Genomic DNA, 57,671 nt, shown 5'->3' with positions numbered 1-57,671 from the left:
TGACGGAGAATAAATAACGTGTCTTGCCCGGTAATCGAACTGGCCCAACAGCTTATCCAACGACCATCCCTCAGCCCGGACGATGCCGGTTGTCAGGAGCTGATGATCGAACGCCTGCATAATATCGGTTTTACTATTGAAAGAATGGATTTTGGCGATACACGTAATTTTTGGGCATGGCGTGGCAACGGAAAAACGCTGGCCTTTGCCGGACATACCGATGTCGTTCCAACTGGCGACGCTGGGCTATGGAAATTTCCCCCCTTTGAGCCAACATGCCATGAAGGCATGCTATACGGCCGTGGCGCAGCTGATATGAAAGGCTCACTGGCCGCCATGGTTGTTGCTGCAGAACGTTTTGTCGCCACTCATCCCCATCACCAGGGGAGGTTAGCGTTCCTGATTACCTCGGATGAAGAAGCCAAAGCGACGTATGGTACGGTCAAAGTGGTTGAAGCCCTCATGGCCCGCCAGGAACGGCTGGATTATTGTCTGGTTGGCGAACCCTCCAGTACCGAGCGCCTCGGAGACGTCGTCAAAAACGGTCGACGCGGCTCTATCACCGCTAACCTGCGCATTCATGGCATTCAAGGGCATGTTGCCTATCCTCATCTGGCGGATAACCCGGTACACCGGGCGATGCCGGCGCTGAACGAGTTGGTTTCAACCATCTGGGATGAAGGCAATGAGTTTTTTCCCCCCACCAGCATGCAGATAGCCAACATACAAGCTGGCACGGGAAGTAATAACGTCATCCCCGGCGAACTCTATGTGCAGTTCAACTTTCGATTCAGCACCGAGCTAACGGATGAAACCATAAAACAACGAGTACAGGCGCTACTCGATCGCCATCAGCTTGATTACACACTGGAGTGGTGGTTGTCAGGGCATCCGTTTTTGACGGCACGAGGAGCACTGGTGGATGCCGTCGTCAGCGCGGTGGAACATCACAGCCAGATGACCCCACAACTGCTGACTAACGGCGGCACATCGGATGGCAGGTTTATCGCTCGCATGGGGGCGCAAGTGGTGGAGCTCGGGCCGGTAAACGCCACCATCCATAAAGTGAATGAGTGCGTCAGCGCAGATGATTTATCGCTACTAAGCAACATGTATCAGCACATCATGGAGCAACTCATCGCATGATAGCCATAGCCTGCCTGACGGGAAAAAGCGACCGCCATCTGGCAACGTTGGCCGGGTCTCACCGCCTCCAGCCAGAAGCCGTTCATGCCTTCCTGGCTCTACAGCAGGCTGCTCGACAGGCGGGCTTTAATCTGCAACCTGCCAGCACTTTTCGGGATTTTGAACGTCAGCGCCTGATCTGGAACGGCAAATTCAACGGCCAGCGCCCTCTGCTTGATCAGAGCAGCAAACCGATTGATGCCCTGACGCTTAATGAAGGCGAACGTTGCGAAGCGATATTACGTTGGTCGGCATTGCCAGGAGCCAGTCGTCATCATTGGGGTAGCGATCTGGACATCTACGATCCTGACTGCCTGCCGGAAGGACAACCGCTCCAATTAGAGCCCTGGGAATACGAACCCGGTGGATATTTTGCAGCGTTGAACATCTGGCTGACGGACAATATGGCCGCGTTCGGCTTTTATCGCCCATTTGCGCAGGATCATGGTGGAGTAGCCGTCGAGCCCTGGCATATCAGTTATGCCCCTCTGGCGTCCGCAGCCGCTCAGTTACTGACTCCGGATGTACTCCTGCAGGCTTGGCATGGTGAAGAGATCGCCGGGCAAAATTGGTTAAAAGCGCACCTTTCCGCATGGTTCGAACGATTTATTGCTTCTGTTGATAAGGAGCCACAATGAACTGGCTGGCTGACTATTGGTGGATCGTATTGCTGATCCTGTTGGGGATGTTGATTAACGGCATCAAGGCCTTGTACCGTCTCGACCATAAACGTTTTCTGCAGAATAAACCGCCGCTGCCCCCGCATCGGGATAACAATGCCGAGTGGGATAAAGAAGACGACTGGCCGCAAAAGAAGCCCTAATCGACACAACAATATCAGCTCCACGCATACACAACCACCACCTCCCAAGGAAGTGGTTCACCGCTGACAATAAAAAACGTGGAGCGGGGTTATTGCTTCCCCGCTCCACGTTCCTTCTGCGATGTTTCTCGTTACTGCTCGGCTTTCTCTGGTGTTGGCATAAAACCTTAGCGAAAGGCGACCAGCTCGCCTCGGATACCCAGTACAGCCTCATCCCAAAAGCGCTTGGGAATATAATGATGCAAACGATCCAGTGCGTAATCCATCATACGGTCGTCAATCGCGTGCCCTAAATCTGGTACCAGATCCAGAGTGAAGTCAGAACCTTGCGCTCGTAAACTCATGGCTGCCTGTTGGGCATGTTCCGCCGCAATGACCGGATCATTTTCGCCATGCACCAGATGCACCACAACATCGTACATAGGCTGCTCCGGCAACGCAGCGAACCGACCGCTAAACGCCACCACCCGTCCCGCCAGACTTTTCTCCGTCTTTAAGGCCTCCAGAATCATGATGGAGCCCTGGGAGAATCCAATCAGTGCGGTATGCGTATAATCGATGCCGGATTTATCCTGCCAGTAACGCACCGTTTCAATAAAACGTGGCATGATGGCCTTGATCCGATGAACGCGGTTTTCTTCCGTCACCCCCTGAACCGAAAACCATTGGCGCCCTTCCCCCATGGCGAAACGCTCTGGACCGCCAACGCTGACAACCAGCGCCATGGGAAATGCATGCGCGAAATAACGCCCTATCTGCCCCATCGATACCGGGTTATCTCCTACACCGTGATACAGCAAAAAAAGTTGTTTGGGCGAGGGTGGATTCTGCACCACGAAGTAATCATGTTTCATGTCACGTCTCCCGCTGGCTTTCGCCAGAAAACCGTCATAAAAGTGTGAATTTCGCCACTATACGCCTCTCATTGACCGGTAAATATTGAGGTTTATTGAACAAGTCATTCCATTATCCTGTATCAGGATCAGTGTAGATAAAGGTTAAAAATTAACCGTCAGAAAACCGCGTGAAGTTAAAAAAATGTGATCAACACCACTTGAGGGAAAAACAAAAGCAGAAGTGACATTTGGAACATCACGTTACCCGCGTATCAGACACACCATTCGTATGGGTATTCACACCACATATTTGCTAGCGCAGTCGCTCAATCAGCTAAAACCACCCAATCACGCCAACGCTGATACAAGCATGCGTCAAGTCGCTGCAAGGCATCCGCACATTCGCCTCGCCACAGGCGCACCAACGCTTTACGGCCGGATATTTGAAGATACGCCGCAATCTCCCCTACCGACCACTGTCGTTCAAGCCATAAACGCAGCGCTTCAAGGGGTAACGGAGAATGTCGGAGCAAACGAACCAACGCATCCCGACAAGCCTCCGGCGTGCGATAAGCCAGCGCAAAACCGGCCAGATTCATCCAATCCTGCGAAGTTAAGGAATCAACATCCATCGACGGCAGCGTAAGCGGCAACAGTTGCGCGTTATACCGCTCGACTCCATCTCGACACAACTGCCGGTACGCATCCTGCGCCAGTCGATGCCCTTCCTCGCTAAGCGGCAAAATCGCCATGACGCTGTAGCACCCACTACTGGCCTCGACATGAGTGCCGATGCGCGCCAATTGAAAACCGCAACGCTGCCAGAATTGCCAGAGATCGGGCTGAAAACCAAAGCTGACCGAAAGAAAATCGATCCCCAGCTGTCGGGCCTGCCGTACCTGGGCCGCGACCAACGCCTGCCCAATGCCCTGACACCGGTGCGCAGCCAACACCGCAATTCGGGTGATTCTGCGCGAACGCAGCACCGGCGCCCGCCACTGATTACCGTGCGCCGCCAATGACTGAGCCACCAGATTGCCGCGCGGACGCCGCCGTCCGGCCCAAACTTCCCGCGCCAGAGCCTCGGATAACCCGCCTTCATCCACCAGCCAAACCACCCCGACAATCCCCTGACGCCCGCGCACGCTGGTGATATGCATCCCAGGCGCATCCAGCAACCGGCGCAAATCCAGCGGCGATGTGCGGTAATGGGCGCTGCAAAGCAAACCATAACATTCGGCCAAACGTGTGGGTTCAGATTGCCAACGGTCACGAGACTCATCGCTATCGACGAAAGGGGCATCGACCCGTGCGGCGACCGACTGCTCTGCATCAAACATCATGATGCGATCCAGCACCCGCTCGACAGGATCATCAACCGCCCAGCGCAAAGGCTCCGTCAGCGACATCTCCCGCCATGCCGGCAAGGAGGCGCAAAATTTCAGCAAGAAACCGCGCCCGGTTCCTTCATATCCCAGCACGGTCGTCGTCATAACCACATGGCGGAAAAATGGCAGCAGCGCCGCCAGCTGCGGAGTCGGAATCGCGGCAGCCTCATCAATCAGTAGCCATTCTGCCGTTACCGAACCAGGTTGCCGACAATAGTCCAGTAACGCATCCGGCGCCCAGAAACGAACCTGTTCTCCGGCTTGTTGCAGCAAGATATCTGATGCGGATCGCGAGGGTGCCGTTACCCAGCATTCAGACTGACATCGGCGCGCCAACATACCAGCCAGCGTTGATTTTCCCCGCCCACGAGGAGCTGTAATAACGGAAATGGCCGGTTTTTCAGCCAGCAAGCGTTGCAAAAGCGCGCGCTGTTCTGCCGAAGGCGTGCCATTGGCTGGCGTCCAGTCCGGTCGGCTGACGGGTAGGGAAATCACTGGATTCGTATGCTGACGCCACAGAACCACCTCCGGGTCAGCCAGCAGACATTGTTGCATATGTTGGATAAAACGGGGGGTGGCGATAGGGGCGGGTTGTTCACTCCAGCGCAGGCTATCGGCGTCGGGGACAAACGCCCAGTCATCCCAGGCAGGAGCCAGCAGAATCAACCAACTTCCTGCGCGTAACGTACCGGCCAGCATAACCAACGATTCTACATCGAGGCCATCCCGGGCATCGAAGACCGCGTGCAGATACTCATGTCCCAACAAGCCGCGAACCTGACGCGCCGCCAACGAGGGATAATTTACCGCCGGCGCTGTCGGCCCAACCCACAACCAATCGCCCGCCAGCAAACCACGCAGAAATATCGCCTCCTGCAAGCACCAGTTTCGTTCGCCGCTCAGCACTAACAGCCGTCGGATACCACTGCGCTGTTGCTGCTGTTGGCTGACAACAAAAGCTTCCACCCTATTTACGCCCCGCAGGTCTACCCTTTGCCAATCAATAGGGACAGCAGCCCGGCGGCGATCAGCGGCCCCACCGGTACGCCACGCAGCAACGCGACACCTATCACGGTTCCGACCAATAACCCGGCAACCACCGACGGCTGATTACTCATCAGGGACACGCCCCGCCCACCCAGCCAAGACACCGCGATACCGATGATGACGGCCAGCAACGATTTCCAGTTCAGAAACGCCTGAACCACTTCCGAAGCGGCAATCTTTCCGCTGGCAATCGGCGCCAGAACGCCGATAGTCAACACCAATATCCCAAACGACAGGCCGTACTTTTCCACCCAGGGGAAAAAATGATTAAGGGGAGTAAAACGAACCACCAGCAGGAACAAAACCGCCAGCGTAATCGTCATGTTATGGCTGACGATACCCAATACTGCGAGCACCAGCAAAATAAGCAGGGGCGAATCAAGAGAGGCCATGAAAAATCCTTGCCGGGATAACAGGTCACAAACAGGCGGGCAATCATAGCACTGATTATTGGCTGCTGCGGCGCGGCTCGATCAAGATTTTTCACAGTGATATGGCGGGCGATATGGTGTCGCCCGCGAAAACGTAAACGATTGCGCTGTTAGTCCAGTTTTACCCCTAAACGGCGTGCCACTTCCTCATAGGCTTCAATCAGACCACCCAGACTCTGACGGAAACGGTCTTTATCCATTTTATCCAACGTTTCCTTATCCCACAGACGACTGCCATCGGGGGAGAATTCGTCACCCAGCACCACTTCGCCCTTAAACAGACCGAACTCCAGTTTGAAGTCCACCAGGATCAGACCAGCGTCATCGAACAGCTTGCTGAGTACATCGTTCGCCTTGTAAGTCAGTTCCTTCATACGAGCCAGGTTTTCTTCACTCACCCAACCGAACGTTTTGCAGTACGACTCATTAACCATCGGGTCATGCATGGCGTCGTTTTTCAGGAATAAATCAAACAACGGCGGATTGAGGATTTCACCTTCCTTGATGCCCAGGCGTTTCACCAACGACCCTGCAGCGCGGTTACGCACCACACATTCAACCGGCACCATATCCAGCTTTTTTACCAGCACTTCGTTGTCAGACAACAGTTGCACCATCTGGGTCGGGATACCCGCATCCGCCAGTTTGGTCATGATGAAATGGTTGAACTTGTTGTTCACCATCCCTTTGCGATCGAACTGTTCAATGCGAGCGCCGTCCCCTGCTGACGTATCATTGCGGAACTCCAACACCAGCAGATCAGGATCGTCCGTGGTGTAGACCGTTTTCGCTTTTCCGCGATACAACTCAGCTAGCTTTTGCATCTTTAATACTCCACACAAGTAAGGGCCACGGCACACGGCCCGGTGATTTAACTCGTCGATAACTTAATGAAGAAGGGTCGGCTAACCGACCCTTGCATTACTTGCCGCTTACGATTTGGTTAGCGCGGCCTGGAACACCGAAACCAGCGCATCATTCTGCGACTGGGTCAGCGTATGACCCTTGGCGTCGATAAACTGTAGCGTACTGCGGTTGCCTAAATCGCCGACCTGCAATTTGTAGTCGCCCTTCGGCAATTGCGGATCTTTGGCGCCCAGCGCATCCCAGGTCGAACTGCCCGGCGCTTTATAGGTGATGGTTATGGAACCCTGCGGACGGCTACGATCGCCCACTTGCATGCCGATGCTTTCCAGCGCTTTCGGCAGACGATCCCAGACCTGATTATACGGGCCGCGCACCACCAACAACGGCAAACCGGAATCATCCGCTCCGCTCTGAACGTTCAACTGTTGGCTATTACGGCCGGCCAGCGCGTTATCGCTCTCGTTCAGGCGCTTATCCAGCGCATCAGACAGTGTGTTGAGCATCTGGGCGGTATAACGTTGAATCTCGGTTCCGTCTGTCACCGGACGGGTATTTTGCTGCAGTTCCAGCTGTTTTACCGTTAACGCCAACTGATACCCTTGCGCTTGCAGGCTTATCTGATAACGCGCCTGATAAGCCACATCTTCGTCTTCACGCTTCCAGGAGATCCAGTCGGTGGTCAAGGTCTGGTTGGCATCCTGACGGCTGGCGATAGCATAATTTCTGGATTGCAGCACCTGCACAATCTGCGGCCAGAGATGGCTGTTACGCGCGCTGTTTTCCAGCAACAGCGTTGCCGTATTGCCGACAGTCTGTCCACGAGAACCGTTCAACAACGCCAGCGGCTGTGCCGGCGGCCGAATATCCAACGCCTTGCCCAAAGCACCGTTCGGCGTGGTCGCTGGAATATCGAAATCACTATTCTGCAGCGGCAGGATCAGACCCGATGGCACATTCAACGACCGATGCTCCGGCGTGCTCAAATAAGACTCATCGCCGTTGACCTGGCGCTTATAACGTTGATCGCTGGAACAGGCGGCCAGCATCATGATCAGGGAAACCCCAACCACCTTCGCCACCCGCGACTTTTGCAATGAAGAACTCATCAACTCTCCTAACGGTTACAGCAAACCCGCCTGCTTCAGGGCCTGCTCAACCACGGTACGGCCAGATTCCGTCAACGGGGTCATCGGCAGGCGAAGCGTATCGGTCGCCATCAATCCCAACGCCTTGCACGCCCATTTCACTGGGATGGGGTTGGGTTCAACAAACAGTTTCTGATGCAGCGGCATCAAACGCTGGTTCAGACGGCGGGCTTCGGCAAAATTCCCCTGCGCAGCCAGTTCGCACATCGCCGCCATTTCACGGGCCGCGATGTTGGCTGTTACGGAAATCACCCCTTTGCCGCCCAATTGCATGAAGTCCAGCCCGCTGGCGTCATCGCCGCTCAGCAAAATGAAATCTTCACGAACCAGTTCTTGGATCTGACTGACGCGGCTTAAGTTCCCTGTGGCTTCCTTAATGGCGACAATATTTTTGACTTCCGACAGACGGGCGACGGTTTCAGGCAGCATATCGCAACCGGTACGCGCCGGGACGTTGTACAGAATTTGCGGTAAATCGGTATGTTCGGCGATAGCTTTGAAGTGCAGATACAAGCCTTCCTGGGTCGGCTTGTTGTAATAAGGCGTCACCGTCAGGCAACCGGCTACGCCGGTATCGTTGAAACGTTGGGTGAGTGAAATGGCTTCCGCAGTTGAATTGGCGCCGGTTCCGGCGATAACGGGAATACGGCCATCGCTCAATTCCAGCGTCATCATCACCACTTCGCCGTGCTCATCATGGCCCAACGTGGCGGATTCACCGGTGGTACCCACCGACACAATCGCTGCAGTCCCGCTAGCGACATGATAATCAATCAGTTTTTTCAGGCTTGCACGATCAACGGCACCTTTGTCGTCCATCGGCGTAACCAGAGCAACAATACTACCCGTAAACATTGGCCATCCCCTCCACAAACAAGTGCCTCATGGTACTTTTGAGTTCTATGCAAAAGCAAGCTTGCAACCTCGGTTGTAAGCGCTTGGCAGGTGGTTTTTTTTGTGTTTACCATGTTACTCCCAACATTCTGTACAGGAAGAACAATTTTGCCGAGCCCGGAAGAACACTATCTGGTCATCACCGCCTTGGGAACCGACCGCACTGGTATCGTTAATACGATTACCCGCCACGTCAGCAGTTGTGGCTGCAACATCGAAGATAGTCGACTTGCAATGCTGGGCAAGGAATTCACCTTCATCATGCTGCTTTCCGGCAGTTGGAACGCTATCACGCTGATTGAGTCCACTCTGCCGCTTAAAGGCGCGGAACTGGATCTGTTGATCGTGATGAAACGTACCGAATCGCAGGCCCGCCCGCCGATGCCCGCCACCGTTTGGGTAAAAGTAGAGGTCGCGGATTCCCCTCACATCATTGAACGCTTTACCGATCTGTTTGACTCTCACCAGATGAATATTGCCGAGCTGGTTTCCAAAACCCAGTCCGCCGAGGGTGCCGCGCTGCCGCAGTTATATATTCAGATCACCGCGCACAGCCCGGCTACGCTGGACGGTTTAATTATTGAGCCGGCTTTTCATCAGCTATGTACAGAACTGAACGCGCAAGGCAGTATTAGCGTGGTTAACTATCCACAGCACGAAGACAAAGATGGAGAGTAGTGATGAACACACTGAAAGCCGGTGATATCGCACCGACATTTAGCTTGCCTGACCAGGATGGTGAACAAGTTAATTTGACCGACTTCCAGGGACAACGGGTACTGGTGTATTTCTACCCCAAAGCGATGACGCCAGGTTGTACCGTGCAGGCTTGCGGACTGCGCGACAACATGGACGATCTGAAAAAGCACGGCGTAGAAGTCCTGGGCATCAGCACGGATAAACCGGAAAAGCTGTCCCGCTTCACTGAGAAGGAACTACTGAACTTCACACTGCTGTCCGACGAGGATCATCAGGTGGCGGAACAATTTGGGGTATGGGGCGAGAAAAGCTTCATGGGTAAGACCTATGACGGCATCCATCGCATCAGTTTCCTGATTGACGCTAACGGCGCTATTGAAAATGTCTTCGACGATTTCAAAACCAGCAATCACCACGATGTCGTGCTGGACTACCTGAAGGGCGCCTGACAGCCCGGCAACGGCCCTCTTACTTCTCGTTTTCTCTGTCGGCGTCCGCTTCCCTGGCGCCGGCAATCCTCGCGGCGTCCTGCCCGATTTTCTATTTTTTAACCCTGCTTTTTCCCGCTGCGTGTTTCATTGTGTGCCCACGCTGGCTAAGATGATGCTCATTTCTCTCTGGCTGTTCAGAAGGTTGTATCCGTTATGTCTCATCGGCTCTCTAAAACGGTCATCTCCATTCTGGTGGGAATGCTGCTGGCCGGAAACCTTGCCGCCACCGCCGCACAAGCGCAGGACAATGGCCTGCCGGACATCGGCACTACGGCCGGCGGCACGCTCAGCATCGGTCAGGAAATGGTGATGGGCGATTTCTATGTACGCCAATTGCGATCCGGGGCGCCGCTGATTAATGACCCACTGCTGTTGCAGTACGTCAATCGCCTGGGTGGGCGGCTGGTCAAATCCGCGGACTCCGTGCGCACACCGTTCCACTTTTTCCTGGTCAACAATGACGAAATCAACGCCTTTGCTTTTTTCGGCGGCAATGTCGTACTGCATTCCGGGTTGTTCCGTTACGTTGAAAATGAAAGCGAACTGGCGTCGGTGCTGGCGCACGAAATCTCTCACGTCACTCAGCGCCATCTGGCCCGTGCCATGGAGGCACAGAAAAGCAGCGCGCCATTAACCTGGGCCGGCGCGTTGGGCTCACTGCTATTGGCTATGGCCAATCCTCAGGCCGGGATCGCCGCGCTGAGCGGCACCCTTGCCGGCGCCCAGCAGGGCATCATCAGTTTTACCCAATCGAATGAACAGGAAGCGGATCGCATCGGGATCCAGGTATTGCAGCGTGCCGGTTTCGATCCGCAGGCGATGCCCAATTTTCTGCAACGACTGGCGGATCTCACCCGCTACGCCACCAAACCGCCGGAAATGCTGCTGACGCACCCCTTGCCGGAAAGTCGGCTGGCGGATGCGCGCAACCGCGCCAACCAGATGAAATCCTCCCCGGTACAGTCATCGCCGGATTTCTATTTCGCCCGCATTCGCGCCATGGGAATGTACAGCACGTCGGACAGCCCCTATACCGCGACCTTGCTGGACAACTGGGCTAAAGGCAATGTGCGTGAACAGCAGGCGGCTCAGTACGGCCGGGCGATTCGTGCCTATCAGAACAAGAAATATGACGACGCGCGAACCACGCTTCAGCCGCTGCTGGATAAATCCCCGGATAATCCCTGGTTTCTCGATCTGATGACCGATATCGATCTCGGTCAACAGCGTGCCGCCCAGGCGATCGCCCGCCTGCAGAAAGTGCCGGACGCGCAAGACAGCCCGGTGTTGCAAATCAACCTGGCCAACGCCTATGTCGAAGGACAGCACTCGGCAGACGCCGTAAAACTACTGCGCAAATATACCTACGCCCATCCGGATGACCCGAACGGCTGGGATCTGTTGGCACAGGCTTCCGCCGCTCAGGGCTCGCGCGGCGAAGAGTTGGCGGCCAGAGCGGAAAGTCTGGCGCTCGGCGGCAAGCTGGATCAGGCCATCCGCCTGCTGAGCAACGCCAGTTCCCAAAGCAAGCTCGGCAGTATGGATCAAGCGCGCTACGACGCCCGCATCGACCAGTTGCGAGCGCTGCAACAACGCTTCCGCCCTTATGAAAAATCCTGACGCAAGGCAGACCCACATGAACAAGCACATCGTCATTTACCACAACCCACGCTGCACCAAAAGCCGGGAAACGCTGGCGCTGCTGAAGCAGCAGGACATCGAGCCCGAGATCATTCTGTATCTGGAAACACCGCCGGACGCAGCGACGCTGACTGCACTCATCAAACAGCTGGGGTTTCACAGCGCACGCGATTTGATGCGCCAGAAAGAAGATCTGTACCGCGAGCTTAAGCTGGCCGATAACGCGCTGACCGAAACGCAGTTGATCGATGCTATGGTGCAACACCCCAAACTGATCGAACGACCGATCGTCGTTGTCGGCCAGCAGGCGCGTATCGGCCGCCCGCCGGAAAGCGTGCTGGAAATCCTGTAACGGTGCGGTGCGTTGTAGTAAAAATCCTTATAGACCAAGGATCTCTTTGACGAAGGGAATCGTCAGCTTGCGCTGAGCGGTGATGGAAGCGCGGTCGAGCTGATCCAGCGTCGTAAACAGCGTCCGCATCTCCCTGTCGAGGCGTTTGAGCAGAAAGCGGCTCACGTCTTCCGGCAGTTCGAACCCCCGCAACCGGGCGCGTAATTGCAGCGCTTCGCCTTTTTCCTCATCGGATAACGGCTGCAGACGGTAAATCTGCCCCCAGTCCAGACGCGAGGCCAAATCAGCTAGATGCAGATTAAGCTGGCGTGGTGGTCGATCGCCGGTGATCAACAGCCGGGTTCGCCCGCTCTCCTGAATGCGGTTATACAGGTTGAACATCGACAGTTCCCACTGTTCGTCGCCGGCTATCGACTCGATATTATCGATGCACACCAATGCCAGCTGCTCCATGCCATCCAACACTTCCGGCACAAAATAGGCGCGCTTATCCAGCGGAACGTACCCTACCGCTTCACCAGTACGCGAGCATTCAGCACAAGCGGCATGGAGCAGGTGGCTACGGCCGCCGCCCTGACGAGACCAAAAATAGAGATAACTGCCATGCGTCTGATTTAACGCATGATGGATGGCTGCCAGCAAAGACGTGTTTTCACCCGGATAGAAACTGTCGAACGTTTCGTCATCCGGTAGATAGAGTGGCAATGAAAGCTGTGCCGGCGTATTCAGAAGCACCTCAAACCAAACAGGCAGGAAAACTGCGTCAGTCTACCACAGAACGCATCGCCGGTTGAACCCGGCGACCGCACCGTCCGCCGCGCAATGCAGCGGACGGTATCCGCAATGTCAACGTACTGCGCCGTCATTATCCGGCGGGTCAATCACCTCTTCTTCTTTACGGAACAGGCTGATAATGCGAAACAACAGGCTAAGGAACACACCAACGACCGTCGCCAGCGCCATACCTTTCAGTTCAACCACACCTAAGTGAATCTTGGCGCCGCTGACGCCGATAATCAGAATCACCGATGTCAGGATCAGGTTCTGCGCCTTGTTGTAATCCACTTTGGATTCGATCAAAACGCGGATGCCGGAGGCGCCGATAACGCCGTACAGCAGCAAAGACACACCGCCCATCACCGGCACCGGCACCGCCTGAATCGCCGCAGCCAGTTTGCCGACGCAGGACAGCAAAATGGCGATAAGCGCCGCGCCGCCGATCACCCAGGTACTGTAAACCTTGGTGATCGCCAGTACGCCGATGTTTTCGCCGTAGGTGGTATTCGGCGTGGAGCCGAAGAAACCGGAAAGGATGGTGGAAATACCGTTGGCGAACAGCGAACGGTGCAGGCCCGGGTCACGCACCAGATCCTTTTTCACGATATTGGCAGTTACCACCAGATGACCAATGTGTTCGGCAATCACCACCAACGCGGCGGGCAGAATGGTCAGCATAGCGACCCACTCAAAACGCGGCGTATAAAAGGTCGGCAGTGCAAACCAATGCGCCTGGGCGATCGGCGCCAGATCCACCATGCCCATGAAAAACGCGAAGGCGTAACCCACCAGCACGCCGATCAAAATCGGGATAATCGCCAGAAAGCCACGAAACAATACCGAGCCCAGTACCGTCACCGCCAGCGTCACCAGCGACACCGTCACGGTTTTGGTATCCATTTCAACGCCGGCAGCCGGCGTCAGGCCGGCCATATTGGCCGCCACCCCGGCCAATTCCAGCCCGATAACCGCCACAATCGCGCCCATCGCCGCCGGCGGGAAGATCACATTCAACCAGCCGGTTCCCGCCTTATGCACCACCAGCGCCACCAGACAGAACACCAGGCCGCACATGATAAAGCCGCCTAACGCCACTTCGTATCCTTGCGGCAACAGCAGTAACACCGGGGAGATAAACGCGAAGCTCGAGCCCAGATATGCCGGAATCTTGCCTTTGCAGATGAACAAATAAAGCAGGGTACCGATACCATTGAACAGCAGTACCGTAGCCGGGTTCACCTTGAACAGAATCGGCACCAGCACGGTAGCGCCGAACATAGCGAACAAGTGTTGAAAGCTCAGCGGGATGGTCTGCAACAGCGGCAACCGTTCATGTACCCCGATGGCGCGACGAGTCATCTCATTTTCCTCTGTAAGTTTACTGTCTGTGAAATACCGGCGTTCCCGGCAGAAAACCGCGCCGGCCTCGCCGACGCGAAAAAAACCTTCGTCCCTGGCCAGCCGCCGCCCCGAACGCCAGACAGCCGACAGCCGGAGCAACCACGCCCAATAGACGTCGTTTCCCTGCATTACGATATTGTCTGTTCGACTGGACTACGCCGCCGCTGTTCCCGACGGCCGTCGGAGGGAAATCCATTCCAAAAAAAAGCCGACGCTAAGGTCGGCTTAATGGCTTACTTGGTACCAAAGAGCTTATCGCCGGCATCGCCCAGACCCGGCATGATGTAACCGTGTTCATTAAGCCCTTTGTCGATGGCTGCGGTATAAAGCTCCACATCCGGATGCGCTTTCTCCAGCGCGGCGATCCCTTCTGGGGCCGCGACCAACACCAGAATCTTGATGCTGCGGCACCCGGCTTTCTTCAACAGATCGATAGTCGCGATCATCGAACCGCCGGTCGCCAGCATCGGATCCACCACCAGCGCCATGCGCTCATCAATATTGGAAGCCAGCTTCTGAAAATAGGGAACCGGCTCCAGTGTGGTTTCGTCGCGATACATCCCGACAACGCTGATGCGCGCGCTGGGTACGTTCTCCAGCACGCCTTCCATCATGCCCAGCCCGGCACGCAGGATCGGCACGACGGTAATTTTTTTGCCTTTGATTTGATCGACTTCTACCGGCCCGCACCAGCCTTCAATCGTCACTTTCTCAGTCGCCAGATCGGCAGTGGCTTCATAAGTCAACAAGCTACCTACTTCAGACGCCAGCTCACGAAAACGCTTGGTGCTGATATCATGCTCACGCATCAGGCCCAGTTTATGTTTGACGAGCGGGTGTTTCACCTCGACGATCTTCATCACTTTTCTCCCCTTCGGCATAGGACGGCCAAAAAAATCGCGGGATTATACCGCTTTTTCGTCTTGCGGCTATATGATCGACGCTGATCCAGATCAAGCTATTACAGAAATTCTCCGTTGCCGGCAAAACGCGCAGGCCGCGAATACATCACTCGCAAACGTTTGCTTACGCTGCTAGAATGTGCGCGCTCGATTTTTTCAACCAATCGTAACCTCCGTGGGGACTCCGCAGTGACCGATAAAACCTCTCTCAGCTATAAAGACGCAGGCGTGGATATTGATGCAGGCAATGCATTGGTAGACCGTATTAAAGGTGTGGTGAAACAGACCCGCCGCCCGGAAGTCATGGGTGGTCTGGGCGGTTTCGGTGCCCTGTGCGCCTTACCGCAGAAATACCGCGAACCGGTACTGGTTTCCGGTACGGACGGTGTCGGCACCAAGCTGCGTCTGGCGATGGATCTGCAGCGTCACGATACGATTGGCATCGATCTGGTGGCCATGTGCGTCAATGATCTGGTGGTGCAAGGCGCCGAGCCGCTGTTCTTCCTGGATTACTACGCCACCGGCAAGCTGGATGTGGATACCGCAAGCCGCGTCATCACCGGCATCGCTGAAGGTTGTAAACAGTCCGGCTGCGCGCTGGTCGGCGGCGAAACGGCTGAAATGCCCGGCATGTACCACGGCGAGGATTATGACGTCGCGGGGTTCTGCGTCGGCGTGGTCGAGAAATCGGAAATCATCGACGGCAGTCAAGTACAGGAAGGCGACGCGCTGATCGCGCTGGCCTCCAGCGGCCCACACTCCAATGGTTACTCGCTGATCCGCAAAATCCTTGAGGTTAGCGGCACCAACCCAGAACAAACACAATTAGACGGCAAACCACTGGCCGACCACCTGCTGGCTCCGACCAAGATCTACGTCAAATCGATACTGTCTTTGATTGAGAATGTCGATGTGCACGCCATCTCTCACCTGACCGGCGGCGGCTTCTGGGAAAACATTCCGCGCGTATTGCCGGAAGGTATGCAGGCCACTATCGATGAAGCCAGTTGGCAATGGCCGTCGGTATTCCAGTGGTTGCAGCAGGCCGGCAACGTTAGCCGCCACGAAATGTACCGCACGTTTAACTGCGGCGTCGGCATGATCATCGCGCTGCCCGCCGCACAAGCGGAAACCGCCATTGCACATCTCAATCAGAACGGCGAGAGCGCGTGGAAAATCGGTGTGATTAGCCGCACCGACAACGGAGAGACAGTGGTCATCCGGTAATGAAAAATATCGTAGTTTTAATATCAGGCCAGGGAAGCAATCTGCAGGCGTTGCTCGACGCCTGTCAGGATGGCAGGCTCAAAGGGCGTATTGCGGCGGTATTAAGCAACAACCCTGATGCTTACGGCTTGGTTCGGGCGCAAGAAGCAGGTATTCCGGCCCAAGCATTGCTGCCGTCCAACTTCGCCAGCCGTGCCGATTTTGACGCTGCGCTGGCGGAAGAAATCGCTCGCCATCAACCTGATGTGGTGGTGCTGGCAGGTTACATGCGTATCCTCAGTGAGGCGTTTGTCCGCCGGTTTTCTGGCAAAATGCTCAACATCCATCCATCCCTGTTGCCGAAATATCCGGGCCTGCATACTCACCGCAAAGCGCTGGAAAATGGCGATAGCGAGCACGGCACTTCCGTCCATTTCGTTACCGAAGAGCTGGATGGCGGCCCAGTCATCCTGCAAGCCAGGGTGCCGATTTTCCCGGAAGACAGCGAGCAGGATGTACAGGAACGAGTGCAAGCGCAGGAACACAGCATTTACCCGTTGGTGGTGAGCTGGTACCTGAATAACCGGCTGGCTTTACGTGATAACCGCGCCTGGCTGGACGGCGTTGCGCTTCCCGCCGCCGGCTATGCCGCCGAATAACCGCCAACGTTCACCGCTACCGTCTTAGCCAACCGCTAGCGGGAAAACTCAGAACCGCCATCTCCTGATTTTCCCGCCCATCTCCGAAACTCAACCGGACAGCCATTGCACTCGCAGCCTGTCATCTCGCTTCGCCATCGTTTTTCGTTGTGATGCCCACGCTGCATGCCGTCGCCATCTGGATAATGACCTTCATCACAAAGGTTATAAAATTGTATGTAAGCGCTTTCAATGCTGTGACGAGACTCACGCAGCAATGCCCTGCCCCCTGACAGAATGGCGTCACCCCCCCCTCTTCGGGGTGCGGTCAGGACAACCTTTACCTCTGTGGTGAGTATTGATGATAACCATTCGTGATGTCGCGCGTCAGGCAGGCGTATCCATCGCCACCGTGTCCCGCGTGCTTAACAACAGCAACTCAGTGACACCGCAAACGCGCGATCTGGTTCTTCAAACCGTGGAGCGGTTAGGCTACCGGCCAAACGCCAATGCACAGGCACTGGCGACGCAGATCAGCGACACGATCGGCGTGGTGGTGATGGACGTGTCCGACCCGTTTTTCGGCGCCATGGTGAAAGCGGTTGATACCATTGCTCAGCGGTTACAAAAACACGTACTTATCAATAACTCCTACCATCAGGAAGAGAAGGAACGACACGCAATCGAAGTGTTGATCCGCCAGCGCTGTAACGCGCTGATCGTCCATGCCAAGGCGCTATCGGACGATGAGCTGAGCATGTTTATGGATCAAGTGCCGGGCATGGTGTTGATCAACCGTAACCTGGCAGGCTATGACCATCGCTGCGTCTGTCTGGACAACATCAGCGGCGCCATGATGGCGACCCGCATGTTGCTGCAACAAGGGCATAGACGCATCGGCTATCTTCGCTCCAGCCATCCGATCGAAGACGTCATACTGCGACAGACCGGCTGGAAACAGGCCATGATGGAACAAGGCATGACCCCGGCGGATGAGTGGATTGCCAACGGAGAGCCCGACCTGCAAGGCGGAGAGGCGGCGATGGTGGAATTGCTGGGCCGCAACCAGCAACTCAGCGCCGTATTTGCCTACAACGACAGTATGGCGGCAGGTGCGCTGACGGCGTTGAAAGATAACGGAATTGAAGTACCGACGCAGTTCTCCGTAATTGGGTTCGATGACATTCCCATTTCACGCTATACCGATCCGCGGCTGACCACCATCCGCTACCCGATTGTCTCCATGGCGAAAATCGCGACAGAACTGGCGCTAAAAGGTGCTGCCGGGCAACTCGATCCATTAGCCCGCCATTGCTTTATGCCGACCTTGGTTCGACGCCACTCGGTAGCGGCCTGCCAAAATGTGGGGCCAGTCACTGATTCAGCAACATCCATGATGTAACCGCTTTCAATCTGTGAGTAAATTCACAGTTAATTAACATTGCAATCCCTATGATGGGCACATCCTGCGGAGCAGATTTCGGGGAATGCGGTACCGGACAGTTCTGCGAAAACGTTCACACTCACCGTCAGGGAAGCGTTACTGAACAGGGAATCAGGTTTTATCTTAGGCAATGCCTGAAAACCGGTCGGCTTAAGCGCAACGTTTTCATCTCGTTCGTTCAGGCCGATGCTTACTTAACCGATAGTCAACCCATTCCGGTGCTGACGGAACGGCGCGACAAAAAACTACCCTGCATAAACCCGGAGATATCATGAATAAGAAGGTGTTAACTCTCGCAACGCTGGTCGCCAGCATGATGTTCGGTTCAATGGCCCATGCTGCGGATACCCGTATCGGCGTCACCATCTACAAATACGACGATAATTTCATGTCGATGGTACGTAAAGATATTGAAAAAGAAGCCAAAGCCCTGGGTGGCGTCGAACTGCTGATGAATGACTCGCAGAACGACCAGTCCAAACAAAACGATCAGGTCGATGTCCTGCTGGCCAAAGGCGTGAAAGCACTGGCTATCAACCTGGTTGACCCGGCTGCCGCGGCCATTGTGGTACAGAAAGCGAAAGCGGCCGATGTACCGGTGGTGTTCTTCAACAAAGAACCGAACGCAAAAGTGCTGGCCAGCTATGATAAAGCCTACTATGTCGGTACTGATTCCAAAGAATCCGGCATCATTCAGGGTCAGTTGATCACCAAACACTGGAAAGCCAACCCATCCTGGGATCTGAACAAAGACGGCGTTATCCAGTACGCCCTGCTCAAAGGCGAACCGGGCCATCCGGATGCCGAAGCCCGTACCAAATACGTGGTGGATACCCTGACCAAAGACGGCATTAAGGTTCAGCAATTGCAGATGGATACCGCCATGTGGGATACCGCGATGGCGAAAGACAAGGTTGACGCCTGGATGTCTGGTCCTAACGCCGACAAGATTGAAGTGCTGATTGCCAACAACGACGCCATGGCAATGGGTGCTGTCGAAGCGCTGAAAGCGCATAACAAGAGCAGCATTCCGGTATTCGGCGTTGACGCGCTGCCGGAAGCCCTGTCGCTGATCAAATCCGGTGCACTGGCAGGTACCGTGCTGAATGACGCCGACAACCAGGCCAAAGCCACTATCGATCTGGCGAAAAACCTGGCGTTGGGCAAACCGGCCGCTGAAGGCACCAACTTCAAAATTGAAAATAAAGTAGTGCGTGTACCTTACGTGCCGGTTGATAAAGACAACCTGGCGCAATTCACGAAGTAATCTTGTCAGGGCGCAGCAACCGCTGCGCCCGTCACTGTTTGAACGACCGGTTTTTTCAGCCAGACAGTCATGTTCAGTCTGGCAACGTTTTAGCCAGGTAATTATTTCGACCAGGTAAAATATGACCAGTGATACTCTAACCACTCAGCGCGAATTCCTGCTGGAGATGACCAATATCAGTAAGTCGTTTCCCGGTGTAAAGGCATTGGATAATGTCAACCTGAAGGTGCGCCCCCACTCTATCCATGCCCTGATGGGAGAAAACGGCGCAGGAAAATCGACGCTACTGAAATGTCTGTTCGGCATTTATCAGAAAGATACCGGTAGCATTCAATTCCAAGGGCAGGAGATCGATTTCAAAAGCGCGAAAGAAGCGCTGGAGAACGGCGTATCCATGGTGCATCAGGAATTGAACCTGGTTTTGCAACGCTCAGTCATGGATAACATGTGGCTCGGCCGTTATCCCAAAAAAGGGTTGTTCGTCGATCAGGAAAAAATGTATCGCGACACCAAAGCCATTTTCGATGAACTGGATATCGATATCGATCCGCGCGACAAAGTGGCCACACTGTCCGTGTCGCAGATGCAGATGATCGAGATCGCCAAAGCATTTTCCTACAATGCCAAAATCGTCATCATGGACGAGCCCACCTCGTCACTGACGGAAAAAGAGGTGAACCATCTGTTCACTATCATCCGTAAGCTGAAAGACCGGGGCTGCGGCATTGTTTATATCTCCCACAAAATGGAAGAGATCTTCCAGTTGTGCGATGAAATCACCGTCCTGCGTGATGGTCAGTGGGTCGCGACGCAGCCGCTCGAAGGCCTGAATATGGATCAGATCATCGCCATGATGGTGGGCCGCTCGCTGACCCAGCGTTTCCCGGAGAAAACCAACACCCCCGGTGACGTGATGCTGGAAGTACGCGGTTTGACCTCAATGCGTCAACCGTCTATCCGCGATGTGTCGTTTGACCTGCGCCAGGGCGAGATTCTGGGGATTGCAGGTCTGGTCGGCGCCAAACGTACCGATATCGTCGAAACCCTGTTCGGTATCCGCGAAAAACTCAGCGGCACCATCACGTTGCGCGGCAAGCAAGTCAACAACCATTCCGCCAATGAAGCCATCAACAACGGTTTTGCATTGGTGACGGAAGAACGGCGTTCCACCGGGATTTATGCCTATCTGGATGTCGGCTTTAATTCGCTGATTTCCAACATCAACAAATATAAAAACAGCATTGGGCTGTTGGATAACTCCCGCATGAAAAGCGACGTGCAGTGGGTTATCGATTCCATGCGGGTAAAAACCCCAGGGCACCATACCCCTATCGGTTCACTCTCCGGCGGCAACCAACAAAAAGTCATCATCGGGCGTTGGCTGCTGACCCAGCCGGAGATCCTGATGCTCGACGAACCGACCCGCGGTATTGACGTGGGCGCGAAATTCGAGATTTATCAGCTGATTGCCGAACTGGCTCGTAAAGGCAAAGGCATCATCATCATCTCGTCCGAAATGCCGGAACTGCTTGGCATTACCGATCGAATTCTGGTGATGAGCAACGGCCTGGTGTCAGGCATTGTCGAAACCAAGAACACCACGCAGAACGAAATTCTCCGTTTAGCGTCGTTACACCTTTAATGATGCAAGGGCTGTTACCATGAAAGCTACAACTAAAAAAAGTGCGCTCACCTGGCTGAAAGACAGTGGCATTTACGCCGTACTGCTGGTACTGCTGGTGATTATTATTATCCAGGACCCCACCTTCCTCAGCCTTACCAACCTGAGTAACATTCTTACCCAGTCTTCGGTGCGCGTGATCATCGCGCTTGGCGTAGCCGGGCTTATCGTCACGCAGGGTACCGACCTGTCAGCAGGTCGCCAGGTCGGCCTCGCCGCCGTGGTTGCCGCCACGCTGTTACAGGCGATGGACAACACCAACAAAGTGTTCCCACACCTGGAAACCATGCCGATCCCGCTGGTTATTCTGATCGTCTGTGCTATCGGTGCAGTAATTGGTCTGGTCAACGGTCTTATCATCGCCTACCTGAAAGTGACGCCGTTCATCACCACATTGGGTACGATGATCATCGTTTACGGTATCAACTCACTGTACTACGACATCGTGGGGGCTTCCCCGATCGCCGGCTTTGACGACCGTTTCTCCACTTTTGCACAGGGCTTTGTGCACTTCGGCGATTTCAAACTGTCCTACATCACGTTCTATGCAGCGATTGCGTCGCTGTTCGTGTGGATTTTGTGGAATAAAACCCGCTTTGGTAAAAACATCTTCGCTATCGGCGGTAATCCGGAAGCCGCCAAAGTGTCTGGTGTGAACGTGTCGTTGAACCTGATTTGGGTGTACATGCTGTCCGGCGTGTTCTATGCCTTCGGCGGTATGCTGGAAGCCGGCCGTATCGGTAGCGCCACCAACAACCTGGGCTTTATGTACGAACTTGACGCCATCGCCGCGTGTGTGGTCGGCGGCGTGTCTTTTGCCGGTGGCGTGGGTACGGTTGCCGGTGTCGTGACCGGGGTTATCATCTTCACCCTGATCAACTACGGCCTGACTTACATCGGCGTTAGCCCTTACTGGCAGTACATTATCAAAGGCGGCATCATCATTTTCGCCGTTGCCCTGGACTCCCTGAAGTACGCCCGCAAGAAATAACTCCCTACCCGGCTTACGTGTATTCGCAAAAGCCGGGGCTCACAGGGCGGCTGCAGGGATAACATCTCTGGCCGCCCGCGCACCAAACTCCAGCGCTTGCCTCTCGCCTTGTCAGCATCCACTGCCCGGATGACTCCCCCCACAGAAAACCACCAGGCGCGTAGCGGCGGGAACACGTCCAACAGCCAGAAATAACAATGCCGGTTACAGCATGACCGCCGTTTGACGTTCCCCTATCCCCGCTGCCAGTAGATTGACTGGCTTTAATTATTTACAAAAATCCATTTATCAAATTGAAAAAAAACATTTTTATTTTTCACCCTTCGTAATAACGCCACACAAATATTGCAAATAGAAATAATTATTATTATTTTTCCCTGCGTGATTTTTACGGGAATTCGTTATGCGCGTCATCATTACCTTTTTTACCTTGTTGTTTTTTAGTGCGCTGACCCACGCCAAAATCGTCACGGATATGCAGGGCCGTCAGGTTGCTATTCCGGATAACCCGCAGCGCATCATTCTGGGCGAAAGCCGCATGCTGTATACGCTGGCGCTGCTGGAACCCGGTAATCCGGCGCAACGCATTGTGGGGTGGCCTGGCGATCTGGCGCGCTACGATGCGCAAAGCTGGGGGCGTTACGTCGCCAAATATCCCGACATCGCCCACATCCCGCAATTGGGAAACGGCAATCTGAACACCGTTAATGCAGAAACGTTGCTGCCGCTGAAACCGGATCTGGTGATCCTGCCGCGATTGGCGAAAGGCTCCGACAATGAGCAGGGTATTCAGCAGGCGCTGACCCAAGCAGGTATTCCGTTTATCTATGTCGACCTGCGCATCGATCTGCTGAAAAACACCGTCCCCAGCCTGAAACTGCTGGGCGAGGTGCTCAATCGGCAAACGCGCGCCGACGCTTTTATCCAGTTCTACCAGCAACATATGGATACCGTGCGCCAGCGGCTCAGCCAACATCAGGGGCGCAAGACCAGGGTGATGCTGCATCTGCATCTTGGCCGTCGGGACACCTGCTGCACCACCGCGGTCAACGGTAATCTGGGCGAACTACTGGCTTTCGCCGGCGGCGACAACATTGCTGCGGGTTCGGTGCGCGGCGTTTATGGCGAACTGAGCCCCGAACAAGCGCTGGCCGCCCGCCCGGACGTCTACATCGCCACCGGCATGGCCGGGCCGGAGGGCAAGCGCCTGTCGGATCTGATGCTCGGCCCGGATGTTTCACCCCAGCAGGCACAGGACAGCTTCTCCACGCTGCTTCGTCAGGAACCGCTGCTGTCGCACCTTTCCGCCGTCAATACCGGCCGTGCCTGGAGCATGTGGCACAACTTCTATCTCAGCCCTTATCACGTAGTGATGGTGGAGATGTTCGCCAAAGCGCTCTACCCGGAGTTATTCCGCGATCTGGATCCGCAACTGACGCTGCAACAGATTTATCAGCAATTTTTATCCATTGATTTTTCAGGGACCTATTGGAGTCAACTCACACATGAACAATAACCTCTGGCGTAAAGGCTGGCCGCTGCTGGCGCTGCTGCCGTTCAGCCCGCACGCGGCCACCACCACGGAACAAACCGCAGCCGCTACGGCCAAGGCAGAGAAAAAACAAGAGGATACGCTGGTCGTTAGCGCCAGTACGCCGGCCGTCGGCAGCCAGGACAACACCGGCTATCAGCCCCACACCACCACTACCGGTACTCGCACCAACAGCCGTCTGCTGGATGTACCGCAGGCGGTCAACGTGGTGCAGAAACAAGTGCTGGACGATCAGGCGGCCAGAAGCCTCGACGAAGCCTTGTACAACGTCAGCGGCATCACGCAGGCCAATACACTGGGCGGTACGCAGGACGCCGTGATGAAACGCGGCTTCGGCGATAACCGGGACGGCTCCATTCTGCGCGACGGCATCCGCTCCATTCAGGCACGCAACGTCACACCGACGACCGAACGGGTAGAGGTACTGAAAGGCCCAGCGTCGATGCTTTACGGCTGGGGAGAACCCGGCGGCATGATCAATATCATCAGCAAAAAACCGGAACTGGTGCAGAAGACGCACCTCGAAGGCTGGAACAGCAGCTACAACGGCGGCGGCGGGCAGTTGGACGTCACCGGGCCGCTGGGCACCTCCGGGCTCGCCTACCGCATGATCGTCGACCACGACGAAACCGACTACTGGCGCAACTTCGGTCGAAACCGCCAGACCACCGTCGCGCCATCATTGATGTGGTACGGCGATAACACCACGGTGCGCGTCGCCTGGGAACACATGGAATACCTGACGCCATTTGACCGCGGCACCGTCATTGACAGCCGCACCGGCAAACCGGTCAATACACCGCGCGAACGCCGTTTTGACGAAACCTACAACGCCACCCGCGGCGATCAGGACACCCTGACGTTCCAGCTCGATCATTCACTCAACGACCGCTGGAAAACCGGGCTGAATTACACCTATAGCCGCAATACCTACAACGACAATCAGGCCCGCGCCACCGCCTTTAACGCCAATACCGGCATTCTGACCCGTCAGGCCGACGCCACCGCCGACGCGCGCAGCCAGTCGCAAAGCGTACAGATGACGCTGAACGGCGATATTGACTGGGGCCGCATCAACCACCAGCTGCTGCTGGGCGTTGATCACGAGGCGGATCGCACCTACCGCGGCGACATGTTGCGCAGCACCCGGCGTTACAGCTTCGATGTCTATAATCCGGTTTACGGCTTGCAGCCGGCTTCCACCACTATCAGCGCGGCGGACAGCGACCAGCGTGAAAACGTCGACAGCACCGGCGTGTTTGTTCAGGATGCCGTTCGCTTGAACGAACACTGGCTGCTGCTGGGCGGCCTGCGCTATGACCATTTCGACGTCATGGCAGGCAAAGGACGCCCCTTCATCACCAATACCGACAGCGCCGACAGCCGTTTAATTCCGCGTGCCGGCGTGGTCTACAACCTGACGCAGAGTCTGTCGCTGTACAGCAGCTACAGCGAATCCTTCAAACCCAATGTCTCCATCGCCAGCCAGATCGGCGCCATGGCGCCGGAGGTCGGCCGGTCGTATGAAGTCGGCGCCAAGTTAGATCTGCCAAACCGCGTCACCGCCAACCTGGCATTGTTCGACATTCAAAAACGCAACGTGATGGTCAGCGAATTGATCGCCGGCGAAACCGTGACCCGCACGGCGGGGAAAGTGCGCTCCCAAGGCATTGAACTGGATATGTCCGGCAAACTGACCAACAGCCTGAGCGTCATAGGTTCCTACGCCTTTACCGATGCCCGCGTCACATCCGATCCGGACAATCAGGGCAACGAAATGGCTAACGTGGCGCGCCACACTGCATCGCTATTCCTGACCAACGACTTCGGCGCGCCCGGCCTGCATGCCGGCGACAATCTGCGGGCAGGCGTGGGCGCACGCTATGTCGGCCGTCGTCCCGGCGATGCCGCCAATAGCTTTTACCTTGACGACTATACGGTAGCCGATGCTTTCGTCGCCTACAGTCTGCCGCTCAACGGTTACAAGGTGAAATGGCAGCTCAACGTCAAAAACCTGTTCGACAAGACTTACTACCCGTCGAGCGGCAACAACCTGCGCGTCGCCATCGGCGATCCGCGAGAAGTGGTGCTGCGCGCCAGCGTCAACTTCTGATCCCCAAAACCGCGCAGCCTGCCTCCGGGCTGCGCATCCTTCGTGTCCTTATCACCCTCGTATCGGCTAACCACACCGCCGCGAAGGATCCGGAATCAACATCAAGGCCATTTATGTGTCGACAAATCAGGCGTTGTACTGGCGGAACAGCGCTCTGCCGCGCAGCAGGCGCAACCCCAGCCAGCCGCCGCATAGCGACAACAACAGCGCCGCCAACGGCGGTAGACCGACCCACAGCCACCCGTTAGGCTGCCAGGGGAAATCAAATACCCGGCGCTGCAGCAACCATAATGCCACCTCCGCGCCGATCGCCGCCGCCACGCCGGCCGCCAGCCCCAGCACCGCGAACTCCCACCACAGGGTGCCGCGCAGCAAACGATGGCTGGCGCCCAACGTGCGGTACACCAGCAGTTCCTGGCGACGTTGCCGCATTCCCACCTGAATCTGCGCCAGCAGCAGCAACGCGCCGCAGACGATCACCAGAACCACCATCACTTCCAGCGCCAGACCGACCTGCTGCAACACCTGGCCAATCTGTTTCAGGATGGCGCCGACGTCCAACACCGTCAGCGTCGGAAACTGGCGGTTCAATTGGGCTATCAGATTATCGCCGCCGTCGTGGCGAAAGCTGGTCAGGAAGGATTGCGGCTGAGCAGCCAGATCGCCTGGGGGAAAGATGAAAAAGAAGTTAGGGCGCAGGCTCTCCCAGTCCACTTGTCTAAGGCTGGAAACCCGCGCGCTGAACGGCTGGGTATCGCCGGTAAACGTCAGGGTATCGCCGATATTCACCCCCAGACGCTTGGCTACGCCCTGCTCGATAGACACTTCGCCGGGTTTAGGCGGCCAAGCGCCGGCCAGCAGTGGATTATGCGCCGGCAGCGTCGCCAGCCAGGTCAGGTTCAGTTCACGATTGACCGTCTCGCCGCCGGGGTCGTTTTCACGGATCACATCCGTAGATTTCCGGCCGTTAATTTCAGTCAGCCGCGCGCGAATAATCGGGTAGAAGGTTTGCGGCGCGACCTGGTGTTCGGCCAAAAATGCCTGTACCGGCGCCACCTGTTCCGGCGCGATATTCAAGACGAAATAGTTGGGGCTGCCCGGCGGCAATTGCTGCTGCCAGCGCTCCAGCAGATCGCCCCGCAATAGCAGCAACAGCGCCAGCAGCATAAACGACAGCGAAAAAGCCGCCAGCTGGCCCAGCGTCTCCCAGGGCTGGCGCAGCAGACGATTGACAGCCAGCCGTAACGCCAGCCGTTTGAGCGTCAGCCGCCGCAACAGCAGCAGGCCGCCCCAGCCAATCGCCGCCAGCAGCGCAGATACCGCCAGCACGCCCCCCAATAATGACCACAACAGCGCGCCGCCGCCGGAGATCGCCGCCAACAGCGCAATCACCACCCCGACCGCCGTCGGCAGGTAATAGCGCAACGGCCAACCCCGTGCCGTCACATCCTGGCGCAGCACCCGCAACGGCTGCGTCGCCAGCAGCAAACGATACGGCCGCCAGCCCACCAGCAAGGAAATCAGCACCAGCGACCCCAGCGCCCATCCCCACGGCCACAGCCCTGCAGCAGGCAGGGCCGCAGGCAGCACCGGTGCCAGCAACGTCATCAATACCGCTTCACCCGCCAGCCCCAACACACTGCCGCATACCCCGGAAAACAGCAGCAACGACAGCCACTGGCCGACGATCAGTTTGCGCAGCGCCTGCCTGCCGGCGCCCAACGTTTTGAGAATAGCCACCAGATCGTAGCGACTACGGCAATAGTGCCCCATCGCCACGGCGACCGCCGCCACCGACAACAACAGCGTCAGCAAGGCCGACAGCAACAAAAACTGTTGGGCCCGCTGTAGGGTTTTCCCCAGCGCATTTTGTGAATCCTCCACGCCATACCAGCGCTGATCCGGTTTCAACTGCGGCGTGACGATATCGCCGAAGCGGGCAATCTGCCGGGCGTCGCCGGCGAACATATAGCGCCAGGTGATACGTCCGCCGGGTTGCACCGCGCCGGTTTTTTCCACATCCGCCATGCTGATCAGCACGCGCGGCGCAGTATCGAACGGATTAAACCCGGCGTCCGGCTCTTGCACCAGCTCGCCGGCGATACGCAGCGTGGTATCGCCCACGTCCAGATGGTCGCCGACTTTCAGATTCAGCAGCGCCAGCAGGCGCGGCGCCACCAGCGCGTGACCGGCCGACGCCCGCAGCCCGGCGGGCCGGGTCTGCAATTCGCCGTACAAGGGATAACGCTCGTCGGCGGCTTTCACCTGCGCCAGTTGCGCATTGTCGCCGGCATAGGTCATGGTCATGAACGACACTTGCCGGCTGACCGTCAGCCCCTGCTGCCCGGCTTGTTGCAACCACAATTCATCCACCGGCCGGGCGGCGCGCAACACCCGGTCGCCCGCCAGAAAATCCCGACTCTGCTGGCTGAGGCCCTTGTCCATCCGATCGCTGAGCGTCCCCAACGCCAGAACGCACGCTACCGATAGCGTCAGCGCCACCCAGACAATCAACAACGACGGCGATCGCCATTCCCGCCAGAACCAACGCCAAATCATGCATCCTCCCATAACTGGCCGTCCCGCAGCCGTAGCCGACGCTCGCAACGCAGCGCCAGACGCTCGTCATGAGTCACCAGAATCAGGGTGGTGGCGAAATCGCGATTCAGGGAAAACAGCAGATCGGCGATGCGATCGCCGGTATGGCGATCCAGATTGCCGGTCGGTTCGTCGGCGAACAGCAAACGAGGGCGGCCGCTGAAGGCGCGCGCCAGCGCGACCCGCTGCTGCTCGCCGCCGGAAAGCTGCGCGGGCAGATGCGTCAGCCGTTCCCCCAAACCCAGTTGTTGCAAGAATTGTTCCGCCTGTTGCCGGCTCTGTGTGTCGCTTTCACCGCGCAGCAGCGCAGGCAATTGCACATTCTCCAGCGCCGTCAGCGTCGGCACCAACATGAATGATTGAAAAACAAACCCCACGTCCCGCGCCCGCAACGCCGCGCGGCCTTCCTCATCCAGCCGATCCAACCGCTGCCCCAACAGCGAAACCTCGCCGCCGCTGCCATCATCCAGGCCGGCCAAAATGCCCAACAGCGTGGACTTGCCGGAACCGGACTCGCCCACCAGCGCAAGGGTCTGAGCAGGTTTGACAACCAGCTCAACTCCGGTAAGGATGGAGAGCTGATGTTCCCCTTGACCAACGTGCTTACTAAGATGATGAACTTCAAGAATGTTTTCCGCTGGCATCTGGTTGTCTCTCTGTTTCTGTGCCTGTTCAGTTTACGTGCGCTGGCGACGGACACCCTGCTGGTGCTGGGCGATAGCCTGAGCGCGGGATACCGGATGGCGGGCAATCAGGCGTGGCCGGAATTGCTCAACGATCGCTGGCGCGCCCATACGCCGGATATTCAGGTGGTCAACGCCAGCATCAGCGGCGATACCGCTGCCCAGGGGCTGGCTCGGCTGCCTGCACTGTTGAACCAGCATCAGCCGCGTTGGGTGCTGATCGAACTTGGCGGCAACGACGGGCTGCGAGGCTTTCCCCCGCAAAATCTGGAGCGGGATCTCAGCAACATCATTGCGCGGATCAAAACGGCCAACGCCGAACCGCTACTGATGCAAATCCGCTTGCCAAGCAACTATGGTCGACGTTATACCGAAACGTTCAGCGCCGTTTATCCGCGTCTGGCCCAACAATTTTCGATTCCTCTGCTGCCGTTTTTCATGGAGCAGGTCTATCTGAAGCCGGAATGGATGCAGGATGACGGGATCCACCCAACACGCGATGCCCAGCCGTTCATCGCCGATTGGATGGCCAGACAGCTTGAACCGTTAGTTAACCACGACTCTTGATATTTAGAGCTTTTTAGTTAGGTAAAGTTATGCAAAAAGCGGTTTTGATTACCGGCTGCTCCAGCGGCATAGGACTGATTGCCGCCCAGTATCTGCAACAACGCGGTTATCGCGTGTTGGCGGCCTGCCGCCGCCCCGAAGATGTGGCGCGCATGAATACACTGGGTTTTGAAGGGATCGATCTGGATTTAGATAACAGCGCCAGCGTCAAGCAGGCGGCTGCTGCCGTGATCGCCCTGACAGGCAACCGGCTGTACGGATTGTTTAATAACGCCGGCTATGGCCTGTACGGCCCGCTGAGCACCATCACCCGGCGGCAACTGGAACAACAGTTTTCCAGTAATCTGTTCGGCACGCACCAACTGACCCAACTGCTGCTGCCGGCCATGCTGCCGCATGGCGAAGGCCGCATCATCCAGACCAGTTCCGTGATGGGGTTGATCTCCACGCCCGGCCGCGGCGCCTACGCGGCCAGCAAATACGCGCTGGAAGCCTGGTCCGACGCACTGCGGATGGAACTGCACGGCAGCGGCATCCGCGTTTCCCTGATTGAACCCGGCCCGCTGACCACCCGGTTTACCGACAACGTCAGCCAGACCCGCCAGGAAAAACCGGTGACTAACCCCGGTATCGCCCGGCGCTTTACCCTGCCGCCGGAAGCCGTGCTGCCCAAGTTGTTGCACGCACTGGAAAGCCCGCGGCCGCGCCTGCGCTACCCTGTCACCGTGGTCGCCCACGCCATGAGCGTACTACGCCGGGTCTTGCCCGGCTGCGCGCTGGATTACCTGTTGCGGACAAAATCCTGAAAAAGGCTTGAACCGGAGCGTTTCTGCCCCCATTACACCTGAAAATGGTGAAGAGAGAACAACATGCTAGAACAACACGCCAACGTGATTGATATCAATGAAACTAACCTGCATCAGGTGCTGGAACAGTCCATGAGCGCCCCGATCATGTTCTACTTCTGGTCTGATCGCAGCGCCCACTGCCAGCAGTTGGGGCCGATGCTGGACAAACTGGCTGCGGAATATGCAGGTCAGTTCGTTCTGGCCAAAGTGAACTGCGACATCGAGCAGCGCGTGGCGGCACAGTTTGGTTTGCGCGCCATCCCCACCGTTTACCTGTTCAAGGATGGGCAACCGGTCGACGGTTTCCAGGGGCCGCAGCCGGAAGAGGTCATCCGCGATCTGTTGCAGCAGGTTTTACCGAAACCTGAAGACGTGAAGCTGGCGGAAGCACAACAGCATATTCAGGAAAATCAACTGCCGGAAGCCTTGACGCTGCTGAAAGACGCCTGGGCGCTGGCGCCTAAGCGCAGCGACATCGCGCTGCTGCTGGCGGAAGTGCAAATCCAGCTCAACCGGGCGGATGACGCCGAGGCCGTGCTGGCCGCCATCCCATTGCAGGATCAGGACACCCGCTACCACGGGCTGGTCGCGCAGATCGAACTGATGCGTCAGGCTGCCGATACTCCGGAAATTCAACAGTTGCAGCAACGATTGGACGCCGATCCGCAAAATGCCGAACTGGTGGTGCAGCTCGGTCTGCAATTGCATCAGGTAGGCAGAAACGAAGAAGCGCTGGAATTGCTGATGGGGCTGTTGAAAACAGACCTGAGCGCCGCCGACGGCGCAGTACGCAAAACACTGATGGATATCATGGCCGCACTCGGCACCGGCGATGCGCTGGCAGCCCGCTATCGCCGCCAGTTGTACTCTCTGCTGTATTGAGCCTTAATCCTCTGCACGAGCCCGGCATCCGCCGGGCTCGTGTCTATGGTGATGGTGCCCCGGCTACAGCGTTTCCACCACAGTGATCCAACCATGACCGCCATACGGCGACCAACCATTCAGCCAGCGCCGCAGCATGTTCATCGCCAGCATCGATACCATATCCTGATAGGTTTTCCGGTGATAACGCCGGGTATTGAAATGCACCGTCTGGGCGAAAGTTCCATCCGGGGTATGCAGTGCGATCGACAACGTATCGTCCTGCCAGCCGCCGACATAGATCGCCAGCGCCGCATCCTGCTTTTCCGCCAGATGACGGCTTTCCGCCGCCAGCAACGACAGCGCCGCCGCTGACTGCTGCGCCAGCAGTTCGCCGCCCACCAGCGGCGTATCCGCATCGCGCAACTGCCAGTTCAGCAACCCGGCGGTAAAATCCTCCGCCACCGCCAGTTGCAACCCCCGCTCTTTCAGACGGCGGGCCAGATGCCCCGGTAGCCCTTCCGTTCCCTCAAAGATCGTATTTTCGCCGGCAACCTCCCGCACCCGTTGCCAAAGCGCTTCCATTTCCGACAGGCGCGCCGCCGGGCCGGTAAGTTTCAACTCGATGATAGGCATGGAGGAGCGATAACCCAGCACCACATCCGGCGGCAACGGTAAGCCATCCAGCTCGTTAGCCAGATCGCTTTCAGAACGGCCGAAGGTGGTCAAACGCAGGCAACGCGGCGCGTCGGCGACGGCAAAGCGCTGACGTAGCCGCGGCACGATCTGCTGTTCCACCATCACCTTGAACTCGGAAGGCACGCCGGGGGTAAAAAACATCAGGCAGCGGTTCAATGGCATGGCAAAACCGCAGGCGGTGCCGACCGGGTTATCCACCAGCTCCGCGCTGGCGGGCAATTGCGCCTGCTTGCGGTTACTGGGCGCCATCACCCGTCCGCGCTCGGTGAAAAACGCTGCCATACGCTCAATCCAGGCGGCATGTTCCACCAGCTCTTCTCCGGCTGCCGTCGCGGCGGCCAGCGCGCTCAGATCGTCGCTGGTCGGCCCCAGCCCGCCGTTAACGATCAGCACATCGGCAATCTGGCTGCGCTGCGTCAGCGCTGAGACCAGCGCGTCAAGGTTATCCCCGACCGTCATGCGGCTCGCCATCGGCAATCCCTGCTCAAACAAATAATCCGCCAGCCAGGCGGCATTGGTATCCACAATTTGCCCATGCAGCACTTCATCACCGGTACACAACATTTCAACCCTAAGCATCCGCGTCACTCCCCTGATGGTTTTCCCCCACTTTAAAAACTCGTCGTGACAAACACAACGCTTGCTTATGGCTGAACGAAGACGTAACGGCAAGCACGAAAAGGGAAAACCGCCAGGCAGGCGAAGACACAAAAAACATGGCGAAGCCGCAATCTCCGGCCACGAATGGCGCTCGCACCGCCGCTCATCGTGTTCCGATACGGCGTAAGACGCCTCATAGACCCGATGGTGTCTAAGACGAGGATTTTTCTCTAACTATTTGATTAAAAAGGAAGTAAATCGGCGACACACGGCAAAGCGGCAGGCGCGGCGGACGATGACCCGCCCATCCGCGCCGCACGATAACATCAGAAGTTCAGGCCCAGACCAACATAGGCGGTATCCGCCACGTTGTTGTCATTCTCGCTCTTGCCGGACGCCATATTGATGTAACGATAGCCGACATCCAGGGATAACGGACGGAACGGCTGCCACCGCACGCCGCCGCGCGCTTCGACATAGTGATCGACATGGCTGGAGAATGCGTCCGGCGCGTAATAGCCTTCGCCAAACAGCGAGATGTCGTTGCCGAGCGGTACCTGTAAGCCGCCGCCCAGCGCTACGCCGTAACCATCGTCAAACTTGTTCTGGTTCAGGTATAACCCCTTGGCGCCGACCTTCAGCGAGGCATTACTCAGGGCGAAGGTGTAATCCAGACCAGCGCTATACACGTCGTTGCTGTGTTTTTCGCCATGACCCCAACCCGCATTGGCGGACAACCCCGGGATCCCGAGCCCCATATTGGCGTTGGCGCCGACATAGTCACGTCCGGTCTCACCAGAAATACTCACCGCATGCGCAGAAACCGTCGCCAACATCAGACTGCCCGCACCGGCCATAACCCACTTTTTCATCATCACTATCCTTCAAGGCAAGAATACAAAAGTCATCTAACCATCTATGCTAACACGAATTTTAGCCTAATCATTTTTGTAAAACAGGATAAAGAACCACGCTATCCCCTCAATAATTCGCGTGACAGGAAGGCGGCAAGCGAGTGGATCCCAATGGATTGACGGCGGTAAGAGAACCCGGGTGAACGCCAAATTGGCGTAAGCCGATTTGAACGCGGCAGGCGGCGCCCCCGAAGGGACGACGCCCATGGAATGGGCTGAGTAACACGGCCAATGCCCTTGCAACGTGAGGCCTGACGGATATATGAGCCTGATGCGACAACGGTTAACGCGAGGCGAGCCACCCCGGCGCGTCATTGCACACGCGATTGTTGCGCCACCCAATTTGCGAGCTGCTGACGGGAAATCTTGATACCGCCGTTTTTCAGCGCATCAGGCAACAGGAAATAAGCCACCGGCCGCTGGAACCCTGCCAATTGCGGCGCAACCCAGTCTCGCAGCGCATCGAACGACAAGGAAGAGGCGAGCTCCACCACGGCGACCGGACGATGCCCAAACTCCGCATCCGCCACCGGCACCACGCAGGCATAGCTGACATCCGGATGCCGCAACAGCACCGCCTCCACGTCCTCCGGCTGAACGCCCTCCCCGCCGCTGAAAAACTGGTTATCCAATCGCCCCAGCACTCGCCATTCACGGCCGTCCCACTGCCCGCGATCGCGAGTATGAAACCACCCTTGCTCGTCGGTCAGCGGCTGCAACCGGCCGTCACGCCAGTAACCGGACGCCATACTCGCGCCGCGCAGCAGAATTTCGTCATGTGCCAGACGAATCTCCCGCTCGGCCAGCGGCAGGCCGACGCCCGGCTTGCCGTCGGCGCGCTTGGCGCAAACGGTGGACGCCAGTTCCGTCAGGCCGTAGCCGCACCAACACCGGATACCTCGCGCCTCCGCCTGTTCGGCCAGGCTGGGCGCGATCATGGCGCCGCCCAGCAATACCGCCCGCAAGCTCGCCGGCACGGCGTCCTGCGATAACAGACGCCAGAGTTGAGTCGGCACCAACGAAGCATGGGTACAGTCATTCAGCGCGTCTTCCAACGGCATGGCCGGCCTCACCACCAGCGTGGCCCCCGCCGCCAGCCAACGCCAAACGATCCCCTGTCCGGAGACATGAAACAGCGGCAGTGACAGCAGCCAGCGATCGCCTGAAGAAAACGCCATCAACCGCAGTACGCCCTCCGCGCTGGCCAGATGCGCCGCCGCGGTGTGCACCGCCGCTTTCGGCATACCGCTGGAGCCGGAAGTCAGCGTCATGGTCGCCAAACGCAACGCCTGCCACGCCAGACGCGGCACGTTCGCGTCGACAGTCGCGTCAGCCGGCGATAGCGAACGGATGCCGGCCGGCCACGAATGCGGGCTGAAACAGATCCCGGCATCAATATTCAGCGTAGGTAACAGGGTTTCGACCAATGCATCCGGGAGTTGGGGATTAAGCGGCAACAGGCGCGCGCCGCACTGCAACAGCGCCAGATAACACAACAGCATGTCCGTACTGTTACGGCCCCGCAACGCGATGCCCATCCCCGGCTCGACGCCCTGACGCACGAATCCGGTGGCCAACGAATCCACACGCCGGGCCAGATCCGCCCAGCGCCAGACGCCGTCGTCATGTATCAGCGCGGGCGCCAGCGGTTGCCGCTGCGCCCAGACGTGCCAGGGCCAGTCCGTCAGGCTTGCCATACCCGTTCCAGCTCTTGCACCGCGATCAGCGGCAATGCGCTGTCCGGCCAGGGGCGCACCACCTGCGCCTGCATCAGTTCCAGCGTGTCCAGCCCGGGGATCACCTCCGGCGTCAGCCAGCATGCCAGCCGGGCAAGCTGCGTCAGTCCAAGGCTGGATTCGATACTGGAGCTGATGACCGCCGTCAGCCCGGCCTGTTGCGCTTGCTGCGCCAGATCGCGACAACGGGCGATGCTGCCGGTCAGCGACGGTTTGATCACAATCGCGGCGACGCCCGGTTCGGCTTCGACACGAAAATCCGCTTCGCGCACGCTTTCGTCCCAGGCAATCGCGATGCCGCTGGAACGGGCAAAATCCCGCGACTCATCACGGGTTTTGCAAGGCTCTTCCAGAAACGCGATGCGGGAGCGGTAATCAGGATTGACGTAACGAATGAAGCCCTCGGCTTTAGCTCGCGTCCAGCTGCGATTGGCGTCCAGACGCAGGCGCAGCGTCGGCAGCGCCTCCAACAGCAAATTGACGATCATGCCGTCGCGCACCGCCTCATACAGCCCGACCTTCACTTTAGCCACCGGATCCGGCAAATGCTGCAACATGGCGAACAGCTCATCCGGATCGCCGCTGCACAGCGGCGCCTTGCGGTAATCGGCGGTTGCGGGCAACTCGCCGGACAGTTCCGCCAACGCGCAGCTCAGCCCGAAATCTACCGACGGAATAGCGCATTCGGCGATATCGCCGCCGGCCTGCCAACGCCGCAGTTGCGTCAACGCCGCGGCTTCCGCCTCCGCCAGCGTTTCACGGCTAAACTGCGGCAGCGGCGCAATCTCCCCCCAACCTTGCCGATCGCCGTCCTGTAGCTGGACAATTAACCCGTCGCGTGTTTTCAAACGCTGGTTACGCAACACCACGCCCGCGTCCATCGGCACGCGGTAACGAGAGAGTGTGACCTGTCGCATCAGGGATTCCGTTTGAATTTACTGAAGTCGGGCTGACGTTTTTCATTAAAGGCATTACGGCCTTCCTGCCCTTCTTCCGTCATGTAGAACAGCATGGTGGCGTTGCCCGCCAGTTCCTGCAGCCCAGACTGACCGTCGCAATCCGCGTTCAGCGCCGCTTTCAGGCAGCGCAGCGCCATCGGGCTGTTTTGCAGCATTTCCCGACACCAACGCACGGTTTCGCGCTCCAGTTCAGCCAACGGCACCACGGTGTTGACCAGCCCCATATCCAGCGCCTGCTGCGCATCATACTGGCGGCACAGGAACCAGATCTCGCGTGCTTTTTTCTGGCCGACGATACGCGCCATATAGGACGCGCCCCAACCGCCGTCAAAAGAACCGACGCGCGGGCCAGTCTGACCGAAAATGGCGTTTTCCGCCGCAATGGTCAGGTCACACATCATGTGCAGCACATGGCCGCCGCCGATGGAATACCCCGCCACCATCGCCACTACCGGTTTCGGGCAGGTACGGATCTGACGCTGGAAATCCAGCACGTTGAGGTGATGCACGCCGCTGTCGTCTTTATAACCGCCGTAATCGCCGCGGACTTTCTGATCGCCGCCGGAGCAGAAGGCTTTCTCGCCCGCGCCGGTCAGAATAATCACACCGATGCCGTCGTCATGGCGGGCATTTTCCAGCGCCTGAATCATCTCTTTGACGGTTTGCGGGCGGAACGCATTACGCACCTGAGGGCGATTGATGGTGATTTTGGCAATACCGTCGGCAGATTTGTGATAGTGGATGTCGACAAAATCACCGCTGCAATCGTGCCATGCGATCGGTGCGTAAAGCAGTTCTTCACTCGGATAAAGCATATGGATTATTCCTCTGCGGGATGCGAAACAAATTCGCGAATCCGGGCGCCGAACGCCGCGGGATTCGCCTGATGTGCGTTATGACCCGCGCCGTCCACCGTCAGTAGCCGAAACCGGTACCGGGCGGCCAGCGCCTGAAACTTGTTATCGAGGCTACCACACAGGTAGCCGAACGGAATGTTGAGCCGGCACAGCGGCTCCGCCAGCAACGGCTGACGGGATAGCGAAGTGGCTTCCAGCATATCCGCCACTGCATTGCCCTGATTATGCGCGCGGCGTTCGGTCAGCGCGGCGCGCTGCGCGTCGGAAAGATCGGCGAACACCGGCTGGCGGTACCAGTCGGCCAATACCTGCCCGATGGGTTCCCGGCGAAAACGTTGCGCCCAGCCCGCATCATGCAACGCCCGCGCTTCGCGCTCAGCGGCCGTCGTCAAACCGGGGTGTCCGCCTTCCACCAGCAGACCGCGCAGGCCGCTGCTGTCGCCATGACAGGCGTGATACATGGCGATGCGGCCGCCGAGCGAGTAGCCCATCAGCCAATAGGTTTCGATACCTTGTTGCGCCAGCAACGCATTAAGTTGGCGACTCACATCGGGAAAACCGTCGGTGCGGCAATCGCGGGAAAGGCCGTGCCCTGGCAAATCCACCAGCAACACCGGCCAGTCGGCAAGATGCGGCAGGAGCGGCTGCCAGTCGTCGCCGCTGCCCAGCAGACCGTGCAGGATCACCAGCCAGGGAGCGCCCGGACGCGCCTGCCCCACCTGACGCCCCTGCATCACCATGAAGGGACGCCATCCAGCAGCCGGCGCATCATCTCGGCGCCCGCTTTGGGCTCTACCACCACTTCCACCAGCGTAGCGCCGCACTGGCGCCAGCCGGCCGTCACGGCGGCCTGCACATGATCCCAGTCGACGGCACGGGCATACCGCAGGCCGAACAGCGCCGCGGCATGGCTGAAATCCACCCCTTGCGGCATGCAGTAGAACGCATCGCGATGCTGCTCCGGGGTCGGCAACAGCGAAAAAATCTGACCGCCGTCGTTATTCACCACCACCAATACCAGCGGTGCCGGCGCCTGCCGCAGCAATGCCAGCGCGTTCACGTCGTACAACGCGGATAAATCGCCGATCACCGCCAACGTCGGGCGGCCATTGGCGCGTTGTACGCCGGCCAACGTCGAAATCAGCCCGTCGATGCCGCTGGCGCCGCGGTTACTGTAAACCGGATAACCGGCCGGCAACGTCGCCAGCGCATCCACTAATCGCACGGTCAAACTGTTGCCGACAAAAAACTGCCCATCCGGCGGCAACAGACGCGGCAGGCGATGGGCCAGTTGCGCTTCGCCGAATGCGTCATCGGCAAAACATTGCTGCACGCGCTGGCCGATGCGTCTGGCGCAGGCGTCCGCCTGCCGGGCCCAGAGCGGCCTTTCGATCGACGGATGCGCCGTCAGCCAATCGCCGATATCCGCCACCAGTCGACGCCCTTTATGCCATGTCGGGTCGAGTCGCCCCGGCATCTCATCCACCAGCCAGTATTGCGCCGGGCGAACCGCCGCCAGCCACTGCAACAGACGCTTACTCGTCAGGCTTGCCCCCAACTGCACCACGATATCGGCCTGATTCAGCTCTTCCGCCTGCGGGTGCGTCAGCCATAAATCAGCACAGGCCAGCGGCTGGCCGGTTTGCGACAGGACATCGCCAATCAACGGCCAGCCCAACTGCTGAGCCCAGCGGGCGATGCGCAAGCCTTGATCGGCCGGAACCCGGCCCACGACCACCACGCCGCGTTGCTCGCGCCAATGCGTCCAGTCCGGTTGCGCTGCCGCCTGCGGCGTCGCGTCGCGCCCCTGTAACCAAGGGTGTGGTTCACGCCACCAGTCGCCCAACGCCTGCAACCATGCCTGATCCGCGAGCGGATCGTCTTTACCATACAGGGGTTCGGCGAATGGACAGTTGATGTGCAGCGCGCCATGCCGTAACCGGTTCATCGCCTCATCGATGGCGGATGCCAGCCAGCAGGCGGGAATATCCGGTGTAGGACGCGGCAGGGTTAATACCTGCGAGGGATGAGAGGCAAACATGCCGGGCTGGCGGATCGCCTGATTGGCGCCGCTGTCGATCAACTCCGGCGGGCGATCAGCCGTCAGTACCACCAGCCGCTCCCCGGTTAACCCGGCCTCAATCACTGCCGGGTACAGGTTTGCCGCCGCAGTACCGGACGTCACCACCAGTGCAACCGGCTCGCCGGAGGCCTTCGCCAGCCCGAGCGCCAGATGCCCCAAGCCGCGCTCGTCGAAATGAGTATGACAAATCAGCGCCGGGTGCTCCGCCGCCGCCAGGGTCAACGGCGTAGAACGCGAACCCGGCGCAATACAGACATGACGCACGCCTTGCCGACTCAGCGTTTCAAACAGCACGTTCGCCCAATGGCGGTTAAAAACATGTGTGGACATATTCGACTCAATAGCAGTGACTAACCTATTCTGTTCGCAGGGCAATAATTATATTTTTTTCATTCTGCCAACTTTGATGTAAACCAGTAACTGACGCAACAAGCATAAAACGTTACCGGTTATCCCCCTTAGCACCTATTGAGATAGGTTTTTAATCCGTAGCACTCACACCGCGCGTCTAGGCGATATCGTCATCCAGCAACGATCGCAGCCCAGCCGCCTTGTTCTCCAGCTCTTGCCACTCCTGCTCCGGATCCGACCCCGCGACGATGCCCGCGCCGGCATACAGCGTCAGGTCATTATCCATCACATTGGCGGAACGCAATGCCACGCTAAATTCGGCCTGTTGGCGGGAAAGATAACCGGCCGAGCCGGCGTACCATCCACGTTGAAACGGCTCATGCCGGGCCAGAAATTCTCTGGCGGCCGCTCGCGGCAACCCCGCTACCGCGGCCGTCGGCTGTAACAGCGACTGACATTCGCTATCGCTCGCCTGACGCAGCGTGGCCTGAATGGTGCGCCGCAGATGTTGCACCCGTCGCAGGCGCACCACCTCCGGCGGCATCACATCCAGCGACTGCGCCGCCTGATGCAGTCGCTGACAAATATCGTCTACCACCAGCATATTTTCGCACTGATTTTTGCGGTCGTTCATCAACCAATCCGCCAGTTCGGCGGCGCGGGCGTCATCGGGATGCCCGGCGACCGTTCCGGCCAGCGCTTCGGTTTCCAGCGCCTGCAGACGCCGGCGATAGAGACGTTCGGGACTGGATCCCATGAATGCCTGAAACGGAGCGAATGCGAGCATAAAGTGATAACAGTGGTGATTTACCGCCCGACTGGCCGCCATCAATGTCGTGGCGCGTAGCGGCGTATCAAGGCTAAGCGTGGTGGCCCGCGCGGGAACCACCTTTTCCAGGTTGCCGCGCTGAATCTCCGCTAATGCCAGATGGAGCAGTGCTATCCACTGTTGACGAGTCGGGCAATGCCGAATACCGAGAATACGGTTTTGCAGCTGCGGCAACGGCGCCAGAGGGCGCAATCCGCCGATAAACGCCTGAGCCTGAAGCGCATCGTCAGACAGCGAACGCGCACTAAACAGATTGACCCGCACCCGCAGGCGATCGCCCTGCCTAAGCAGCGCGACTCGCGGCAAGAACAGGAAACTGGTTCGGGCTTTCCCCGCCACAACTTGCTTAGCAAAAGCGTTCAATCCCCAGATCCGCACACTGTTATCGGTGTTGTAGCGTTGCAGGAAACGCTCGGCTTCCGCCATCGTGTCGAAATCACAAACCTGCCCGCAGACCGCAGCCTCTTCGTCATCCTGACGGTGCTGCCAGTAAAATTGCGGGTAGGCGGGTTGGGCCGCCAGCCACGCCAGCAATAATCCGGCATCAGCCAACGTCACCGACAGCGTTACGGCATGAAAACCCGGCCGGTTGGGCAAAGGTTTGTCGAGCGCCTTTTGTATCTGCCCCAATAAGTCAGTGAGTTGCTGCACGTGAACCCCGATCCCCTAACCGAAAGTAGGGAATTATACGGGGCTATACGCAGAAAAAAAGCTATCCATCGCCGGGATGACGGTGACGCCGCACCCAATGTTATTGTTTTGACTGACCACCCGCGCGTCAGCAGCGATGCCAGAACACGCGACGCCGGATCCTGACGGTGAATGCGCTGGGATATCAAAAAAATGTGCCCAGTCGATAACACGACGCTGGACACCCCGATAAAAAATACGGCCAGAATAATCGGGTCAATTAACAAAAATCACCCGACTATTTTCCCGCTGTAAATAGGCATTTTTATATTCATTCAGAAATGATTTCGGATTAAAAATGATTCATTGCTGCTAATTTCCACACCCAAAAAATCAGTGATAGGTATAAATAAACTCCCTCCACAATAATGATAGAGAAATAATCTTTCATCACGCCATGAGCCCAGATTGGGTATTACGCTAAAAGCAACACAGGATGCCTTGCACATCGGTTTCATCACCATAAACCCGACTCTCCGCCCCCTATACCCTAAATAATTCGGGTTGCAGGAAGGCGAATTCTGATGCGTTAAATGATAAAAATCGGCGCAATAATAAACGCCCAAAATTATATTGCCGTCACTATTTTCTTTATTTCACCATGCCGTATTTATTCACCAAATACCGCATCAATATTGCAGCATTAAGTGATCAATTTTTTGCGGTCGTCAGACTTAGAATGACATCGCTGTCATCAATTAACTATTCCGCTTTATCATTATTGATCTTCCGATTGCCGGTTCATCCGGCATTTTTTTATTGCGAGACACCTTTTCCCTATCTTTAACCTGAATGCAAATAGGCTATCTCTCCCCGACGGATGCCCACTGTCATCGCATCTGCATCGATCACCCTCGACGATTGTGGTAAAAATACTTTCCTGTCCGGTTTACAGCGATACTTTTCAACGATGAATGCTTATTTAAGTCCCTGCATGCTTGCATTTTCACCGGTTCAGCCCGCCAGGCGAATGCGGCCTCTGCTCCGACCAACACCGGCGTCCAACAGAGATTACCGCGGAATGTCGTCCGCATTGCCGTTTGCGGTATGTGGAGCCTGAATCTCATGCCAACCGTCATCATCCGTTTTTTCGCACTGTTTACCCTACTGCTGGTGCTGATCAGCGGAGCTTACAGTTACAACTACATCAATAGTACGCTGACCGAAAAACGCAACGACCTTGTCGACATCGCGGAAGGCATGCAGAAACGCATTGATACTTACCGCTTTTTTACTGATCAGATTTACAAAAACCTGCTCAACGAAGCCGGTTCCCCAGCGGATGATAACGTCAACCTGATTACGCTGGTGCCAAATGTATTTTATGCAGAGAAAAGCGGCCATAAAGTTGATGCGCTGATTTTCGGCCAGCATGACAAAAGCACGCTCGGCTCGCTGCACCGTATATCGCAGTATCTGGATATCTTGTGGGGCGCAAAAACCGATATCTATTCGATGTACTACCTCAATGGCCAGGACAACAGTCTGACCATGGTTTCCACGCAGCCGCTAAAAGATATTTCGTCCCAATTTCGCGGGAGTTATCTGTCCAATATGGTGGAAGCGCGCAAAGCGGAAATGCTGCAACAGGCCAATACGTTGGATGAACGGGAAAGCTTTTCTCCACTGCGCAAACTGCGTTTTTACAACGACTACTACTTCACGCTGCGTACTACCTTCAATCAGCCTGGGCATCTGGCTACCGTCATCGCGTTCGATCTCTCCATCAACGATTTGATCCCGCGCACTTTGTCGCGGGAAAATTTTATGCTGCGCACGCAGACGCCGCCGGTCAATGTCGACGCCAATGCGGAGAGTGAAATCCCGACGGACATTCATCGTTCCGGGTCGCTGCTGGAAGTGTCGGCGCAGTTGATGAATGCGCCGATCAAAATCATTTATGTCATTCCACTGGAACGGCTGATCGCCGACATGGTACGCAATAATGTCTGGATGATCGTACTGAATCTGGCACTCCTGATCGTCGCGCTGGCGGGATTCTATGCTTTTCGTCGTTTCTACACCCGCCCGCGGGAAGATCTGTCTCACCGGATGCAACGACAGCAACACATGTACGATGAAATCGTCAATCGCGTGCCGGTCGGCGTCTTGATCTACGATTTCGACGACAATCGGATAGTCGTCGCCAATGCCCTGGCGGAACGCCTTTATCCTCATCTGAGTCTGAAAAAAATCGCCACGCTGGCCGAAGAGCATCAGGGCGCTATTCAAGCCTCGGTGGAAAACGAAATGTTCGAAGTGCGCGTCTTCAATAGCCAGCACATTCCCGGTTATTGCCTGTTTCTGCTACGCGAACAGGACGAAGAGATTCTGGTGGCCAAAAAACTGCAGTTGGCACAGCGGGAATACGACAAGAATGTCGCCGCTCGCCACCAGCTATTCCAGCATTTGAGTCAGGAACTCAAACAACCTTTGTCCACCGTACACCAACTGGCGCAGTCGCTACGCGGTACCGATGCATCGGCAGCCCAGCAAACGACGATTCAGCACCTGATCACCGAAGCCGCCGACGCGGTGAGGCTCATGGAAAATATCGCCCTGCAGACCAGATTGGAAAATCAGGATTGGAAGCTGGTGCAAGATTCCTTTTCGCCGCTGACGCTGATTGACGATTTGCTGTTGGAGTTACTGCCGCGTATCCAGCAGAAAGGCTTGTCGTTATTCAACCACTATCGCCCGGATATCCGTCAACACTGGCGCGGAGACAGCGAATTGCTGAGGAAAACGCTGTCGCTGTTGTTGGATTACGCCATCACCAATACCGATTACGGCAAAATCACGTTGTCGTGCGAACAATCCCCCCACTCGGCCGGGCCGCTCATCATCAGCCTCAACGATACCGGCGCCAACGTCTCCGGCAAGGTATCGGAAAACCTGCGGCACCCTTATTCAACCGACCCACAGTCAGACCGTTACCGTCGGAATTCAGGACTAACCTTATTCTTGTGTAATCAGCTATGTAGCAAACTGGGCGGCCAATTGCAGATCAACAGCCGTCCGGGACTGGGTAGTCAATATGTTCTGACGGTGCCAATGGAGCCGGATGATCTGCCAGAGGAAGAAGAAGAAAAATTACTGGAAGGCATCACGCTGTTGCTGGATATCACCTCCGATGAAGTACGCGCTATCGTCGGTCGAATGGTGAATCATTGGGGAGCGGAAGTGGTGGTATACGATGAGCGGCTGGTGAGCCAGGATGCGGAAATCACCATTACCGACAGTACGGAAAAAGTGGCCGACGATACGCTGCTGGTCACTGGCGACGATACCCGGTTGGTGCCGCTTGGACGCCGTCGCCTGCGCACTAATTACAATATCAGCCAGTTATTGCTGGACGGATTGCTGAAGCTTATCGAACAGCAATTGGACACGTCCGCTGAAGATGGGCAATCGGAAGAAGGGAATGATATCGGGTTTTATGCCCGCCAACTCCGCCACAGTGACTACTATTCTCTGTTTGTTGAGACAGTACCGGAGGATTTAAAGAGACTGTATACTGAAACCCGGAATGGCGATTTTTTATCACTTGCACAAACGGCACATCGCCTCAAAGGCGTTTTTGCCATGTTGAATCTTCATCCCGGCAAGCAGTTGTGTGAAACGCTGGAAAAGCTAATCGCCAGCCAGGATCGTGCGCAAATTGAAGATATCCTTCATCAGATAGAAGGGTTTGTCGCTGCGCTGCTGCAGCCTGGCAGCCAACAATATGAGTAAAAAACAATGAGCACTTTAAACGTCATTATTGCAGACGACCATCCGATTGTTCTTTTCGGCATCAAGAAATCCCTCGAACAGCTCGACTGGGTGAACGTGGTGGGTGAATTCGAAGACTCGACGTCTCTGATCAACAACTTACCCAAACTGGATGCCAGTGTATTAATTACCGACCTGTCGATGCCCGGCGATAAATACGGCGACGGCATCACGCTGATCAAATACATCAAACGGCACTTCCCGCATCTTTCGATCATCGTGCTCACGATGAACAACAACCCGGCGATCCTCAGCGCCGTGCTGGAACTGGATATCGAAGGGATTGTGCTGAAGCAGGGAGCGCCCACCGACCTGCCAAAAGCGCTCGCCGCATTGCAAAAAGGCAAGAAATTCACACCGGAGAGCGTCAGTAAAGTGCTGGAAAAAATCAGCGCCAGCGGTTACGGCGACAAACGCCTGTCCCCCAAAGAGAGCGAAGTGCTGCGTTTATTTGCCGAAGGTTTTCTGGTGACGGAGATCGCCAAAAAACTCAATCGCAGCATCAAAACCATCAGCAGCCAGAAGAAATCAGCCATGACCAAGCTGGGTGTGGAGAATGACATCGCACTGCTGAACTACCTCTCCTCCGTCGGCGTATCGCCTGCCGACGCCGACAGCGAATAACCGCCGACAGGCAGGGAGATTCACCTCCCTGCCCCCATCACACGCCACTCAATGTTTATCATGACGACGCGCTGTCGTTCTTGCGTTGCCTCACCAGGTTACTGTAGTAAGACAAGGACTGCTGCAACGTCTCCAGCGTTACCGGTTTAGAAAGGCAGTTATCCATACCCGCCTGAAGACAACGCTGACGCTCTTCCGCCAGCGCGTTGGCGGTAACGCCGATGACCGGAAAAGTCTGCGCCATGTCCCTCAGCCGTTGGGTAAAGCGGTAGCCGTCCATGTTGGGCATGTTGACATCCGTCAACACAATATCGACCGGATTTTTGCTTAAGACATCCAGCGCATCCAGACCGTCATTCGCGGTAATAACCTGATACCCCAGCGAACCCAACTGATCGGCCAGCAATCGCCGGTTTATCGGATGGTCATCCACCACCAGGATCCGGATATCGCCATTTTCGCTACGCTCGTAACTGGCGCTCGGCAATACCGGCGCTTCGCCCGGCAGCCCCTCCGCCCCGCGATAAATACGCTGCAGCAACAACGGCAAATCATGGAGAGCGGCCGTGCTGTGTACCCACTGGCCGACGCCGGTTTCCTGCGCAGTGCCGGTGTGCATGCCGCTGATAAAAATACAAGCGTAGGGATTCAGTGCGACATCCAGCGAGTCATCAAAAATAACCACATCTTCCGCACCGACCGCCGGTTCCTCACCATACCGTACCGCCATACCACAGGCGGACAGCAATGCCTGCAGGTAACGCTCCATATAGCTATTTTTTATCCACAGCCAGCACACCTTGCCCTGCAACTCCGGATTGACGAGCGTTTGTGGATATTGCGCCTGATACAAGGGGATACGCACACCAAACAGACTTCCCAGACCCGGCTCAGATTCGATGGAAATATCGCCATCCATCAGACTGACCAGTTTCTCGCAGATAGCCAACCCCAACCCTGTCCCCTGAAAGTGGCGCTGTACGCCGGTACCGGCCTGGTAGAAAGGATCGAACAGTTTCATCACCGAACGAGGTTCGATCCCCACCCCGGTATCACGCACCTGAAACGCCAGATAACCGTCATGTCGCCGCTGAACCTGTAACACAATGCATCCGGTATCAGTAAACTTGATGGCATTGCTGAGCAAATTAGACAAGACCTGCTGCAGGCGCACCGCGTCGCCCAGTATGCTTACCGGAACCGAAGGCTCGATATAGCAATAAAGCGTCAACCGTTTCTTCACCACCAGGGGCAGGTAATTGCTAATGATATGGTTGATGACCTCGCGCGGCGCAAATCTGCCGGGCTCAATCTTAAGCTGTTCGGATTCAATTTTAGAAAAATCGAGAATGTCGCTGATGATTTTTAACAGCAGCGACGATGAGTTCTGCATCGCCTCAACCAACCGATTGGCATCGCGTGACAATGACTTCGTCCGCAGCAGGTCGAGGTTGCCGATAATGCCATACAGCGGCGTGCGCAATTCGTGGCTGACGGTCGCCAGGAACATAGACTTGGATTGGCTGGCCTGCTCGGCCGCGTTGGCCATCTCCTGCAGCGACTCCTCCATCCGCACGCGGGCACTGACGTCCAGCAAGACGCAAATCGCTACGTTCTCATTGCGATAGCGGGAATGCACAAAGCTGATTTGCAAGTGATGATTACGGCTGGTCACTACGTCCAGCGATTTGGATTGCTGCTCGCAAATAATTTTGGTGATGCGCGTCCGGTCTTCATAGGCCAGCAGGTTAAGATAGTTATGCGCCAGTTCATTGCTGATAATGTTGGTGCCGTCGCTGATGCGTAAAATGCTGATGCCGACCGGCGCAGAAGCCACAATCTTGCGATTAAACTGCTCATTTTCCTCCAGTTGAAGGGCGTTCCGCTCGGCCGGCAGGAAAATCCGGCGCTCAAACAACCGCGTCAGCACCAACAGCACGATGGCGCCGGCCAGATTCAGCAATACCAGATTCACGATTTGTGAATTCAGCGTGGCCAGAATGCTTTCCAGCGGCAATGAATACACCACGCTGAGCGTCGTTGGCGGCAACGCCTTTTTCATAATCAGCGTGTTGTAGCCATCGATATAGCCAAAATAATCGAGCGCGTCTGGGTAGAGGTTGCTGCCTACGCCATCCGCAAGCTGTAACAACGGCTTATTGTTTTGATCGAGCAGCTTGACGCCCAGCGGCAAATCGTTACTCAGCACGAAATCATCCAGCCGGATGGCTTGTTCAATGCCGATGGTCGTGACTAATTGATTATCCACATAGACCGGCGTCAGCGAATAGAGATAACCCGTGTCGGGCGATGGGCCGGGGATTATCCAAAAGAGGCTGTCATCACGCCTGCCGGTCAACCGATTGGTCTGCTGATCCTGCAGATGCTCCTGCACATTCCGCAGTAAACCATCCCGATCCAACGACGGGTTGCGAATACCGAAATCCACAATGCATTGCTGCGCGTTGTCGACAAAGAACAGACGGTTTAGATCGTAAATCGAAGAGAAATCATCGCGCCATTGGGTAAAAAAATCGGTCAACTGTTGCAGTCTGGCGGCATTTTTTTCATACAGAGATCCGCAATCCACACGTTGTGACAACGGGTAAACCGCAAACGACGGCGCCTTGACCGGCGCCAGCCGATCCCGACGAACCGGAACCGTAGCGAGCCGGTTTGTCGCTATATACTTCAACTCGTGGGCGACATCGTTCACATGGTGAATATAGCCAAGCGATTGATCGAAATTCAGCGCGAAAATCTGACGCAGGTGGGACTCGCGCTCATGCAGCGCCTTGTTGAAATAGAACGCCGAAATCACCATACCCAGCAACCACAACACCATCGACAGTACACGGAACATGTACCGTGAAACTTTTAGGGTGGTCTGAAAGGAAGCGACGATTTTCACAGGCGTACCATAAGGTGATCAGATCAGGGGAACAGGCCGAAACAGCCGATACAGTACCATTCCGCATAAAAAAAGCCAGCGCACCGGACGCTGGCTTGGTATCGGAAACGCCGGGACTTATTCGTCGTCTACCGGCGCGTCATCCTCGTTATCAGGCTCATCTGGCATGTCTTCCGCCAGTTCTTCACCGTCCACGGCGACAACGCCATCCAGTTCGTCATCCTCTACCGGTTCCGCGACGCGCTGCAGGCCGACTACCCGCTCTTCCTCTGCGGTACGAATCAGAGTCACGCCTTGTGTATTACGGCCCACAATGCTGACTTCTGACACACGAGTACGCACCAACGTGCCGGCGTCAGTGATCATCATGATCTGATCGGTGGTATCCACCTGAACCGCGCCGACCACGTTACCGTTACGCTCGCTGACCTTGATGGAAATGACGCCCTTGGTGGCGCGTGATTTGGTTGGGTAGTCGTTAATAGCCGTGCGCTTACCGTACCCGTTTTCGGTTACGGTCAGGATATCGCCTTCCCCACGCGGCACAATCAGCGATACCACGCGATCGTCATCTTGCAGATTGATGCCACGCACCCCGGTAGCAGTACGGCCCATGGTACGCACCGCCGACTCGGAGAAACGCACCACTTTACCCTCAGCGGAGAACAACATGACTTCGTTGCTACCGTCGGTGAGATCGACGCCAATCAACTCATCGCCGTCATTCAGATTGACGGCGATGATGCCGGCGCTACGCGGACGGCTGAATTCGGTCAACGCCGTTTTCTTCACCGTACCGCTGGCCGTAGCCATAAACACGTTCAGGCCTTCTTCGTATTCACGTACCGGCAGAATAGCGGTGATGCGCTCATTCTGCTCCAACGGCAACAGGTTGATGATCGGCCGGCCACGAGCGCCGCGGCTAGCCTCCGGCAACTGATACACCTTGAGCCAATAGAGGCGACCGCGGCTGGAGAAGCACAGGATGGTGTCGTGAGTATTCGCCACCAGCAACTGATCGATGAAATCTTCTTCCTTGATGCGAGCCGCCGATTTGCCCTTGCCGCCGCGGCGCTGGGCTTCATAGTCGCTCAACGGCTGGTATTTCACATATCCCTGATGCGACAGGGTCACGACCACGTCTTCCTGGGAAATCAAATCTTCGATATTGATATCGGCGCTATTGTGGGTGATTTCGGTACGGCGCTGATCGTTGTACTGTTCCTTGATCGCCTCAAGCTCTTCACGGATCACCTCCATCAGGCGCTCTGGGCTACGCAGGATAAACAACAGCGCGGCGATCTGCGTCAGCAGTTCCTTATACTCATCCAACAGCTTTTCATGTTCCAGCCCGGTCAGTTTCTGCAAACGCAGATCCAGAATCGCCTGCGCTTGCTGTTCGGTCAGGTGATATTTGCCGTCACGAATGCCGAACTCCGGCTCCAGCCATTCCGGACGCGCGGCATCGTCGCCGGCGCGCTCCAGCATAGCGGCCACGCTGCCCAGCTCCCACGCCTGCGCCACCAGGGCGGCTTTGGCGTCAGCCGGGGTAGAGGCGTGACGAATCAACTCAATGATCGGATCGATGTTGACCAGCGCGACCGCCAGCCCTTCCAGGATATGGGCGCGTTCCCGCGCTTTGCGCAGTTCGAAAATGGTACGGCGCGTCACCACTTCACGACGGTGGCGTACAAACGCGGCCAGAATTTCCTTCAGCGTCATCAGCTTCGGCTGCCCCTGATGCAGGGCTACCATGTTGATGCCGAACGATACCTGCATCTGGGTCTGGGAATACAGATGGTTGAGCACCACCTCGCCGACCGCATCGCGTTTGATTTCAATGACGATGCGCATCCCGTCTTTGTCAGACTCGTCACGCAGCGCGCTGATGCCCTCGATACGCTTGTCTTTGACCAGCTCGGCGATTTTTTCGATCAGTCGCGCCTTGTTCACCTGATAGGGAATTTCATGCACGATGATGGTTTCGCGGCCGCTTTTCTCATCCGCTTCCACTTCGGCGCGCGCACGGATGTACACTTTGCCACGGCCGGTGCGGTAGGCTTCTTCTATGCCGCGCTTACCGTTGATGATGGCCGCCGTCGGGAAGTCCGGGCCGGGAATATAGGTCATCAGCCCTTCAACGCTGATGTTCTCATCATCGATATAGGCCAGGCAGCCATCGATGACTTCAGACAGGTTATGCGGCGGAATGTTGGTCGCCATCCCTACCGCGATGCCGGAGGAACCGTTGACCAGCAGGTTCGGGATGCGGGTAGGCATAACGTCCGGGATCTGCTCTGTGCCGTCATAGTTGGGCACAAAGTCCACCGTTTCTTTATCCAGGTCGGACAGCAGTTCGTGGGCAATTCTGGCCATACGGACTTCGGTGTAACGCATCGCTGCGGCGGAGTCGCCGTCGATGGAACCGAAGTTGCCCTGACCGTCCACCAGCATATAGCGCAGTGAAAACGGCTGAGCCATGCGCACAATGGTATCGTAGACCGCGCTATCACCATGCGGGTGATATTTACCGATAACGTCCCCGACCACACGGGCCGATTTCTTATAAGGCTTGTTCCAGTCATTGCCCAGCACACTCATCGCGTACAGTACGCGGCGGTGCACCGGCTTGAGACCATCGCGAACATCCGGTAACGCACGCCCGACGATGACGGACATGGCGTAATCCAGATATGAACTTTTCAGCTCTTCCTCGATGTTGACCGGTGTAATTTCTCTGGCAAGGTCGCTCATGGAGCCGCTATCCCTCTATTCATACCCGAGTTTAAAAGGTGGAAAATCATATCACAATGCGGGGTTTCAGGGGAAATTCCACGGCGTTTCCTTCCGTCTTCTTTTCAGCGGGATAACGCCCCGCCGGGCGGCGAATCCCGCTCAAGCGACTACAACATCCGCCGGGGGACGGATATACTCGCCACAGCGCAAATAATGAAAGGTTACTCCCCCCATGAATGCAGAAACATCCGTTCCAAACGTCGACCATGACGAAATCGCCAAATTTGATGCGGTGGCCTCCCGCTGGTGGGATCTGGAAGGCGAATTCAAACCGCTGCACCGTATCAACCCGCTGCGCCTGAACTACGTCATCGCGCGCGCAGACGGCTTGTTCGGCAAAAAAGTGCTGGATGTCGGCTGCGGCGGCGGCATTCTGGCGGAAAGCATGGCGCGGGAAGGCGCGCAGGTCACGGGCCTGGACATGGGCAGCGAACCGCTGATGGTGGCGCGGCTGCACGCGCTGGAAAGCGGCGTCGCCGTAGAATACGTACAGGAAACGGTGGAAAGCCATGCGTCAGCCCACGGCGGCGAATACGACGTAGTGACCTGCATGGAGATGCTTGAACACGTACCGGATCCGCGCTCGGTGGTTGAAGCCTGCGCCCGGCTGGTCAAACCCGGCGGCCACGTCTTTTTCTCCACCATCAACCGCAACCCCAAAGCCTGGCTGATGATGATCGTCGGCGCCGAATACCTGACCGGCATGGTGCCGCGCGGCACCCACAACATCAAAAAATTCATCCGGCCGGCGGAATTGCTGGGCTGGATAGACGACACGCCGTTACGCGAGCGCCACATTACCGGGCTGAGCTATCAGCCGCTTACCGACAGCTTCCGCTTAGGGCGCAACGTCGACGTCAACTACATGGTTCACACCTGGCGCGACGACGCTCCCGCCGGTCATTAATCATTTCCTCATCCTTGCCGTGAGTTTCTCGAAAATGCCGCGCCGATGGTTGGCTTCATCGGCGTTCGAGCCGGATAAGTTTTCGCCAAACACCATCGCCGGGCAGTGCGTCGCCGAGAAACATCAAGGATGCCGCGCACCGCTCACGCCATTCGCTTCGGAATCAAGTTGACGCTTTTCAGCGTCGTGCAAGAAACCGGCACTCGATCAATTTTTTTATTTTCTCTCACGGCTGATTGACAGAAAACAAAGCCGCACCACGGCTGGGATGCAGCATTTTTGCAACACATCTTCCCTATGTTATCCACAAAAACAGACGCTTTTGTTCTCTTGCAATACAACATTTTTCACATTATCTTGTTATCAAATTCAAACCCACCCCCTATATATAGTGTTTTCTTCTAGTAAGAGGCACTATTTTTCATTTACATTTTCAGCCATTGAAAATGAAAGGGGTCAAAACCACACAGGTACCAGCTCAATGAACCAGAGTCTGCTCGTTACCAAACGCGATGGCAGTAAAGAACGCATCAATCTGGACAAAATCCACCGGGTGATTACATGGGCGGCAGAAGGTCTGCATAACGTTTCTGTGTCGCAGGTGGAACTGCGTTCCCACATCCAGTTCTATGACGGCATCAAAACTGCGGACATTCATGAAACCATCATCAAGGCGGCCGCTGACCTGATCTCCCGCGAAAGTCCGGATTATCAGTACCTTGCCGCCCGCCTGGCCATTTTCCACCTGCGCAAGAAAGCCTTTGGCCAGTTCGAGCCGCCCACACTGTACGACCACGTAGTGAACATGGTCGATATGGGCAAGTACGACCGCCATCTGCTGGAGGATTACAGCCAGGAAGAGTTCACACTGATGGACGCTTTCATCGATCACTGGCGGGATATGAATTTCTCTTACGCGGCGGTTAAACAGCTGGAAGGGAAATATCTGGTTCAAAACCGAGTGACCGGTGACATCTACGAAAGCGCCCAATTCCTGTACATTCTGGTGGCGGCCTGCCTGTTCTCCGGTTATCCGCGCGAAACCCGCCTGGACTATGTGAAGCGTTTCTACGATGCGATTTCCACCTTTAAGATTTCGCTGCCGACGCCCATCATGTCCGGCGTGCGCACCCCGACTCGTCAGTTCAGTTCTTGCGTGCTGATCGAATGCGGCGACAGTCTGGACTCCATCAACGCCACCTCCAGCGCGATCGTCAAATACGTCTCCCAGCGCGCCGGCATCGGCATCAACGCCGGTCGCATCCGGGCATTGGGTAGCCCAATCCGTGGCGGCGAAGCGTTCCACACCGGGTGCATTCCGTTCTACAAACATTTCCAGACGGCGGTGAAATCCTGTTCTCAGGGCGGCGTCCGCGGCGGTGCAGCCACGCTGTTCTATCCGTTGTGGCATCTGGAAGTGGAAAGCCTGCTGGTACTAAAAAACAACCGCGGCGTCGAAGGCAACCGCGTGCGCCATCTGGACTACGGCGTACAGCTCAACAAGCTGATGTACCAGCGTCTGGTGAAAGGCGAGGACATCACGCTGTTCAGCCCTTCCGACGTACCGGGGTTGTATGACGCCTTCTTTACCGATCAGGATGAATTCGAGCGTCTGTACGTGCAATACGAACAGGACGACAGCATCCGCAAGAAACAACTCAAGGCGGTGGAACTGTTCTCTCTGATGATGCAGGAACGCGCCTCCACCGGGCGTATCTACATCCAGAACGTCGATCACTGCAATACCCACAGTCCGTTCGATCCGCTGGTCGCGCCGGTTCGCCAGTCCAACCTGTGTCTGGAAATCGCGCTACCGACCAAGCCGCTGGAAGACGTCAACGATGAGAACGGTGAAATCGCGCTCTGTACGCTGTCCGCCTTCAACCTCGGCGCCATCAGCGATTTGAGCGAACTGGAAGAGTTGGCGACATTGGCGGTACGCGCGCTGGATGCCCTGCTCGACTATCAGGACTATCCGATCCCCGCCGCCAAACGCGGCGCCATGGGGCGTCGCACGTTGGGCATCGGCGTCATCAACTTCGCCTACTATCTGGCGAAACACGGCGTCCGTTACTCCGACGGCAGCGCCAACAACCTGACGCACCGCACGTTTGAAGCCATTCAGTATTACCTACTGAAAGCCTCCAACGTTCTGGCGCAGGAACAAGGCGCCTGTCCGTGGTTCGGCGAAACCACCTACGCGCAAGGCATCCTGCCGGTCGACACTTACAAACGCGATCTGGACAGCGTCTGCAATGAAGCCCTGCATCTCGACTGGGAAACGCTGCGCGAGAGCATCAAAACCCACGGCCTGCGTAACTCGACGCTGTCCGCCCTGATGCCGTCGGAAACCTCATCGCAGATCTCCAACGCCACCAACGGTATCGAGCCGCCGCGCGGCCATATCAGCATTAAAGCGTCCAAAGACGGTATTCTTCGCCAGGTCGTACCGGAATATGAAACGCTGAAAGACGCCTACGAACTGCTGTGGGATATGCCGTCCAACGACGGCTACCTGCAACTGGTGGGGATCATGCAGAAGTTCATCGATCAGGCGATTTCCGCCAATACCAACTATGATCCGTCGCGTTTCCCGTCGGGCAAGGTTCCGATGAAACAGTTGTTGAAGGATCTGCTCACGGCGTACAAGTTCGGGCTGAAAACGCTTTACTACCAAAATACCCGTGACGGCGCCGAAGATGTTCAGGATGACCTGTTGGACACCACGCCTCAGGACGACGGCTGCGAAAGCGGCGCGTGTAAAATCTGAGCCAGCAATGGCTGTTTGCCGCACGGGCGCCCGCCGTGGCGTTCCGTGCGGTCGATAACAGCAATGTCGTTATTGCGTCATACCTGCCCTGCAGGTATCCATCCTGATACCAACAATATACTGACGATGGATCCCCCCGCTTATCGGGGATGACATAATCCGGTCACTGCACGTTGTCAGAGTTCGGCGTCGCAGCCCGTCGCCGAACGGTTTGGAGATACCATGGCCTATACCACTTTTTCACAAAACAAAAACGACCAGCTACAGGAACCGATGTTCTTCGGTCAACCGGTCAACGTAGCGCGTTACGATCAGCAAAAGTATGAAATCTTTGAAAAGTTGATTGAAAAACAGCTTTCCTTTTTTTGGCGTCCCGAAGAGGTCGACGTGTCCCGCGACCGCATCGACTACCAGGCGCTGCCGGAACACGAAAAGCACATTTTCATCAGCAACCTGAAATACCAAACGCTGCTGGATTCCATTCAAGGCCGCAGCCCCAACGTGGCGCTGCTGCCGCTGATCTCCATCCCCGAATTGGAAACCTGGGTGGAAACCTGGTCATTCTCGGAGACCATCCACTCCCGCTCCTACACCCACATCATCCGCAATATCGTCAACGATCCGTCGGTGGTCTTCGACGACATCGTGACCAATGAGGAGATCCTCAAGCGTGCGCGCGACATCTCCGGTTTCTATGACGAACTGATCGAACTCACCAGCTATTACCACTTGCTGGGGGAAGGCACCCATCAGGTCAACGGCAAGACGGTGGACATCAACGTCTACCAGTTGAAGAAAAAGCTCTATCTGTGCCTGATGAGCGTCAACGCGCTGGAAGCCATCCGCTTCTACGTCAGCTTCGCCTGCTCCTTCGCCTTCGCCGAGCGCGAACTGATGGAGGGCAACGCCAAAATCATCAAACTCATCGCCCGCGACGAAGCACTGCACCTGACCGGCACCCAGCATATGCTGAACCTGATGCGTTCCGGCCAGGACGACCCTGAAATGGCAAAAGTGGCGGAAGAATGCCAGCAACAGTGCTACGACCTGTTCGTGATGGCGGCCCAGCAGGAAAAAGAGTGGGCGGAATATCTGTTCCGCGACGGTTCGATGATCGGCCTGAACAAAGACATTCTTTGCCAGTATGTGGAATACATCACCAACATCCGCATGCAGGCCGTCGGGTTGCCGCTGCCGTTTGAAACCCGCACCAACCCGATCCCGTGGATCAACGCCTGGCTGGTGTCCGACAACGTGCAGGTAGCGCCGCAGGAAGTCGAGGTCAGCTCTTATCTGGTCGGCCAGATTGATGCGGAAATCAACGCCGACGACCTCAGCGATTTCCAGCTATAACCGCCATGAGTATCGCTACCGTCACACTGCGCATCTCCGGTGCGCAGTTGATGTATTCCGACCAGCATGACTCCCTGCTGGACGCGCTGGAATCCCAGCGGGTCAAGGTGGAATATCAGTGCCGCTCCGGTTATTGCGGCTCCTGCCGCCTGCGCCTGCTCAAAGGCAAGGTCGTCTACCGGGAAACGCCGCTGGCCTGCCTGCAACAGGATGAGATTCTGCCCTGCTGCTGCCGCCCGTTGGACGACATCGAACTGGATATGTAAACGGTGCCCCCTTTTCACGTCGTTTCGGCGGCGTGATCCTGCTTTTCGCGGCTGCATGCCGCTCGCAAAGATCGCTTCCCGGTTCACCTTCTCATTTGCTTTTTAGCCAGCTGCGCTACACTGCCGGATAGCACAAGCACCTGGAGAAAATACAAAATGCTCACTTTTATTCCCGTTTTGGTTGTCGTCGCTCTCATTATTGTCTGGTCCGGCATCAAGATCGTGCCGCAAGGCTATCAATGGACGGTTGAACGCTTCGGGCGTTACACCCGCACGCTACAGCCGGGGCTGAACCTGATCGTGCCGTTTATGGATCGCATCGGCCGTAAAATCAATATGATGGAGCAGGTACTGGATATTCCGTCCCAGGAGATCATCTCCAAAGATAACGCCAACGTCACCATCGACGCCGTCTGCTTCATCCAGGTGGTAGATTCCTCCCGCGCCGCTTATGAGGTCAGCAACCTGGAACTGGCGATCATCAATCTGACCATGACCAACATCCGTACCGTGTTGGGGTCGATGGAGCTGGACGAAATGCTTTCGCAACGCGACAGCATTAACAGCCGGTTGTTGCATATTGTGGATGAAGCCACCAATCCCTGGGGCATTAAAGTTACCCGCATTGAGATCCGCGATGTTCGTCCACCGGCAGAGCTGATTGCATCAATGAACGCCCAGATGAAAGCGGAGCGCACCAAACGAGCGGATATTCTGGAAGCCGAAGGGATACGTCAGGCGGCGATTCTGAAGGCGGAAGGGGAAAAACAGGCGCAGATCCTGATGGCGGAAGGGGAACGGCAGTCGGCTTTTCTGCAGGCGGAAGCCCGCGAACGTGCGGCGGAAGCGGAAGCCAGAGCCACCCAGATGGTGTCCGAAGCGATCGCCGCAGGCAATATTCAGGCTATCAACTACTTCGTCGCGCAGAAATATACCTCGGCGCTGGAAACCATCGGTGCGGCGAACAACAGCAAGGTCGTCATGATGCCGCTGGACGCCAGCAACCTGATGGGCGCCATCGGCGGCATCACCGAACTGCTCAAAGAAAGCAAAGCCGATCGGAGCAAAGCGCATGATTGAGCTGCTACAGGGGAATAGTCACTGGTTCTGGCTATCGCTGGGCGGTTTACTGCTGGCGGCGGAAATGCTGGGCGCCAGCGGCTATCTGCTGTGGAGCGGGTTATCCGCCATGCTGACCGGCGTACTGACCTGGCTGCTGCCGCT

Annotated in this window: 48 protein-coding genes (1 of these 48 only partly in view); 27 read left to right on the top strand and 21 right to left on the bottom strand. The window is 56.7% G+C overall.

Annotated elements, in window-relative coordinates:
* The 4 genes in view from DPA2511_RS05540 to DPA2511_RS05525 are tightly spaced (at most 1 nt apart) and all read left to right on the top strand, a layout consistent with a single transcriptional unit that may run on beyond the window.
* Positions 1 to 17, top strand: the final stretch of a protein-coding gene (locus tag DPA2511_RS05540) for an ArsC family reductase (RefSeq protein WP_012764703.1). Its footprint begins 346 nt before the window's first position; 17 of the gene's 363 nt are visible here — the last part of the coding sequence; its start codon lies beyond the left edge, outside the window; the stop codon is at positions 15 to 17.
* A 1-nt stretch (position 18) separates the two neighbouring features.
* Positions 19 to 1,146, top strand: coding sequence for a succinyl-diaminopimelate desuccinylase (gene dapE / locus DPA2511_RS05535; protein ID WP_012764702.1), 1,128 nt, complete (start codon positions 19 to 21; stop codon positions 1,144 to 1,146).
* Positions 1,143 to 1,823 (top strand): M15 family metallopeptidase, encoded by a 681-nt coding sequence (locus tag DPA2511_RS05530; RefSeq protein WP_012764701.1) that lies wholly within the window; start codon positions 1,143 to 1,145, stop codon positions 1,821 to 1,823. The genes dapE and DPA2511_RS05530 overlap by 4 nt, the downstream gene beginning before the upstream one ends.
* Complete coding sequence (locus DPA2511_RS05525; protein WP_012764700.1) at positions 1,820 to 2,008, top strand: YpfN family protein; 189 nt, start codon at positions 1,820 to 1,822, stop codon at positions 2,006 to 2,008. Before DPA2511_RS05530 ends, DPA2511_RS05525 begins: the two co-directional genes overlap by 4 nt.
* Positions 2,009 to 2,175: 167 nt before the next feature.
* Here the strand turns inward: DPA2511_RS05525 and ypfH are convergent, their stop codons facing one another.
* The 6 genes from ypfH to dapA form a co-directional block, all read right to left on the bottom strand.
* Positions 2,176 to 2,862, bottom strand: coding sequence for an esterase (gene ypfH / locus DPA2511_RS05520; RefSeq protein WP_012764699.1), 687 nt, complete (start codon positions 2,860 to 2,862; stop codon positions 2,176 to 2,178).
* A 308-nt stretch (positions 2,863 to 3,170) separates the two neighbouring features.
* Positions 3,171 to 5,198, bottom strand: coding sequence for a tRNA(Met) cytidine acetyltransferase TmcA (locus DPA2511_RS05515; protein WP_012764698.1), 2,028 nt, complete (start codon positions 5,196 to 5,198; stop codon positions 3,171 to 3,173).
* Positions 5,199 to 5,218: 20 nt separating this feature from the next.
* Positions 5,219 to 5,671, bottom strand: a complete 453-nt coding sequence (locus DPA2511_RS05510) for a DUF441 domain-containing protein (RefSeq protein WP_012764697.1) — start codon at positions 5,669 to 5,671, stop codon at positions 5,219 to 5,221.
* A 149-nt stretch (positions 5,672 to 5,820) separates the two neighbouring features.
* Entirely contained in the window at positions 5,821 to 6,534 is a 714-nt protein-coding gene (gene purC / locus DPA2511_RS05505) for a phosphoribosylaminoimidazolesuccinocarboxamide synthase (RefSeq protein ID WP_012764696.1), read from the bottom strand.
* Between the two features lie 108 nt (positions 6,535 to 6,642).
* Complete coding sequence (gene bamC, locus DPA2511_RS05500) at positions 6,643 to 7,683, bottom strand: outer membrane protein assembly factor BamC (protein WP_012764695.1); 1,041 nt, start codon at positions 7,681 to 7,683, stop codon at positions 6,643 to 6,645.
* A gap of 15 nt (positions 7,684 to 7,698) precedes the next feature.
* Positions 7,699 to 8,577 carry a 4-hydroxy-tetrahydrodipicolinate synthase gene (gene dapA / locus DPA2511_RS05495; protein ID WP_012764694.1) on the bottom strand — a complete coding sequence of 293 codons (879 nt, stop codon included), beginning with the start codon at positions 8,575 to 8,577 and terminating at the stop codon, positions 7,699 to 7,701.
* Positions 8,578 to 8,724: 147 nt separating this feature from the next.
* On the opposite strand from dapA, the gene DPA2511_RS05490 reads away from it, so the two are divergent.
* The 4 genes from DPA2511_RS05490 (at position 8,725) to arsC (ending at position 11,799) form a co-directional block, all read left to right on the top strand.
* Positions 8,725 to 9,294 carry a glycine cleavage system transcriptional repressor gene (locus DPA2511_RS05490; RefSeq protein ID WP_012764693.1) on the top strand — a complete coding sequence of 190 codons (570 nt, stop codon included), beginning with the start codon at positions 8,725 to 8,727 and terminating at the stop codon, positions 9,292 to 9,294.
* Positions 9,295 to 9,296: 2 nt separating this feature from the next.
* Entirely contained in the window at positions 9,297 to 9,764 is a 468-nt protein-coding gene (gene bcp / locus DPA2511_RS05485) for a thioredoxin-dependent thiol peroxidase (RefSeq protein ID WP_012764692.1), read from the top strand.
* A gap of 195 nt (positions 9,765 to 9,959) precedes the next feature.
* Entirely contained in the window at positions 9,960 to 11,426 is a 1,467-nt protein-coding gene (gene bepA / locus DPA2511_RS05480) for a beta-barrel assembly-enhancing protease (protein ID WP_012764691.1), read from the top strand.
* A gap of 16 nt (positions 11,427 to 11,442) precedes the next feature.
* A complete protein-coding gene (gene arsC, locus DPA2511_RS05475; RefSeq protein ID WP_012764690.1) occupies positions 11,443 to 11,799 on the top strand; it encodes an arsenate reductase (glutaredoxin) in 357 nt (118 codons plus the stop codon).
* Positions 11,800 to 11,826: 27 nt separating this feature from the next.
* Here arsC and hda read toward each other — a convergent pair whose 3' ends face one another.
* The 3 genes from hda to upp all read right to left on the bottom strand — a co-directional run bounded on the left by hda (position 11,827) and on the right by upp (position 14,837).
* Positions 11,827 to 12,534, bottom strand: coding sequence for a DnaA inactivator Hda (gene hda / locus DPA2511_RS05470; protein WP_012764689.1), 708 nt, complete (start codon positions 12,532 to 12,534; stop codon positions 11,827 to 11,829).
* 111 nt (positions 12,535 to 12,645) lie between these two features.
* Positions 12,646 to 13,935 carry a uracil permease gene (gene uraA / locus DPA2511_RS05465; protein ID WP_012764688.1) on the bottom strand — a complete coding sequence of 430 codons (1,290 nt, stop codon included), beginning with the start codon at positions 13,933 to 13,935 and terminating at the stop codon, positions 12,646 to 12,648.
* Between the two features lie 275 nt (positions 13,936 to 14,210).
* A complete protein-coding gene (gene upp / locus DPA2511_RS05460; protein ID WP_012764687.1) occupies positions 14,211 to 14,837 on the bottom strand; it encodes a uracil phosphoribosyltransferase in 627 nt (208 codons plus the stop codon).
* Positions 14,838 to 15,068: 231 nt separating this feature from the next.
* Here upp and purM point away from each other — a divergent pair, with 231 nt between their 5' ends.
* The 8 genes from purM to DPA2511_RS05420 all read left to right on the top strand — a co-directional run bounded on the left by purM (position 15,069) and on the right by DPA2511_RS05420 (position 25,771).
* Positions 15,069 to 16,106, top strand: a complete 1,038-nt coding sequence (purM, locus tag DPA2511_RS05455; RefSeq protein WP_012764686.1) for a phosphoribosylformylglycinamidine cyclo-ligase — start codon at positions 15,069 to 15,071, stop codon at positions 16,104 to 16,106.
* On the top strand, positions 16,106 to 16,744 hold the full coding sequence (gene purN, locus DPA2511_RS05450; RefSeq protein ID WP_012764685.1) for a phosphoribosylglycinamide formyltransferase: 639 nt from the start codon (positions 16,106 to 16,108) through the stop codon (positions 16,742 to 16,744). Before purM ends, purN begins: the two co-directional genes overlap by 1 nt.
* Before the next feature lie 340 nt (positions 16,745 to 17,084).
* The gene (gene galS, locus DPA2511_RS05445) at positions 17,085 to 18,125 is read left to right on the top strand and encodes an HTH-type transcriptional regulator GalS (RefSeq protein ID WP_012764684.1); all 1,041 of its coding nucleotides are present in this window, start codon (positions 17,085 to 17,087) and stop codon (positions 18,123 to 18,125) included.
* A gap of 313 nt (positions 18,126 to 18,438) precedes the next feature.
* Positions 18,439 to 19,434, top strand: coding sequence for a galactose/glucose ABC transporter substrate-binding protein MglB (gene mglB / locus DPA2511_RS05440; protein ID WP_012764683.1), 996 nt, complete (start codon positions 18,439 to 18,441; stop codon positions 19,432 to 19,434).
* Positions 19,435 to 19,555: 121 nt separating this feature from the next.
* Positions 19,556 to 21,076 (top strand): galactose/methyl galactoside ABC transporter ATP-binding protein MglA, encoded by a 1,521-nt coding sequence (mglA, locus tag DPA2511_RS05435; protein ID WP_012764682.1) that lies wholly within the window; start codon positions 19,556 to 19,558, stop codon positions 21,074 to 21,076.
* A gap of 19 nt (positions 21,077 to 21,095) precedes the next feature.
* Complete coding sequence (gene mglC, locus DPA2511_RS05430; protein ID WP_012764681.1) at positions 21,096 to 22,106, top strand: galactose/methyl galactoside ABC transporter permease MglC; 1,011 nt, start codon at positions 21,096 to 21,098, stop codon at positions 22,104 to 22,106.
* A gap of 403 nt (positions 22,107 to 22,509) precedes the next feature.
* The gene (locus DPA2511_RS05425) at positions 22,510 to 23,622 is read left to right on the top strand and encodes an ABC transporter substrate-binding protein (protein WP_012764680.1); all 1,113 of its coding nucleotides are present in this window, start codon (positions 22,510 to 22,512) and stop codon (positions 23,620 to 23,622) included.
* A complete protein-coding gene (locus DPA2511_RS05420; protein WP_012764679.1) occupies positions 23,612 to 25,771 on the top strand; it encodes a TonB-dependent siderophore receptor in 2,160 nt (719 codons plus the stop codon). The genes DPA2511_RS05425 and DPA2511_RS05420 overlap by 11 nt, the downstream gene beginning before the upstream one ends.
* A gap of 126 nt (positions 25,772 to 25,897) precedes the next feature.
* Here the strand turns inward: DPA2511_RS05420 and ybbP are convergent, their stop codons facing one another.
* Positions 25,898 to 28,330 (bottom strand): putative ABC transporter permease subunit YbbP, encoded by a 2,433-nt coding sequence (ybbP, locus tag DPA2511_RS05415; protein ID WP_012764678.1) that lies wholly within the window; start codon positions 28,328 to 28,330, stop codon positions 25,898 to 25,900.
* Complete coding sequence (gene ybbA / locus DPA2511_RS05410) at positions 28,327 to 29,013, bottom strand: putative ABC transporter ATP-binding protein YbbA (protein WP_012764677.1); 687 nt, start codon at positions 29,011 to 29,013, stop codon at positions 28,327 to 28,329. The genes ybbP and ybbA overlap by 4 nt, the downstream gene beginning before the upstream one ends.
* Here ybbA and tesA point away from each other — a divergent pair.
* The 3 genes from tesA to DPA2511_RS05395 all read left to right on the top strand — a co-directional run bounded on the left by tesA (position 28,984) and on the right by DPA2511_RS05395 (position 31,349).
* Positions 28,984 to 29,619 (top strand): multifunctional acyl-CoA thioesterase I/protease I/lysophospholipase L1, encoded by a 636-nt coding sequence (gene tesA, locus DPA2511_RS05405; protein ID WP_194250221.1) that lies wholly within the window; start codon positions 28,984 to 28,986, stop codon positions 29,617 to 29,619. The genes ybbA and tesA overlap by 30 nt on opposite strands.
* 29 nt (positions 29,620 to 29,648) lie before the next feature.
* Positions 29,649 to 30,425 carry an SDR family oxidoreductase gene (locus DPA2511_RS05400; RefSeq protein ID WP_012764675.1) on the top strand — a complete coding sequence of 259 codons (777 nt, stop codon included), beginning with the start codon at positions 29,649 to 29,651 and terminating at the stop codon, positions 30,423 to 30,425.
* Positions 30,426 to 30,488: 63 nt separating this feature from the next.
* Positions 30,489 to 31,349, top strand: a complete 861-nt coding sequence (locus DPA2511_RS05395) for a thioredoxin family protein (RefSeq protein WP_012764674.1) — start codon at positions 30,489 to 30,491, stop codon at positions 31,347 to 31,349.
* A 63-nt stretch (positions 31,350 to 31,412) separates the two neighbouring features.
* Here DPA2511_RS05395 and DPA2511_RS05390 read toward each other — a convergent pair whose 3' ends face one another.
* The 8 genes from DPA2511_RS05390 to menF form a co-directional block, all read right to left on the bottom strand.
* Positions 31,413 to 32,606, bottom strand: a complete 1,194-nt coding sequence (locus DPA2511_RS05390; protein ID WP_012764673.1) for a nicotinamide mononucleotide deamidase-related protein YfaY — start codon at positions 32,604 to 32,606, stop codon at positions 31,413 to 31,415.
* 347 nt (positions 32,607 to 32,953) lie between these two features.
* A complete protein-coding gene (locus tag DPA2511_RS05385) occupies positions 32,954 to 33,499 on the bottom strand; it encodes a YfaZ family outer membrane protein (protein ID WP_023638186.1) in 546 nt (181 codons plus the stop codon).
* Between the two features lie 353 nt (positions 33,500 to 33,852).
* Positions 33,853 to 35,238, bottom strand: a complete 1,386-nt coding sequence (menE, locus tag DPA2511_RS05380; protein WP_012764671.1) for an o-succinylbenzoate--CoA ligase — start codon at positions 35,236 to 35,238, stop codon at positions 33,853 to 33,855.
* Positions 35,226 to 36,194, bottom strand: coding sequence for an o-succinylbenzoate synthase (menC, locus tag DPA2511_RS05375; RefSeq protein ID WP_012764670.1), 969 nt, complete (start codon positions 36,192 to 36,194; stop codon positions 35,226 to 35,228). The genes menE and menC overlap by 13 nt, the downstream gene beginning before the upstream one ends.
* Entirely contained in the window at positions 36,194 to 37,051 is an 858-nt protein-coding gene (gene menB / locus DPA2511_RS05370) for a 1,4-dihydroxy-2-naphthoyl-CoA synthase (RefSeq protein ID WP_012764669.1), read from the bottom strand. The genes menC and menB overlap by 1 nt, the downstream gene beginning before the upstream one ends.
* Positions 37,052 to 37,056: 5 nt before the next feature.
* A complete protein-coding gene (gene menH, locus DPA2511_RS05365) occupies positions 37,057 to 37,833 on the bottom strand; it encodes a 2-succinyl-6-hydroxy-2,4-cyclohexadiene-1-carboxylate synthase (RefSeq protein WP_404821613.1) in 777 nt (258 codons plus the stop codon).
* The gene (menD, locus tag DPA2511_RS05360) at positions 37,827 to 39,506 is read right to left on the bottom strand and encodes a 2-succinyl-5-enolpyruvyl-6-hydroxy-3-cyclohexene-1-carboxylic-acid synthase (RefSeq protein ID WP_012764667.1); all 1,680 of its coding nucleotides are present in this window, start codon (positions 39,504 to 39,506) and stop codon (positions 37,827 to 37,829) included. Before menD ends, menH begins: the two co-directional genes overlap by 7 nt.
* A 178-nt stretch (positions 39,507 to 39,684) precedes the next feature.
* Positions 39,685 to 41,007: an isochorismate synthase MenF gene (gene menF, locus DPA2511_RS05355; RefSeq protein ID WP_012764666.1), complete on the bottom strand. Its 1,323-nt coding sequence runs from the start codon at positions 41,005 to 41,007 to the stop codon at positions 39,685 to 39,687.
* Between the two features lie 1,104 nt (positions 41,008 to 42,111).
* On the opposite strand from menF, the gene rcsD reads away from it, so the two are divergent.
* Together rcsD and rcsB are read left to right on the top strand one after the other, a co-directional pair.
* Entirely contained in the window at positions 42,112 to 44,781 is a 2,670-nt protein-coding gene (gene rcsD, locus DPA2511_RS05350) for a phosphotransferase RcsD (RefSeq protein ID WP_012764664.1), read from the top strand.
* Between the two features lie 6 nt (positions 44,782 to 44,787).
* Positions 44,788 to 45,444, top strand: coding sequence for a response regulator transcription factor RcsB (rcsB, locus tag DPA2511_RS05345; protein WP_012764663.1), 657 nt, complete (start codon positions 44,788 to 44,790; stop codon positions 45,442 to 45,444).
* A gap of 58 nt (positions 45,445 to 45,502) precedes the next feature.
* On the opposite strand, the gene rcsC is transcribed toward rcsB, so the two are convergent.
* Positions 45,503 to 48,355 (bottom strand): two-component system sensor histidine kinase RcsC, encoded by a 2,853-nt coding sequence (gene rcsC, locus DPA2511_RS21120; protein ID WP_023638185.1) that lies wholly within the window; start codon positions 48,353 to 48,355, stop codon positions 45,503 to 45,505.
* A 117-nt stretch (positions 48,356 to 48,472) separates the two neighbouring features.
* Positions 48,473 to 51,109, bottom strand: a complete 2,637-nt coding sequence (gene gyrA, locus DPA2511_RS05335) for a DNA topoisomerase (ATP-hydrolyzing) subunit A (protein WP_012764661.1) — start codon at positions 51,107 to 51,109, stop codon at positions 48,473 to 48,475.
* Positions 51,110 to 51,323: 214 nt separating this feature from the next.
* On the opposite strand from gyrA, the gene ubiG reads away from it, so the two are divergent.
* The 6 genes from ubiG to DPA2511_RS23380 form a co-directional block, all read left to right on the top strand.
* A complete protein-coding gene (gene ubiG, locus DPA2511_RS05330; RefSeq protein WP_012764660.1) occupies positions 51,324 to 52,058 on the top strand; it encodes a bifunctional 2-polyprenyl-6-hydroxyphenol methylase/3-demethylubiquinol 3-O-methyltransferase UbiG in 735 nt (244 codons plus the stop codon).
* A gap of 481 nt (positions 52,059 to 52,539) precedes the next feature.
* The gene (nrdA, locus tag DPA2511_RS05325; RefSeq protein WP_012764659.1) at positions 52,540 to 54,828 is read left to right on the top strand and encodes a class 1a ribonucleoside-diphosphate reductase subunit alpha; all 2,289 of its coding nucleotides are present in this window, start codon (positions 52,540 to 52,542) and stop codon (positions 54,826 to 54,828) included.
* A gap of 222 nt (positions 54,829 to 55,050) precedes the next feature.
* Positions 55,051 to 56,181: a class Ia ribonucleoside-diphosphate reductase subunit beta gene (gene nrdB / locus DPA2511_RS05320; protein ID WP_012764658.1), complete on the top strand. Its 1,131-nt coding sequence runs from the start codon at positions 55,051 to 55,053 to the stop codon at positions 56,179 to 56,181.
* A gap of 5 nt (positions 56,182 to 56,186) precedes the next feature.
* Positions 56,187 to 56,447, top strand: a complete 261-nt coding sequence (gene yfaE / locus DPA2511_RS05315; protein ID WP_012764657.1) for a class I ribonucleotide reductase maintenance protein YfaE — start codon at positions 56,187 to 56,189, stop codon at positions 56,445 to 56,447.
* A gap of 156 nt (positions 56,448 to 56,603) precedes the next feature.
* Entirely contained in the window at positions 56,604 to 57,527 is a 924-nt protein-coding gene (locus DPA2511_RS05310) for an SPFH domain-containing protein (protein WP_012764656.1), read from the top strand.
* The coding region (locus tag DPA2511_RS23380; RefSeq protein WP_035049464.1) for an NfeD family protein at positions 57,520 to 57,671 on the top strand (152 nt) is incomplete at its 3' end. The genes DPA2511_RS05310 and DPA2511_RS23380, both read left to right, overlap by 8 nt.

Source organism: Musicola paradisiaca NCPPB 2511 (genome assembly GCF_000400505.1).
In the GTDB taxonomy this organism is placed as follows: domain Bacteria; phylum Pseudomonadota; class Gammaproteobacteria; order Enterobacterales; family Enterobacteriaceae; genus Musicola; species Musicola paradisiaca.
The sequence above is the reverse complement of the archived record's forward strand: the minus strand, read 5'-3'. Positions and strand labels throughout refer to the sequence as shown.

Coding starts and splice junctions, on each gene's coding strand:
- DPA2511_RS05310 (WP_012764656.1), top strand. CDS start 56,604: ATGCTCACTTTTATTCCCGTTTTGGTTGTCGTCGCTCTCATTATTGTC.
- arsC (WP_012764690.1), top strand. CDS start 11,443: ATGAACAAGCACATCGTCATTTACCACAACCCACGCTGCACCAAAAGC.
- nrdB (WP_012764658.1), top strand. CDS start 55,051: ATGGCCTATACCACTTTTTCACAAAACAAAAACGACCAGCTACAGGAA.
- rcsB (WP_012764663.1), top strand. CDS start 44,788: ATGAGCACTTTAAACGTCATTATTGCAGACGACCATCCGATTGTTCTT.
- ybbA (WP_012764677.1), bottom strand. CDS start 29,013: ATGCCAGCGGAAAACATTCTTGAAGTTCATCATCTTAGTAAGCACGTT.
- DPA2511_RS05525 (WP_012764700.1), top strand. CDS start 1,820: ATGAACTGGCTGGCTGACTATTGGTGGATCGTATTGCTGATCCTGTTG.
- DPA2511_RS05385 (WP_023638186.1), bottom strand. CDS start 33,499: ATGAAAAAGTGGGTTATGGCCGGTGCGGGCAGTCTGATGTTGGCGACG.
- uraA (WP_012764688.1), bottom strand. CDS start 13,935: ATGACTCGTCGCGCCATCGGGGTACATGAACGGTTGCCGCTGTTGCAG.
- DPA2511_RS05425 (WP_012764680.1), top strand. CDS start 22,510: ATGCGCGTCATCATTACCTTTTTTACCTTGTTGTTTTTTAGTGCGCTG.
- ubiG (WP_012764660.1), top strand. CDS start 51,324: ATGAATGCAGAAACATCCGTTCCAAACGTCGACCATGACGAAATCGCC.
- bepA (WP_012764691.1), top strand. CDS start 9,960: ATGTCTCATCGGCTCTCTAAAACGGTCATCTCCATTCTGGTGGGAATG.
- gyrA (WP_012764661.1), bottom strand. CDS start 51,109: ATGAGCGACCTTGCCAGAGAAATTACACCGGTCAACATCGAGGAAGAG.
- menE (WP_012764671.1), bottom strand. CDS start 35,238: ATGGCAAGCCTGACGGACTGGCCCTGGCACGTCTGGGCGCAGCGGCAA.
- galS (WP_012764684.1), top strand. CDS start 17,085: ATGATAACCATTCGTGATGTCGCGCGTCAGGCAGGCGTATCCATCGCC.
- tesA (WP_194250221.1), top strand. CDS start 28,984: ATGAACTTCAAGAATGTTTTCCGCTGGCATCTGGTTGTCTCTCTGTTT.
- ypfH (WP_012764699.1), bottom strand. CDS start 2,862: ATGAAACATGATTACTTCGTGGTGCAGAATCCACCCTCGCCCAAACAA.
- DPA2511_RS05390 (WP_012764673.1), bottom strand. CDS start 32,606: ATGCTTAGGGTTGAAATGTTGTGTACCGGTGATGAAGTGCTGCATGGG.
- bamC (WP_012764695.1), bottom strand. CDS start 7,683: ATGAGTTCTTCATTGCAAAAGTCGCGGGTGGCGAAGGTGGTTGGGGTT.
- DPA2511_RS05530 (WP_012764701.1), top strand. CDS start 1,143: ATGATAGCCATAGCCTGCCTGACGGGAAAAAGCGACCGCCATCTGGCA.
- ybbP (WP_012764678.1), bottom strand. CDS start 28,330: ATGATTTGGCGTTGGTTCTGGCGGGAATGGCGATCGCCGTCGTTGTTG.
- yfaE (WP_012764657.1), top strand. CDS start 56,187: ATGAGTATCGCTACCGTCACACTGCGCATCTCCGGTGCGCAGTTGATG.
- menB (WP_012764669.1), bottom strand. CDS start 37,051: ATGCTTTATCCGAGTGAAGAACTGCTTTACGCACCGATCGCATGGCAC.
- menC (WP_012764670.1), bottom strand. CDS start 36,194: ATGCGACAGGTCACACTCTCTCGTTACCGCGTGCCGATGGACGCGGGC.
- DPA2511_RS05400 (WP_012764675.1), top strand. CDS start 29,649: ATGCAAAAAGCGGTTTTGATTACCGGCTGCTCCAGCGGCATAGGACTG.
- purN (WP_012764685.1), top strand. CDS start 16,106: ATGAAAAATATCGTAGTTTTAATATCAGGCCAGGGAAGCAATCTGCAG.
- menH (WP_404821613.1), bottom strand. CDS start 37,833: ATGGTGATGCAGGGGCGTCAGGTGGGGCAGGCGCGTCCGGGCGCTCCC.
- upp (WP_012764687.1), bottom strand. CDS start 14,837: ATGAAGATCGTCGAGGTGAAACACCCGCTCGTCAAACATAAACTGGGC.
- dapA (WP_012764694.1), bottom strand. CDS start 8,577: ATGTTTACGGGTAGTATTGTTGCTCTGGTTACGCCGATGGACGACAAA.
- mglA (WP_012764682.1), top strand. CDS start 19,556: ATGACCAGTGATACTCTAACCACTCAGCGCGAATTCCTGCTGGAGATG.
- mglB (WP_012764683.1), top strand. CDS start 18,439: ATGAATAAGAAGGTGTTAACTCTCGCAACGCTGGTCGCCAGCATGATG.
- nrdA (WP_012764659.1), top strand. CDS start 52,540: ATGAACCAGAGTCTGCTCGTTACCAAACGCGATGGCAGTAAAGAACGC.
- DPA2511_RS05510 (WP_012764697.1), bottom strand. CDS start 5,671: ATGGCCTCTCTTGATTCGCCCCTGCTTATTTTGCTGGTGCTCGCAGTA.
- mglC (WP_012764681.1), top strand. CDS start 21,096: ATGAAAGCTACAACTAAAAAAAGTGCGCTCACCTGGCTGAAAGACAGT.
- menD (WP_012764667.1), bottom strand. CDS start 39,506: ATGTCCACACATGTTTTTAACCGCCATTGGGCGAACGTGCTGTTTGAA.
- purC (WP_012764696.1), bottom strand. CDS start 6,534: ATGCAAAAGCTAGCTGAGTTGTATCGCGGAAAAGCGAAAACGGTCTAC.
- rcsD (WP_012764664.1), top strand. CDS start 42,112: ATGCCAACCGTCATCATCCGTTTTTTCGCACTGTTTACCCTACTGCTG.
- bcp (WP_012764692.1), top strand. CDS start 9,297: ATGAACACACTGAAAGCCGGTGATATCGCACCGACATTTAGCTTGCCT.
- DPA2511_RS05395 (WP_012764674.1), top strand. CDS start 30,489: ATGCTAGAACAACACGCCAACGTGATTGATATCAATGAAACTAACCTG.
- DPA2511_RS05420 (WP_012764679.1), top strand. CDS start 23,612: ATGAACAATAACCTCTGGCGTAAAGGCTGGCCGCTGCTGGCGCTGCTG.